The 55,215-nt window shown below is 58.8% G+C and carries 51 protein-coding genes (1 of these 51 only partly in view); 28 read left to right on the top strand and 23 right to left on the bottom strand.

Annotated features, from left to right (window positions below; all coding sequences use genetic code 11):
- From BN77_RS01890 to BN77_RS01855, 8 genes are all read right to left on the bottom strand, one after another.
- Window positions 1–919, bottom strand: a 919-nt coding sequence (locus BN77_RS01890) for a YihY/virulence factor BrkB family protein (protein ID WP_167540357.1), incomplete at its 3' end; no start/stop codon positions are given.
- Between the two features lie 224 nt (window positions 920–1,143).
- Window positions 1,144–3,093, bottom strand: coding sequence for an adenylate/guanylate cyclase domain-containing protein (locus BN77_RS01885; RefSeq protein ID WP_007527900.1), 1,950 nt, complete (start codon window positions 3,091–3,093; stop codon window positions 1,144–1,146).
- A 2-nt stretch (window positions 3,094–3,095) separates the two neighbouring features.
- The gene (locus BN77_RS01880) at window positions 3,096–3,767 is read right to left on the bottom strand and encodes a VIT1/CCC1 transporter family protein (protein ID WP_007527898.1); all 672 of its coding nucleotides are present in this window, start codon (window positions 3,765–3,767) and stop codon (window positions 3,096–3,098) included.
- Window positions 3,768–4,186: 419 nt separating this feature from the next.
- Window positions 4,187–5,344 (bottom strand): AI-2E family transporter, encoded by a 1,158-nt coding sequence (locus BN77_RS01875; protein WP_007527896.1) that lies wholly within the window; start codon window positions 5,342–5,344, stop codon window positions 4,187–4,189.
- Between the two features lie 54 nt (window positions 5,345–5,398).
- A complete protein-coding gene (gene ppk2 / locus BN77_RS01870; RefSeq protein ID WP_007527894.1) occupies window positions 5,399–6,235 on the bottom strand; it encodes a polyphosphate kinase 2 in 837 nt (278 codons plus the stop codon).
- Window positions 6,236–6,269: 34 nt separating this feature from the next.
- The gene (locus BN77_RS01865) at window positions 6,270–7,958 is read right to left on the bottom strand and encodes a SulP family inorganic anion transporter (RefSeq protein WP_007527892.1); all 1,689 of its coding nucleotides are present in this window, start codon (window positions 7,956–7,958) and stop codon (window positions 6,270–6,272) included.
- A gap of 87 nt (window positions 7,959–8,045) precedes the next feature.
- On the bottom strand, window positions 8,046–9,203 hold the full coding sequence (locus BN77_RS01860; protein WP_007527890.1) for an HlyD family secretion protein: 1,158 nt from the start codon (window positions 9,201–9,203) through the stop codon (window positions 8,046–8,048).
- Entirely contained in the window at window positions 9,203–9,544 is a 342-nt protein-coding gene (locus tag BN77_RS01855) for a DUF3302 domain-containing protein (protein ID WP_007527888.1), read from the bottom strand. Before BN77_RS01855 ends, BN77_RS01860 begins: the two co-directional genes overlap by 1 nt.
- A gap of 438 nt (window positions 9,545–9,982) precedes the next feature.
- Here BN77_RS01855 and BN77_RS01850 point away from each other — a divergent pair, with 438 nt between their 5' ends.
- Genes BN77_RS01850 through BN77_RS01840 form a run of 3 tightly spaced genes read left to right on the top strand, consistent with a single transcriptional unit; the run spans window position 9,983 to window position 12,752 of the window.
- On the top strand, window positions 9,983–10,297 hold the full coding sequence (locus BN77_RS01850; protein WP_007527883.1) for a hypothetical protein: 315 nt from the start codon (window positions 9,983–9,985) through the stop codon (window positions 10,295–10,297).
- A gap of 39 nt (window positions 10,298–10,336) precedes the next feature.
- Window positions 10,337–11,782, top strand: coding sequence for a DUF3300 domain-containing protein (locus BN77_RS01845; RefSeq protein WP_040677517.1), 1,446 nt, complete (start codon window positions 10,337–10,339; stop codon window positions 11,780–11,782).
- Window positions 11,783–11,816: 34 nt separating this feature from the next.
- Complete coding sequence (locus tag BN77_RS01840) at window positions 11,817–12,752, top strand: DUF2950 family protein (protein WP_007527880.1); 936 nt, start codon at window positions 11,817–11,819, stop codon at window positions 12,750–12,752.
- Between the two features lie 157 nt (window positions 12,753–12,909).
- Here the strand turns inward: BN77_RS01840 and BN77_RS01835 are convergent, their stop codons facing one another.
- Both BN77_RS01835 and BN77_RS01830 read right to left on the bottom strand, forming a co-directional pair.
- Window positions 12,910–13,374 carry a hypothetical protein gene (locus BN77_RS01835; protein ID WP_007527878.1) on the bottom strand — a complete coding sequence of 155 codons (465 nt, stop codon included), beginning with the start codon at window positions 13,372–13,374 and terminating at the stop codon, window positions 12,910–12,912.
- Window positions 13,375–13,475: 101 nt separating this feature from the next.
- Window positions 13,476–15,281, bottom strand: a complete 1,806-nt coding sequence (locus BN77_RS01830; protein WP_007527875.1) for a hypothetical protein — start codon at window positions 15,279–15,281, stop codon at window positions 13,476–13,478.
- 216 nt (window positions 15,282–15,497) lie between these two features.
- Between BN77_RS01830 and BN77_RS34600 the strand changes: the two genes are divergently transcribed.
- The 5 genes from BN77_RS34600 to BN77_RS01805 all read left to right on the top strand — a co-directional run bounded on the left by BN77_RS34600 (window position 15,498) and on the right by BN77_RS01805 (window position 18,722).
- Window positions 15,498–15,857 (top strand): hypothetical protein, encoded by a 360-nt coding sequence (locus BN77_RS34600; RefSeq protein WP_244426158.1) that lies wholly within the window; start codon window positions 15,498–15,500, stop codon window positions 15,855–15,857.
- 60 nt (window positions 15,858–15,917) lie between these two features.
- Window positions 15,918–16,562 (top strand): alpha/beta hydrolase family protein, encoded by a 645-nt coding sequence (locus tag BN77_RS01820; protein WP_040677516.1) that lies wholly within the window; start codon window positions 15,918–15,920, stop codon window positions 16,560–16,562.
- Window positions 16,563–16,673: 111 nt separating this feature from the next.
- A complete protein-coding gene (locus tag BN77_RS01815) occupies window positions 16,674–17,636 on the top strand; it encodes an ABC transporter substrate-binding protein (protein WP_007527868.1) in 963 nt (320 codons plus the stop codon).
- 44 nt (window positions 17,637–17,680) lie between these two features.
- Window positions 17,681–18,331 carry a L,D-transpeptidase gene (locus tag BN77_RS01810; RefSeq protein ID WP_007527866.1) on the top strand — a complete coding sequence of 217 codons (651 nt, stop codon included), beginning with the start codon at window positions 17,681–17,683 and terminating at the stop codon, window positions 18,329–18,331.
- A gap of 100 nt (window positions 18,332–18,431) precedes the next feature.
- A complete protein-coding gene (locus BN77_RS01805) occupies window positions 18,432–18,722 on the top strand; it encodes a hypothetical protein (protein WP_085989846.1) in 291 nt (96 codons plus the stop codon).
- A 39-nt stretch (window positions 18,723–18,761) separates the two neighbouring features.
- On the opposite strand, the gene BN77_RS01800 is transcribed toward BN77_RS01805, so the two are convergent.
- The 4 genes from BN77_RS01800 to BN77_RS01785 form a co-directional block, all read right to left on the bottom strand.
- On the bottom strand, window positions 18,762–21,005 hold the full coding sequence (locus BN77_RS01800) for a glycoside hydrolase family 2 protein (protein WP_007527863.1): 2,244 nt from the start codon (window positions 21,003–21,005) through the stop codon (window positions 18,762–18,764).
- Between the two features lie 148 nt (window positions 21,006–21,153).
- Window positions 21,154–22,065, bottom strand: coding sequence for an SMP-30/gluconolactonase/LRE family protein (locus tag BN77_RS01795; RefSeq protein ID WP_007527861.1), 912 nt, complete (start codon window positions 22,063–22,065; stop codon window positions 21,154–21,156).
- A 100-nt stretch (window positions 22,066–22,165) separates the two neighbouring features.
- Window positions 22,166–22,987 carry an SDR family oxidoreductase gene (locus BN77_RS01790; RefSeq protein ID WP_007527858.1) on the bottom strand — a complete coding sequence of 274 codons (822 nt, stop codon included), beginning with the start codon at window positions 22,985–22,987 and terminating at the stop codon, window positions 22,166–22,168.
- Window positions 22,988–23,071: 84 nt separating this feature from the next.
- On the bottom strand, window positions 23,072–24,259 hold the full coding sequence (locus BN77_RS01785) for a phytanoyl-CoA dioxygenase family protein (RefSeq protein WP_007527856.1): 1,188 nt from the start codon (window positions 24,257–24,259) through the stop codon (window positions 23,072–23,074).
- 94 nt (window positions 24,260–24,353) lie between these two features.
- Here BN77_RS01785 and BN77_RS01780 point away from each other — a divergent pair, with 94 nt between their 5' ends.
- From BN77_RS01780 to BN77_RS01755, 6 genes are all read left to right on the top strand, one after another.
- A complete protein-coding gene (locus tag BN77_RS01780) occupies window positions 24,354–25,394 on the top strand; it encodes a LacI family DNA-binding transcriptional regulator (protein ID WP_040676600.1) in 1,041 nt (346 codons plus the stop codon).
- Window positions 25,395–25,438: 44 nt separating this feature from the next.
- Window positions 25,439–26,656 carry an adenylate/guanylate cyclase domain-containing protein gene (locus BN77_RS01775; RefSeq protein WP_007527852.1) on the top strand — a complete coding sequence of 406 codons (1,218 nt, stop codon included), beginning with the start codon at window positions 25,439–25,441 and terminating at the stop codon, window positions 26,654–26,656.
- A 125-nt stretch (window positions 26,657–26,781) separates the two neighbouring features.
- The gene (locus BN77_RS01770) at window positions 26,782–27,213 is read left to right on the top strand and encodes an OsmC family protein (RefSeq protein ID WP_007527850.1); all 432 of its coding nucleotides are present in this window, start codon (window positions 26,782–26,784) and stop codon (window positions 27,211–27,213) included.
- Between the two features lie 279 nt (window positions 27,214–27,492).
- On the top strand, window positions 27,493–28,101 hold the full coding sequence (locus tag BN77_RS01765; RefSeq protein ID WP_040677512.1) for a TetR/AcrR family transcriptional regulator: 609 nt from the start codon (window positions 27,493–27,495) through the stop codon (window positions 28,099–28,101).
- 51 nt (window positions 28,102–28,152) lie between these two features.
- Complete coding sequence (locus tag BN77_RS01760; RefSeq protein ID WP_007527846.1) at window positions 28,153–29,289, top strand: efflux RND transporter periplasmic adaptor subunit; 1,137 nt, start codon at window positions 28,153–28,155, stop codon at window positions 29,287–29,289.
- A 23-nt stretch (window positions 29,290–29,312) separates the two neighbouring features.
- Entirely contained in the window at window positions 29,313–32,459 is a 3,147-nt protein-coding gene (locus BN77_RS01755; RefSeq protein ID WP_007527844.1) for an efflux RND transporter permease subunit, read from the top strand.
- Between the two features lie 45 nt (window positions 32,460–32,504).
- Here BN77_RS01755 and BN77_RS01750 read toward each other — a convergent pair whose 3' ends face one another.
- The 3 genes from BN77_RS01750 to BN77_RS01740 are packed head-to-tail and all read right to left on the bottom strand — an operon-like array spanning window position 32,505 to window position 35,486.
- A complete protein-coding gene (locus tag BN77_RS01750; protein ID WP_007527842.1) occupies window positions 32,505–33,422 on the bottom strand; it encodes an ROK family protein in 918 nt (305 codons plus the stop codon).
- Window positions 33,423–33,474: 52 nt separating this feature from the next.
- Window positions 33,475–34,830 carry a sensor histidine kinase gene (locus tag BN77_RS01745; protein WP_040676598.1) on the bottom strand — a complete coding sequence of 452 codons (1,356 nt, stop codon included), beginning with the start codon at window positions 34,828–34,830 and terminating at the stop codon, window positions 33,475–33,477.
- A 2-nt stretch (window positions 34,831–34,832) separates the two neighbouring features.
- A complete protein-coding gene (locus BN77_RS01740; protein WP_007527837.1) occupies window positions 34,833–35,486 on the bottom strand; it encodes a response regulator in 654 nt (217 codons plus the stop codon).
- Between the two features lie 228 nt (window positions 35,487–35,714).
- Between BN77_RS01740 and BN77_RS01735 the strand changes: the two genes are divergently transcribed.
- The 8 genes from BN77_RS01735 (at window position 35,715) to BN77_RS01700 (ending at window position 44,917) form a co-directional block, all read left to right on the top strand.
- Window positions 35,715–36,668 carry a sugar-binding transcriptional regulator gene (locus BN77_RS01735; RefSeq protein ID WP_007527835.1) on the top strand — a complete coding sequence of 318 codons (954 nt, stop codon included), beginning with the start codon at window positions 35,715–35,717 and terminating at the stop codon, window positions 36,666–36,668.
- 145 nt (window positions 36,669–36,813) lie between these two features.
- Window positions 36,814–38,124, top strand: coding sequence for an ABC transporter substrate-binding protein (locus tag BN77_RS01730; protein WP_040677510.1), 1,311 nt, complete (start codon window positions 36,814–36,816; stop codon window positions 38,122–38,124).
- Window positions 38,125–38,260: 136 nt separating this feature from the next.
- Entirely contained in the window at window positions 38,261–39,133 is an 873-nt protein-coding gene (locus BN77_RS01725; protein ID WP_007527829.1) for a carbohydrate ABC transporter permease, read from the top strand.
- Between the two features lies 1 nt (window position 39,134).
- Window positions 39,135–39,965, top strand: a complete 831-nt coding sequence (locus BN77_RS01720; RefSeq protein ID WP_007527827.1) for a carbohydrate ABC transporter permease — start codon at window positions 39,135–39,137, stop codon at window positions 39,963–39,965.
- 18 nt (window positions 39,966–39,983) lie between these two features.
- A complete protein-coding gene (locus BN77_RS01715; protein WP_007527824.1) occupies window positions 39,984–40,982 on the top strand; it encodes an ABC transporter ATP-binding protein in 999 nt (332 codons plus the stop codon).
- A gap of 107 nt (window positions 40,983–41,089) precedes the next feature.
- Entirely contained in the window at window positions 41,090–42,571 is a 1,482-nt protein-coding gene (locus BN77_RS01710; protein WP_007527822.1) for a mannitol dehydrogenase family protein, read from the top strand.
- A gap of 73 nt (window positions 42,572–42,644) precedes the next feature.
- Complete coding sequence (locus BN77_RS01705; protein ID WP_007527820.1) at window positions 42,645–43,334, top strand: HAD family hydrolase; 690 nt, start codon at window positions 42,645–42,647, stop codon at window positions 43,332–43,334.
- Window positions 43,334–44,917, top strand: a complete 1,584-nt coding sequence (locus tag BN77_RS01700) for an FGGY-family carbohydrate kinase (protein WP_007527818.1) — start codon at window positions 43,334–43,336, stop codon at window positions 44,915–44,917. Before BN77_RS01705 ends, BN77_RS01700 begins: the two co-directional genes overlap by 1 nt.
- Window positions 44,918–45,073: 156 nt before the next feature.
- On the opposite strand, the gene BN77_RS01695 is transcribed toward BN77_RS01700, so the two are convergent.
- The gene (locus BN77_RS01695; protein ID WP_007527816.1) at window positions 45,074–45,928 is read right to left on the bottom strand and encodes a MurR/RpiR family transcriptional regulator; all 855 of its coding nucleotides are present in this window, start codon (window positions 45,926–45,928) and stop codon (window positions 45,074–45,076) included.
- 228 nt (window positions 45,929–46,156) lie between these two features.
- Between BN77_RS01695 and BN77_RS01690 the strand changes: the two genes are divergently transcribed.
- Complete coding sequence (locus tag BN77_RS01690) at window positions 46,157–46,870, top strand: sulfate transporter family protein (RefSeq protein WP_007527814.1); 714 nt, start codon at window positions 46,157–46,159, stop codon at window positions 46,868–46,870.
- Between the two features lie 56 nt (window positions 46,871–46,926).
- Here BN77_RS01690 and nth read toward each other — a convergent pair whose 3' ends face one another.
- Window positions 46,927–47,709 (bottom strand): endonuclease III, encoded by a 783-nt coding sequence (gene nth / locus BN77_RS01685; RefSeq protein WP_007527812.1) that lies wholly within the window; start codon window positions 47,707–47,709, stop codon window positions 46,927–46,929.
- A 22-nt stretch (window positions 47,710–47,731) separates the two neighbouring features.
- Between nth and BN77_RS01680 the strand changes: the two genes are divergently transcribed.
- Window positions 47,732–48,229, top strand: coding sequence for a DUF2244 domain-containing protein (locus BN77_RS01680; RefSeq protein WP_040677507.1), 498 nt, complete (start codon window positions 47,732–47,734; stop codon window positions 48,227–48,229).
- 69 nt (window positions 48,230–48,298) lie between these two features.
- Window positions 48,299–49,171, top strand: a complete 873-nt coding sequence (locus BN77_RS01675) for a methylated-DNA--[protein]-cysteine S-methyltransferase (RefSeq protein ID WP_007527808.1) — start codon at window positions 48,299–48,301, stop codon at window positions 49,169–49,171.
- 593 nt (window positions 49,172–49,764) lie between these two features.
- On the opposite strand, the gene BN77_RS01670 is transcribed toward BN77_RS01675, so the two are convergent.
- Window positions 49,765–50,748, bottom strand: a complete 984-nt coding sequence (locus tag BN77_RS01670; RefSeq protein WP_007527804.1) for a sugar-binding transcriptional regulator — start codon at window positions 50,746–50,748, stop codon at window positions 49,765–49,767.
- 404 nt (window positions 50,749–51,152) lie between these two features.
- Here BN77_RS01670 and tal point away from each other — a divergent pair, with 404 nt between their 5' ends.
- The gene (tal, locus tag BN77_RS01665; protein WP_007527803.1) at window positions 51,153–52,118 is read left to right on the top strand and encodes a transaldolase; all 966 of its coding nucleotides are present in this window, start codon (window positions 51,153–51,155) and stop codon (window positions 52,116–52,118) included.
- A gap of 54 nt (window positions 52,119–52,172) precedes the next feature.
- Here tal and BN77_RS01660 read toward each other — a convergent pair whose 3' ends face one another.
- A complete protein-coding gene (locus BN77_RS01660) occupies window positions 52,173–53,009 on the bottom strand; it encodes an amidohydrolase family protein (protein ID WP_007527802.1) in 837 nt (278 codons plus the stop codon).
- Window positions 53,010–53,211: 202 nt separating this feature from the next.
- Here BN77_RS01660 and BN77_RS01655 point away from each other — a divergent pair, with 202 nt between their 5' ends.
- Both BN77_RS01655 and BN77_RS01650 read left to right on the top strand, forming a co-directional pair.
- Window positions 53,212–53,943 carry an SDR family oxidoreductase gene (locus BN77_RS01655; RefSeq protein WP_007527801.1) on the top strand — a complete coding sequence of 244 codons (732 nt, stop codon included), beginning with the start codon at window positions 53,212–53,214 and terminating at the stop codon, window positions 53,941–53,943.
- A 121-nt stretch (window positions 53,944–54,064) separates the two neighbouring features.
- The gene (locus BN77_RS01650; protein WP_425280229.1) at window positions 54,065–54,685 is read left to right on the top strand and encodes a DUF1345 domain-containing protein; all 621 of its coding nucleotides are present in this window, start codon (window positions 54,065–54,067) and stop codon (window positions 54,683–54,685) included.
- 9 nt (window positions 54,686–54,694) lie between these two features.
- On the opposite strand, the gene BN77_RS31820 is transcribed toward BN77_RS01650, so the two are convergent.
- The gene (locus BN77_RS31820; RefSeq protein ID WP_007527799.1) at window positions 54,695–54,868 is read right to left on the bottom strand and encodes a DUF1328 domain-containing protein; all 174 of its coding nucleotides are present in this window, start codon (window positions 54,866–54,868) and stop codon (window positions 54,695–54,697) included.
- Window positions 54,869–55,013: 145 nt separating this feature from the next.
- Window positions 55,014–55,215 carry the end of an ester cyclase gene (locus BN77_RS01640; protein WP_007527798.1) on the bottom strand. 293 nt of this gene lie beyond the right edge of the window, so 202 of the gene's 495 nt are visible here — the last part of the coding sequence; the start codon falls outside the window, past its right edge — the gene reads right to left on this strand; it ends in the stop codon at window positions 55,014–55,016.

Here is a 55,215-nt window from a genome sequence, read left to right as displayed (position 1 = left end):
AGACAAGCAGGATGTCGACCGCGCCAAGCGTGCCAAATGTTCTGTCGTAGTCCTGAAAGTTCGCCAAGAAAGTCGAAAATAGAAATGATCCGAGCAGCCAAACTAGACTGGCGAGAAGCGCGCCTGGGCTAATCCACGCCCAACGAGTACCTGTCGGACTTGGGCCAAATTTGTAGAGAACCTCTAAGCTCATCAACAGTATGAAAAATACAACGGGCCAACGCCCAATCCAGACCAACAAAAAATCTGTCCCGTCAAGCTCGTCGACGTTGAGCATAAGCGGGACGGCCGCGACGCCAAGGATTGCAACTATCAAAAAAAAGAATAGCCCGACCGTGAAAATCATAGAAATGATATTCAGTCGAAGGAGAGTTCGCCTCTCAATCGCGCCATAGGCGACGTTCAACCCCTCAAATAGCGCCTTCATACCCCTATTGGCACTCCAGAGCGCCAACACTACAGAGATGATAAGCGCAAAGCTAAGCGTTGACTCTTGGTCGTTGCCGATACGCTCAATTCTTTTGCGCAGGAATTCAACCCCAGCGGTCGGCAGAGCTCCGTCGACCGCCCTTAATACCTCGGTCAATTGTTGGGATTCTGCAATCAACCCGTAGACCGACAGGATTGCCGCGATGGTAGGAAAGAGTGCCAGCAATCCGTAGAATGTCACGCCAGCGGCGACTGACAAGATGCGGTCATCCCGCGTGCTTACAAATGTTTGGCTCAATATTGGCAGCCATCGCGCAACTTTAATTCCATGCAACTTATAAGTCTCTGAAGCTTGCTTGGATCGCGACGTTCCGTGAACTTTGCCGGCTGTGCGGCGCACACCGCTATCAAACTGGCTCGCTGTCAGATAGGTCGCGACCCCCACCGTAACTGCAAAAGATAAGTTGGTGAAGATCGATCGAGTCCGCATATTGCCACTCCCACGTAACAGGCTGTTGCGTACAAGATGGTGTAAGCCATTGACGCCGCGGTCAGGTCGAGCACTCGCATCGGCCGATGCAGCTCCCAAGGGGTGAAAGCACCATCTTACTGTGGCCTCGTTGCGTACACCATAGGCTCGGAAGTTCGCCTCGAAGGCGCTAGTCTATAGTCTAACGATCTTGGGGTGGGGCGTTGCGTTAAGGCAGCGACGTTTCAATTTCTGAGCTCGTAGAGTTCCGTCTGGCCTGTGCGGCCTCTGACACTCACGGTTCCGATGGGCGTTAAGTTGAAGCTGTCCCGTACTGCCTCGCGTATAGCGTTGCTAACAAGGATTGAGGTCCCATAGTCACGATTGAGGCCCTCCAGCCGCGAGGCGATGTTCACGGTGTCGCCGATGGCGGTGTATTGCCGGCGGGTCTCGGCACCGACACTGCCTACAACTGCTGGGCCGGTATGCAGGCCGAAGCGGGTGACAAGTTCGGGTCGGCCGGCGGCGCGATTGGAAGCGTTCATCGTGTCGATCGCTGCTTTCATTGACAAGGCGCAACGGCAGGCGTTTTCGACATGCCGCTCGTCCCGAACGGGTGCGTTCCACATCGCGAAAACAGAGTCGCCGATATATTGCACGATGGTGCCGCCATGGCGTTCCACAATCAGATTGAGGGCTTCGAAATAGGTGGAAAGCAGGGCCACGACATCTTCGGGAGAATGTCGCTCGGAGATCGTTGTGAACTCGCGAATGTCGGTGAAGAGGACGGTGATCTCCTGCCGCGAGGCGGAACCGATGGCCGATTGGCCAGCGATGACAATCCTGCGGACCAGTTCGCGCGGCACATAGAGCGAGAACGTTCGGATGGTATCGCGGGCGGACCCGAGGGCTTTCCCGAGGGCGTTGACCTCGGATATCCAGGAGTACGAAACGCGGCTTTGTCTGAAATCCAGGTTGCCCAATTGCCTTGCCTCGTCGGCCAATGCGTAGAGCGACCGGCTGATCAATCGGGAGACGATGATCGCGGCAATTGCGCCGGCGGTCAGGAAGGCAGCCGCAGCAACGAGATTACGTCGCAGCGTTCGTTCGACCGGACCGACCAGGTCGTCGAGTGGTGCTGCGATGACCACCGTGTAGCCTTTCAGCATACCGGCCACTTCCGCATGGAAGCTCTGGGCCAAATACTCGCGGCCATCCACCGAAAAGCGCATGACATCACCATCCGGCAACCGACGGCCTTGCGCCAGGTTCGTGACGGCCGGGACGGCTGGGTCCGCCCCCGCGATGTCTGTGGCGGACAGAGCCCTCCCGCGACGTATGCTATCGCGCAGCTTCGCCATAAATGCGGGGTCGGAATGCGCGATCAGGCGGCCGGCGTTATCGAAGACATAGCCATGCGCCTGTTTCGAGATCGTGCTGACATCGAGAACCTCCCCCAGTGTCAACAGCATCACGTCGGCGCCAACAACGACTCGGCCCTCTCCATCCGCGGGCGTAGCAAACGTTAGCGTGAGGTAGCCGGTCGCGGCGGAAATATAGGGGCCGACCGACGTCGTCCGTCCCTCTAAGAGCGTAGCGCTGTACCAGGGCCGGGAGCGGGGGTCAAAGACATCGTCCCGGTCGGCGCGTCGAGCGACAAGGTGGTTGTCCTTGTCGAAGAACGTCCAAGTGGTCACTGGAATGCCGATGACCTTGGTGATTGTACGAACGGCGAACGCGGCGTCGGCTGGCGCATCCAGGGTTTCGCGCCAAGTCGGATTCGCCGCGATGTTGGTGGCTTGTATGTACGTTCCGTCCCCATAACCGGCATAGACTCCGTCTATACGGAAGGACGACTTCAGTGCGTGCAGCAGAAGGTTCTGCTTCGCCGCCAGATCCTGGGGAGGCGACGTAAGCATTTGCGGAACGGCAGAGGTCATCTCGATCGCGGCATATCCACCGGTAAAGACATCGCGGTAGTCCTCGATGGTGCGCAAGCCGAGCTGACGCATTTGTGCTTCGCCAGTGGAAAGGGCGGTCACCTTGCCTTGGCTATATGCCATCCACACCAGCGGCAGTGCCGTGCAGGCCAACAACCCGACAATGATGACGCTTAGATGCAAACGCAGCGGAAACGCCCAGTGCGCTGGTTTCATCGTTCCCATCGTGGGCGATGGCTTGATGGTATGATCCATACTCAGCCCCCGAGAGCAATTGCGATGCCGACGAGCACTAGGCCAAGGCAGGTCATTGTTATACCAGCATTGAGCGGTTTCGCGTCGGAAAAGCGCGCCCAGGCACAGCCCGTCATGAAGAGTAGGGAAATCAGCAGAACGTTGCTGGCTCGCAGGGCAAGCTCGACACTATCGATCATGAAGAACGGTATGACCGCGGGCAGCGATGTCACAGACACCAAGAGAAAAACAATAAAAGCAGCGAGAAAGTCGTCTCTCGAGAGACGAACCTTGGCAGCGCTTGCGCGCCCTGTTAATTTCAGCAAGGCTTGGTACAGCGCCTCTTCATCTGCCGCAGCGGAAGCAAGTGGTTCGCCGTCGATCGGAAATTCCCTCTTGAGTGCGGATATCGCCTCCTGCTCGCTCTTGGCCGCCTTGATCTGCCGGAAGAGGCGCGCGCGCCGGCTTTTGTAGAAAACTGTTCCCAGCACGAACAGTACGGCATCGATGATGCCCCATGCCAGGTTACAGCCGATCGTCGCGACAATTAGTTCCCTGACGTTAAGGCCCTGTTCGGTGAAAACCAGCCGCGAGCCCACCGTGAATGTCAGTGCCATGATCAGCCCGAAGAGGACTTCGCCGAGAGCATCGCCCGGATCAATGACATCCGCGATGCGGGGCCTGCTCGTTTCCATCAAATGCCTGTTCCTTGGCGGCTGTTGAATTCTTCAAATGCAGCGATCCAACACTTTAACCGTTACATATTGAAACACTAAAATACGCTGGAGCCCGGAGGCAATCGATGAGTCGAGAGCGCGGGCTTAAGAAACTGATACTGAAGGGTTCCCGACGTTCGTCACTTGCTCGCTTTTCCAGCGAGCGAGAGCTGAACCACGTTTTCGGATCCTATGATCTAGCTGTCTCTGCGCTTGAACGCTTTCGTGCGGTAAGCCCCGCCGACGATACGCTGATCCTCGGATATCTGGGGCTTTGCCACGATAGCGAGGAGGAAGCGGTGTGTATGGTGACGGGCGATGCGATGCGGGAAGCAGCTGCGTTGCTGACATGTGCAACGACGCCCGACGCGACATACGTGAGAAAATCCAGCTGGCGATCAACCGGGTGCTGCGTCTTCGACATTCTTTTTCCTATCGTCGAGCGGCAAGGTCGCAGCGATTGACTCTGGCGGTGTGGAAGGCCAAGCCCAGGCTCGCAGCAGTTCATAGAAAACGCTTAGGACGATCGGCCCCAAAAACAGACCAAGTAGGCCATGCGAGAGGGTTCCGCCGATGACGCCAATAAGGATCACCGGCATCGGAGTCGATAGCCCTCGGGACATCAAGATCGGCTTCAAGACATTGTCCACGACCGTGATCGGGATTGCTACGACCGTAAAGGCAAATGCCAACGATGTCTGCCAGGAGAACCATGCCCAGATGATGGCTGGCACAAGAACGAGGCCAGGGCCGAGCTGCATCAGGCAGAGCATGAACACGAGGAAGGTCAAGGCGCCGCGTGCCGGAATGTCGAAAAACGCGAAGCATAGGGCGCAGAGCAGCGTCTGAAGGAGGGCCACGCCAATGACGCCACGCGAGACGTTACGAACCGTTGACCCGGCCAGCCGCGCAAAACCGACACCCCTCTCGCCGCCGATGCGGCTTGCAAGTACCTGGACCGTTGCCGCGAGGCGAGGAGACATGGTGAGGAGGATGCCGGAGAGAATGATGGAAGCGACGAAGCTCAACACCCCGCCTCCGATCGAAGCCAGCTTGGCGAGAACGACGCCCATGATTTCACGAAGAGGTGCCTGGAATTTCATGATCGTCGCAGCGAGATTGCTTGCGATCTGGTTCCAGCCGGCATAGAGGCGCTCGCCAACCACCGGCCAGCCACGTATCGCTTCCGGCGCGGCCGGCAGCGTGAAATTGTCGGTCTTCAACTGACTGACGAGGGCCTGGACGGCATCGGCAAAATTGACTGCGACAAGCGCCAACGGTGCAATGATGAGCACAAGGCATGCGATGACAATAACGGCTGCCGAAAGCGCTGGCCGATCTCCCAGCAGCCTGGACAAGGCGTCGAACATCGGGAAGAGGGCTACAGCAAGGATTGCGGACCAGATGATGATCAGCGCGAATGGCGCAACCAGTTGCAGGCTCCAGTAGGCAAACAGCCCAATGATGCCGATCCGCACCAGGTCGCTGACCCTTGCTTCTACCGAGATCTGCGCGGGGCCGGCTTGCAGCGTAGTCCCGCTCGTTGGTTTTTCCATCGCCCTATGCCTATCCCGCTGGTTTCCATAAGGGGTGCTAGAACGGATCCTGCTTCATCGTGTCGTTTCCGGCACGACGTGTCTGACGCTCTGATCCTCAACATAGTTCGATGGCCGCTTCTGGCGTTTGCCGAGATCCGGTGCGTCGAACTTCACGCGTTCGTAGGGGATCGACTGCAGAATGTGCGAGATGCAGTTTATCCGGGCGCGCTCCTTGTCGTCGGACGGCACGAGCCACCATGGTGCGTGGTTGCTGTCGGTCATTCGCAGCATCTCGTCATAGGCCCGTGTATAGTCCCACCAGCGCTGGTACGATTCGACGTCCATGGGGCTGAGCTTCCACTGCCTAACCGGGTCATCGATGCGGCGCTTGAAGCGGCGCTCCTGCTCCTCCTCGCTGACGGTCAGGAAATACTTCAGCAGAATGACGCCGCTTTCGACGATTGCCGCCTCGAAGCGGGGTGCCAGTTCGAGGAAGCGGTGGGCTTTCTTTTCGCTGGCAAATCCCATGACGCGGTCGACCCCTGCCCGGTTGTACCAACTGCGGTCGAAGATCACGACCTCGCCGGCTGCCGGCAAATGTGCAATATAGCGCTGCATGTAGATTTGGGATTTCTCGCGATCGGTTGGCGCAGGCAAAGCCACGACGCGGAACACTCGGGGACTGACCTTCTCCGTTATCCTCTTGATCATGCCGCCTTTGCCGGCGGCATCACGGCCTTCGAAGATGATAACAATCCGTGCGCCCGATTTCTTTACCCATGCCTGCAGATGCGCGAGTTCGATCTGCAGCCGCTTGATCTCCTTGTTGTAGTCCCAGGACTTGGCCTTCTTTTGCTTGCCCTTGCGTTCCGTTGGAGCCACTTGTTTCGGATCGTATGCTTCGTCCATCGTTCCCTCCATTGTCTTATGTCGCTGTGGATTTTCACTGTTCTGCTGATTTTCCTATCAGCGCGCGCAACGCCTCTTCCCGACCATTGAAAAGATTGTGGGTGCCGATCTTCTTGATCACTCCGGCACGCTCAAGGATGCCTCGGCTTTCCTGGCTGAGGTCGGCGATGGCAAAGACGATGTCTCGTTTCGCCAGGGTGTCGGCCACGGTATCGAGTGCGACGGCGCCGGTGCTGTCCACGTGCGTGATCGCGCTGGCGTCGAGAACGAAGCACTTCGTTCGGGGGGCGAGTTCCCTAGCAACCGTTGTTAGTCGCGTGCGTACATAGTCGGCGTTGTAGAACAGGATGTTACCCTGGATCGCGAAGACGGCAGCGCCTTCGACAGGCCGAGCTTCCGGGAAACGGGCGAGGTCGAAGAAACCGTGCCGACCTTCAATGTGCCCAAGCAGGCCGTCACGCGGAAACATTGTCTTGTGCAGGAGGTAAACGAAGGTAGCGGCAACGGCAACGACCACGCCGTTGAGGACGCCGAAGCTGATCGCCCCCCACATGGCGATAAGCGAAAAGACGAACTCCATGCGGCTGATGCGCCATATTTTCTTGAGCTCCTGAATGTCGATGAGGCTGATGGCCGCGGCTGCAAGGATAGCGGCGAGTGCGGGGATCGGCAGGATCCGCAGGGCGCTGTGGAGGAATACAAGAGCTGCAACCAGTGTGGCGGCGGAGACCAGTCCCGCCAATTGAGAGACGCCGCCGGTCGATAGATTTATGGCGGTTCTCGAGTCCGACATACTGATCGGAAATGAACCGAATAGGCCTGGTGCAATGTTGGCTGCGCCGAGGCCGATCAGTTCCTGGTTCGCGTCGACATCTTCACCGGTGCGCGATCCAAAGCTTCGCGCGGTTACGATGCCGGCGCCGAAGCTCACCAGAAAGATCACAGCCGAACCAAGCACCAGCTGATCGAGCGCCATCCGATGGACTGCTGGCAGGGAAAAGCTTGGGAAGCCGCTTGGGATATCGCCTACGACGGCCATGCCGTATCCGCGGAAGTCGAAGAGCGCCGAGAGAACGACGGAAATAACAACCACGAGCACAGGACCTGGAATTTTAAGGTCGAACGCCTTCACAATCCAAAGCAGTGCGAACATGGAGAGGCCGAATAGAAGTGACGGCCAGTGGATCAAGGCGGCCTTGCGCAGAATCTCGACGACCGGCGCAAGGAGACCGTCGGATTCAATCTTTACACCTGTGAAGCGGCTGATCTGCCCAACGAGAATGGACAGAGACACCCCGGCAAAGAAGCCGACCAGGATTGGACGTGACAGGAAACTCGCTAGGACGCCGAGCCGCAGCAGTTTTGCCAAGATGCAGAACACGCCGACCCCAAGGGCGAGCGCCGATGCGATAGCAACGCGGTCGATGTTCGCCGCGGCCGGATCGGCCGCAATGATGGCGCCCATCGCGGCCGCCAGCACCGTCATCGTGGCGGCATCTGGGCCGACAATCAGGAGGCGGGATGGGCCGAAGATTGCATAGGCGATCGGAGCGGCGATGCTTGCATAGATGCCGGTTTCCGGCGGCAAGCCGGCAATCGCCGGATAAGCGATGGCGCTCGGCAAACCAACAGCGGCGATCGACAACCCGGCAGGGATATCGCTACGAAGCCAGTCCTTGTTGAAACCGGCCAGGCCCCGCAACACTGGTATGCTGCCTATCACCTCGGGCTCCCTTTGCTCTCTCCTGGTTGATCTCCAAGCTTGTCCGGCCGCCGCACCCAAGTAGCGGCCGGAAATTGCTGATGCGTTTCAGTGTTCGAGGAAGACGTAGTTCATCCAACTGCTCATACGCAGCAGGACCTTCCGCAGGATAGCGACATGGTGAAAGTAATGTGTGTAGACCGCTACCTCAGCGACCACACCGCCGGGCAGTTGGTATGCGTCGGTGTTCTCCAGGATTTCGATCCGTGCGAGTGTCTGCCCCGGTGATACGCGTTCGGGCGCCTGCGGATCGATCAGGGCGCCGCCCGGCTGTAATTGCCCTTGGGCCATGACGTCGATGACTTCCTGGACACGCGCCTTGAAGATCTTGCCGGGCACCGCTTTGAACGCGACCTCGGCCTCGTCGCCGACTCTCACGCGCTGGAGCGAGTTCTGAATGAAGGCGGCAGCCAGCATCCTATCCTCGCTGTTGATGAAGACCATCACCGGTCGCAAGGGCAGGGGATTAGCCATCATGCCGGGACGTAGGAAAACCTGCGTCACGTATCCGTCGCTCGGCGCGCGCACAGTCGTCTGGTCGAGCTCATACTGCGCGTTTGCCAACTCGGCCTCGAGCCGAGCGACCGTGGGGTTTGTTCCGTTTATTTCGGACTCATAGGCGAGCTTTGCTTGCGCCGCCTGAGCACGAGCCGTGTCGACGGCGGCCTCGGACGTCAGGTAGATGCCGCGTCGGTTCTCGACTTCGAGTTCCGAGTAGACAGCGCCTCTACCGCTGGATTTTGCATTTTCATTCGATGCTTGGAACTTCTCGAAGGCCTGCAGTGAGCGATCCCTTGACGCTTCCGCACCGGTGACGGCGGAATTGGCGGCGTCAAGAGCAGCCTTCAGCTGCAAGACGGTCTGCTTTGCTTCGGCAAGAGACGCCTTTTTCTGATCGAGCGTATACTGATAGGGGCGGGGATCGATCTTGAAGAGCACGTCGCCCTTTTTCAACGGAGCGTTCGGTGTGACCGGCACCTCGATGACCTGACCTCCAACGACAGGGATGACTGGAGCCGAGGTAAAATAAATGCGTCCATCGCTGGAGTACGGATGGTTGTAGCTCATGAGCAGCACCAGCCCGGCAATGATGAATATGCCGCCAAGAACAGCCGTCGCAAGCGACCACTGGTTCACCGGTATCCTGAACAGCTTGAAGATCGCGAAGCAAAACGCCGCATAGGTCAGCATCAGGAGTAATTCCATCAGACTTGCTCCTTCTCTGCCGTTGGCATCTCAAGTTCTGCGATCCGTGCGTGGAGACGCGCAATTTCAGCGTTGGCTTCGGCCTCCGCCGAGAGCTTACCATCCGTGCGGATGCCCCAGCCGCGATCCTCGCGGTAGAGCGTGGCCCAGATGAAAAGGAAGGGCCAGATGACGTGTAGCGTGAACAGACTTACCCATCCGGCAACGTGGATGGCGTCCTGGTGCGGATGGTTTCTGGCCTTGGCGATCAGATGCGGGATGTCGTGAATCGCGATCACCGCGTAGAACAGCGTGACCACGACGAAGATCAACACGCCGAGTGCAAAATAGTCGAGAAACACGGTCACTCCTTTTCGGCCGTTACTGAGCCGTCCGGTCGTAGTCGAGAAGGAAATAGTAGACCGGGCCGGGCTCAAACGCCCGTAGCATCACGTAATATCTATCGATTGACGCGTAGTCCGGCCGGCAATTCGGATTTTAAGAAACTGACGGTTAGCGCCAGCGCCAGCGCATGTGTCACGCCTCAGATGGGAACTGCCGTGGATTCATTGTCATCGCGATTGGAGAATGGTCTCGCCAGCTTGCAGTGGGCCCGGCTATTCTCGGCTCCTGGGAAATCTCGGTCGCAGGCGAACGCCAACGCGCATGCCGAAAATGGATGGATCTGCTGCCAATTCAGCGTCGTCACGCGTAAGTTCGCGTATGTTACGTCTTCATCCTAAGTCGCTGTAATACAATACCTCAATCTGCTTGACGCGAATATGGCAGCGGGGGGCGGCATGACGTCGGGAGAAAGCAATTCGACACACTCGTCCGCCCTCGAGATTACCGAGGCGCGGTTCCCTGAGCAGGCAGGGAGGGTACGCCAGCTCTTCCAAATAAACGAAACGTTCCGCAGCATGTGCGAAGACCTCGCTGCCGCCGCCGAGACTTTGGCGCGTGTCGAGTATCTTCCGGACAATGTCAGAGAGACGCGGCGGCAGGAGTACGCGAGCCTGGTTGATGCGCTCGTCGCGGAAATCGGCGATGCGCTCTCCCAATCGAAAATAGTCATGCTCAAGCGGTGGAGCGAGGCAAGGCCCAAGCCGCGGTAAGCATTCATTCAAGTTATTTTTTTCGGAGGTCGATGCATGATGAAAGCGAGATCCTTCAGGTTGCTTGCGGGGCTTTCGGTCCTGGCAATCATTTCCATGCATCCCGGACCACCGGCGTATTCACAGACAGCAACTCCTACACCGAAACCTGCTTCGACAGAGACGACAAAACCGGAATCGGATCTCCTCTCGGAGGATGAACTCGAAGTGCTTGTTGCCCGCATCGCGCTTTATCCGGATGAGCTCGTGGCGGCCGTTTCGGCAGCATCGCTGTTTCCGCTGCAGATCATCGAAGCTCAGCGCTTCTTGGAGGCCAAGAAGAAAGATGCCAATCTCAAACCAAAAGACGATTGGGATGGCAGTGTTATCTCGCTCCTGAACTATCCCGAAATTGTCAAGATGATGAGCGATGATCTCGATTGGACCCAATTGCTCGCGGACGCGCTGAACAATCAGCAAAAGGACGTGTTGATCGCTATCCAGCAGCTTCGCGACGAAGCTGTCGCGAAGAACATCATCAAAACGGACGACAAGGTCACGGTTGTCACGGAAAACGAGAACATCGTCATTCGTCCGACCGACCCGGAGAAGGTGTACATTCCGCAGTATCCTCCCGAGATGCTTTACGAACCGGGTTATACGGTTGAGCCAATCTCGTACTATCCAGACTATTACGACAACTATTATTATCCTGGGGCGGGGTTCTTCGCCGCGGCGGTGACCGGTGTCGCCTGGGCAGCCATCGTCAACTGGGACGATTGGGGTGTCTGGGGTGGCAATTGGGGCGGTGATCTCGATATCGACTGCAACAACTGCTTCAACGACCGAAATTTCAACGGCAAGGTCAACTGGAACGATGTCGACTGGACGAAGGTCGATCGCAGCAAGCTGAATATCGACAGGAATCAACTCGCCAACATCGATCGCTCGGCAATCAAATCCAGTCTGCAGTCAGACAATCGAAACCGACTCCAGAACAAGGTGGGCGAGCGGCAGGCGAACCGCGGCGAGGGAGCCAGAAATGTTAGCGCTCGCGCTGACGACATCCGCAAGAGCACGGCGGAGGGCCTGAAGGGAAATCCGAGAGCGGGCAACGCTGCCGCTGACCGCCCGGGCGTATCTCGCCCGGATACCCGACCAGGCAATATTGCCAACCGCGCGGATGCCCGCCCAGGGAGCGGAGCCAACCGACCGGGCAACGCTGCCAATCGTCCATCGAAGCCGGCAGTCAAGAACAAGCCAGCTGCACCGAAGATGGCGGCGCGGGCTGACAATCGTCCACGCCAGCCAAGTGCCCTCGGCAATGTGCAATCTGGCCGGCGAGAAGCAGTGGCTTCCAAGCGAGGCGGACAGAGCATGGGAGGCGGGCAACGCGGCGGCCCACGTCCCTCCGCTCAACGCTCCCGCCCGATGCCGCACGGCGGCGGCGGTCGAGGCGGCGGCGGTCGAGGTGGCGGTGGTCGTGGCGGTGGCGGCCGGCGATAGGGTGTTCAGCTATTCAGATTTCCGGAGATAAAGCATGAGACCACAGTTGAAATTGATCCCGCTGGTGCTCGGAACGGCTCTCTCCCTGGCGTGGGCAGCCCCATCGATATCGCAAACCCAGACAGATCTTCATGAGTTCGAGGCTGGGACGCCGCCGTCATTTGATGACCCGTCGGCAGCGATTGAACGCCTGAAGACCGTGTTGAGCGCCAATGACGTTGATGGCTTGGCTAGCCTTCTCGGTCTGAATGCGGCCAAGCTGCGATCCAGCAACGAGGCCATGATGAGCTACGGCGCAATCCGCGAGGGTGCCGCACGGCAACTGCGGTTGCAGGACCTCAACGATCGTAAGGTGGTGCTGGTCGGTGATCTCCTGTGGCCGCTGCCATTTCCCCTTTCGAAAAACAAGGAGGGCAAATGGGCATTCGATAGGGAAGTCGGCCTGCAGGAGATTGTCAATCGGCGCGTCGGTCAGAACGAACTCTCTACGATCCAAACCATGCACGACTATGTGAACGCCCAATACACCTACGCGCAAATAGATGAGGACGAAGACGGTCTCTACGAATTCGCACAGAAGTTGATCAGCAGCCCGGGGAAACGCGATGGTCTATATTGGGAGCCCGGCGCTTTTGGAGAGGAAAGTCCGGCGGGACCTCTGATCGAAACGGCGGCCTTCAGCAAGGCGAAGCACGGCGAAGGCTACTATGGCTACCGCTATCGCATCCTGACGGGCCAGGGCGCCAACGTGATCGGCGGAAAGCAGAGTTATATCGTCAACGGCAACATGACAGGTGGTTTCGCGCTGATCGCCTGGCCGGTCAAGTATCGTGTGACCGGGGTCCAAACCTTCATCGTCAACGGTGCTAATATCATTTATCAGCGGGACCTTGGACCGCAGACGGAGCAGAGCGCTGCAGCGATAAAAGAGTTTAACCCAGACGACAACTGGACTGTCGTCCGTGATTGATATCGAGGGACTCTACAAATGGGGCAGAAGAAGCCGCGCGGAAATGCGCGGCTTTTGTCGTGATCGTTCCGCATGAAGTCGGGGCAGCCGGAAGGCCGAGGCCAACGTTTGGTCCTCACGATCGGGTAAATCGATCTCTGACTCGCTTGCGCTCGCGTTACTCGACGGGCGGCTCCCAGGTCAGGAAGAAACCGACGTCGCCGGGAATGCCTCCAGGGAAATTGATGATCATCGCCTTCAGCCCGTAGCCCTGGGGCTTGGCGAGCGTTTCGAACAGATCGTAGAGTTCCTTCGCCTTCCCCTGCAGGGTATTCTGCCAGCCGGGCAGGTTGTTGTTGATGGCTCGACCGCTGTCCGAGCAGAGGCTAGACGGGAAGCTGTATACCATTGCCTCGTATTTTCCGTCCGCCGCGGCCTTCGTCACTAGGCGTTTGATGACCGCGCGCTCTGTCTCGCTGATGTGCTTCTGAAAAAAATCCTCGATGAACTCAGAATGTTTCTGGGCCTCGCGGGCCTTGATCTTTTCGTCGCGTTCCATCTCCGCGAGTTGAAGTTCAAGCGCGCGCTTGCGCAGGTCTTCGGCACTGGTCATCGACTGAGGTGTCGTCTCGCTTGCAGTCATCGCCATGTCCTCCAAAGTTTTCCAAAGGATAAGGTGAGTACGATCGTTACGGCAGTAAAATACGCGTCGGATAGGGTAGCATACGGTATATTACGCGCGGACTATCGGCTGCCGATCATGCCATCGACAGGAGGGATCGCGACGCCGGAGGCTTTGAGCCCATCAAGGAAATGCTCCTGGTCTTGTGGCCGGTGGAGGCGCAAAGCCACTTCCTCGCGGATGTTTTCGAGAAGTAGCGGAGCATTCGTGCGTAGCCAATCCTGCTCGCGGTGTGCCTCATCAAGCTTACCTGACGCGCCAAGAACCGCCAGCAAAACGAGATGATGCATAGGATTATACTTCAAGTCCGCCATGCGAGCCCAGAGTTCGGCTGCCTGGTTTTCTCCTCTCATATAGGCGCACAATGCCATACCGACCTCGTAATATCCTCTGGGACCAGGATTGCGGCTGATGGCACTGGAGATCAGTTCACAGCCTGTTTCCCAATGCCCGGACATTGCAAGCCGAAAGCCGTATTCGCCTGCAACTTCCGTATCGTTCGGATTGATGGCATAAGCGGCAGCCCCCGCCCTCAGCGCGGCGTTAACATCGTTGCTGAAGAAGTTGGCCAACATCAATGCCTGCAATCCGCGCGCGTTCTGTGGGTCCAGGTCCACGGCTCGCTTGGCAGCATCGACCGCGAGCGCAAGCGGACGCGGCGACTCCGCTCTAAGCTTATATTGGAACCTCACCTCATCGAGATAGGTCAGCGAAAGAAGGGCCCAATAGGTAGAATAGGTCGGAAGTCGCTTGGTCGCCCTCTCCAGACAATCTCGCACGGCGGCATGCTTCCGCGGATCGAGCTCGGCCCGGTACGCATAGTACGAGAGTGCGCATGCGTTGGCCTCCCAATCTCCGCTATCGGGCTTCGCACCGCCCCTGGCATAAGGTTGAAAGATGACGCCATATGGCTGCGCAACAGCAGTCGCGATGCTTTGCGCGACGTCGGCTTCCACTTCAAGCAAGTTCCGATCGCGAAGGTCGGCGTCGTAGTTGTTTGCCCAGAGAACCGCGCCATCGGCCTTGCGGACTAGCCGTGCGATCAGTCGCACTATGTCGTCTTCTAGGCGAACGCCCCCTTGTAGCGCGAACTGCGGCCCCCGCGTGTCGGATTCCTGTCCTACGCCAGGGGCAATTACGAGGATCTCCTTGAACTTTGTGAGTTGACCAACGACTTCGTCCGTGAGGCCTTGCGCGATATCTGCCGAGGCATTCTTTCCGGGAACGCTTTGGAATCGCTCTACGATGATCCTGGGTAGCTCTGTGTCACTTGAAACAGCAGATGCGGGCAGGGGCGAAGTAGTAATAACGGAAAATAGCGGCGTATGGAGGAAGCTGGCGATCCCGACAATCACCAGAGACGTGGGTATTGCATACCAGAACCGGCTCAACTGGCGGGGGGCGGCGGGTCGTACGGCTATAGGCGCCGGTTCGGCGGTCAGTCCCGGTGAGAGAGGCGGGCCCGGATCGGATGTCGCTTGAAGGGCGGGATCACCTGGGCCTTCGGCGTAGTCGAAGGATGGCACATAGCCGCCTTTCGGTATCGTAATGACAACGTTGTCTGCGGAGCCGGCCACCAGATAGTAGCGTTCGAGCGCCCTGCGGATTCGGCCTGCCTCGATTCTGACGACCGGATCGTTCTGAGCGTCGAAAGAGGTATCCCGCGCGAAGACCTCTTGGGCAATCGTGTATGCTTTCAGGTAGTCAGCGCGGCCTGAAAGGGTTTCCTCGACGATGAACTCGAGAAATCGCCGGCCTCGATCGGGGGCATGAAACTCGCCACTGGAAAGGATGCGCTCGATTTGGTCACGTACTTCTTTGACCGTGGGATTGGCAGCCCCATCCCTGCTTGCTCGCGAACTTTGCATTGCAGGCGCCCTCAGACTGTTCGTGTCGCTCAGTCTCGTATTGCATGTAACTATATATTAGAGCTTTTAATTCAGGTGGTTGCAATATAAATCGTTGGCCGCTCAAGGCTGGCGACTTGTTGAACTTGCGACGCAAAGGTTTCTGCGAGTAAACCCTCGGGTCGCCGGGGGAGCGCAGCACTCGCGCCTGGTTTCGTCGCGAGAGGGCCCGCGCTGATGGCATCAAGATTCGCCTTACAAAAGGTCTGGTGCAGAGTTTCAGTGCATATCTCGACAGGTTTGTATGTTTATCTTGCGGCTGCGAAGCAGGAATGTCGCAGGTTGCTGTTGGAACATTTAGCGTGGTCGCCGGTTGCTTCCCTAAATAGGAGCGAAGCGATGCTGATTCTTGAAGAAATTCTCCTCGTTTCTGCCGATCGGGTGGCGTGCTGTCGCGGTCAACTCGAGTTGGACCTCGACCAAATGATCCAGCAACTCGAGTGGTCGGGTTTTTCGCGCAAAGAGATCTTGGTTGCCATCAGCGAAATGATCAGCGAAGAATTCTCGGCGCTTCCCGACATGCCGAAATTCCACTGACTGATATCAACTCGCTCATGCGATATGGTGAGATTTCGCCTGTTGCGCTATGACATCGCAATGAGCGAGACCTTTCTGATCATCGGCCCGACCAATTTTTCAGCCACTATCCTACTTGCGCATGGTGCCGGCGCCCCGATGGACTCAAAGTCCATGACAGCTGCCGCAGACGCGCTCGCTGCAAAGGGGATCCGCGTCGCGCGTTTTGAATTCGCTTACATGGCTGCGCGCCGCGCGTCCGGCGAGCGAAAGCCACCGCCCAAGGCCGAAACGCTGATTCCCGAATATCGGGAGGCAGTGAAGGCGCTCGCGACTTCGGGGCCGTTGTTTATCGGCGGTAAATCCATGGGGGGAAGAGTGGCGAGCATGATCGCCGACGACCTTTACGAGCAAGGCGCGATCTGCGGTTTGTTGTGCCTCGGCTATCCCTTTCATCCGCCTGGCAAGCCACAACAGCTGCGCACGGCGCACCTGGAAAATCTGCGCACACCGACCCTTATCTGCCAAGGGACGCGCGATGAATTTGGAACGCGTGAAGAGGTGTCGAGCTATCCACTTTCTTCCGCGATATCAGTTCTTTGGCTTGAAGACGGCGATCACGACCTTGCTCCGCGCAAGAAAATCTCCGGCTTCTCCATCTCTGATCACCTCGCAACGATGGCCGCGCGAGCCAGGGCTTGGGTGGACGACAACTGCCCTCAGTAGGCCACAAGCGAACGTCAGTACGACTTGACGGACGTAAGCGCTTTATGCATGTTCGCCTGCAAGCTGTGACGTGCATTTCTGCGATCCTTTCTCACATGTTTGGGGGCAGGCATGATGAAGTGCGTAGCATTTTCAGGGATCTTCTCATTCGTCTTTGCGGCAGCGGTTACGATCAGCAGCGCGGTCTTTGCCGCCGATCTCGTGATTGCAATGCCGAACTGGCCCTCGGGGCAGGCAACGGCAAATATTCTCAAGGTCAGCATCGCCAAGGAGTTCGGGCTCAATGCCGATGTGAAGGAGCTTGGGACGCTCCTTGCCTTCAATGGCATGGAGAATGGCACTGTCGACATCCAACCGGAGGTCTGGCAGCCCAATCTTGAGGACGTCATCAAGACCTTTGTCACCGAGAAGGGCGTGGTGGTTCTCGCCAAGCATGGCGTGCCGGCATGGCAGGGCATCTGCGCGACGCCGGCTGCCGCCGAGAAGGGCCTAAATTCGATCGCCGACCTCAAGGATCCGGAAAAGACGAAAATTCTGGATACTGACGGTGATGGCAGGGGTGAGATGTGGCTCGGCGCGCCAACATGGGCCTCGACAGGCATCGAGCGGGTGCGGGCCAATACCTACGGCTATGCCCAGAACCTGACGCTGGTCGAATCGGAAGAGGAAGTCGCGCTGGCTGGGCTGGACATCGCGATCGCGACGAACCAGCCTCTGGTCTTTGCCTGCTACGCGCCACACTTCATCTTTGACTTGCACAAGATCGTTCGCCTTGCCGAGCCGCCACATGATGCCCGCAAATGGAAGCTCGTCGCTCCAAGCGACCCGCTTTGGATCACCAAATCCTCGGCATCAACCGCTTGGGATGCCGCCAATTTCCGCATTGGCTATGCGGCGGCCTTTGCGAAGAAACATCCTGATATCGCAGCGTTCCTGGAGAAGGTCGATCTGACGCCAGAGGAGGCGACCGCGATGAGCTATGCGCTCGTAGTCGACCGCGTACCGCCGCTCGACTACGCGAAAAAATGGGTCGCTGACAATGCGAAGCGCGTCGACGGGTGGGCGAAGAAATGACGGCAAGCTGCAAATCTCCAGTGAAGACGAAGGAGGCTAAGCAAATGCGCAAGCTGGTCTTGGCGTTGCTTGCGGCAGCAGCGTTCCTCGGTCCCCTCGCGGCTTGGGCGCAAACGCAGATCTACGATCCCAAGACCCATACCTGGGTGAACTACGACAAGAAAAAGGCCCGCCAATACTACGCGCGCAACAACCAGGCGCCGGAAGCATTTCGAATGCAGACCGTCACGTTCAGAACGGCAGAGCCGCCCGGCACGATTATCATCGACGGGAACCAGCATTTCCTCTACCTCGTTCAGCCGGGCGGACAGGCTATCCGCTACGGCATCGGCGTCGGACGGGAGGGCTTCGGGTGGGCCGGTATCGTGCGTGTTGGCCGGACAGCGGAATGGCCGACCTGGACTCCGCCGGCCGAAATGGTGGCCCGCGATCCGAACGCGGCCAAATGGGCCGCCGGAATGCCGGGCGGTCCGGAAAATCCTTTGGGTGCCAGGGCGCTCTACCTCTACGAAGGCGACCAGGACACCATCTATCGTATCCACGGGACCGCAGAGCCCTGGACCATTGGTCTTGATGTGTCTTCTGGCTGCATCCGCATGAACAATGACGACATTGTGGACCTTGCGTCACGGATCAAGATCGGCGCGAAGGTGATCGTGCTGATGCAGGGGGCTGCACTCTACAAAGGCGTCTGAGTATGGGCCGGCTCCGCGCCGGATAGGGAACAAATCACACGCGTCGGGGGACACGGTTTTGTGGAAAAACACCGCGAAGAAGATTTCGATCGGCCGGATGATGGCGGCAATGACAAGCCTCGCGCTGCTCAGCGCCTGTACGCCGACACCGCCTGCACCTGAAAGCATGGCGCGGACAACGCTGCAGACCGCGCCTGCGGATCTGCAACTGCTTTGCGCCAATTCGGCGGCCGGTATTGCCGGTCCGAACGCCAAGGTATTGCCGACGGCCTCTCGCCGGTTGCCCGATGGAACCTTTGGCGTCGACCTCGATGCAGGCGGCAAGAAGTTCTCGTGTGTCGTCGATAACAACGGCACGGTGCGGTCGGTGCAACCAGCGCAGTCCGGGTGATGGCACGCCCTTGCCGGATCGGGCACGCCGCCAATACACTCAAACCGACGTCAGTTCGATCTTGACAGCAGGGAAGCGGTTGCAGCTTGCCTTTATGCTGATTGCGCCGGTCAAGCCGGTCGCCTCCAACCAGAAGCCCGCCGTACCCCCTTGCAGCGGAACCGATACCGGTCCGACAATCCTTGCAGGCCCGTCGACGTGCAGGGTCACATTGTCGTTCATGAAGGGCAGGCGTTGCCCCTGCTGGTCAAGCGCGCGAATAACGACACGGGTGGTATCGCGCTCCCGGGCCTTCAGCGTTGTGCTGTCGGCAACGACCTGCAGTGTCGTCGGCAGCGGGTCGGCGACAAGCGTCAATTTGGCGACAGGTTCGCCGTCTATGTAGCCGGTGAACTCACCGTCGATCCATTCAAGGCCCCACGTACCAAGCTCGTCAGGCGTGAAATGACGGTGGTCGAGAACCACAGGTGGGTGTGGCAGGTGCGGGTAGTTTTCGCGATCCGGGCCGATCCGCTTCGTCACTGCGCCATATTGCAGTTCGATCTCGTCGCAGTTGGTGAGGACAATCAGCGGCAGCACCCCACCGATATTGCGCTCGCCACGAGCCCAGAAGGTAACCGGCTTCATCACGATCTCTTCGGAAGGATCGCATTGGCTTGCATAAACATAGGCTGCAAACTTCGGCTCGCGGAACATGTCCATGACGCCATGGTAACAGATGCGGTCGCCGGAGCCGAAGTCCTTGTGGGTGTTGTAGTCGAACATGCACCAGCCGATCGCACCCGCGATGTAAGGGTCGCCATAAGCGGCATTCAGCACTTCGAGATGCCGGCGCACGTGCTCAGCCTGGCGGGCCTCCTGGTCATAGATCTTGGTGGGATACATGTGTCCACCATATTCAGTGATCATGTATGGTACCTTGTATGATAGGCCAGTCGATTCCTGCTGCGGGCGAAGCGCCGTGCGCGGGCGGTTGTTGCCAGGCAATTCCTCGTTGCCGAGGATGAAGTCGTTCATCGTGTAGACGTCTTCGAGCAGTTCGCTGTCCGTTATGTAGCGGACACCGCCGGTCTGCCGCGTGGGGTCGAGTTCACGGGCCAGCCGGTTGGTTTCGACGTAGAAGTCATGGCTGTCCTCCGACTCGTTGATTCGAATGCCCCAGATGATGATCGATGGGTGATTCCAGTCGCGTTCGATCATGCGTCGGACGTTCCGGATCGATTCCTGCTGCCAATCGGCGTCGCCGATATGCTGCCAGCCTGGGATCTCCTCAAAAACCAGGAGACCGATGCGATCGCACCGATCGAGGAACCATTTCGACTGCGGATAATGCGAAGTGCGGACGATGTTGCACTTCAGCACTGACTTCATGATGTCCGCGTCGCGTTCCTGGGCGGATCTACCCGCGGCATAGCCGACATAAGGGAAAGCCTGGTGGCGGTTGAGACCACGCAGCTTCAGCGGCCGCCCGTTGAGAAGAAAACCTTCGGTCGTAAACTCGGCGGTGCGGAAGCCGAAGTGTGACGAGACGCGGTCTGAACCATGGCTTGTTTTCAGTTCGACCGTGATTTCATAAAGCGCGGGATTGTCGATATCCCAGAGGCTTATGCCGGTCAGGCCATCGAGAACGAGCGTCAGATTTTCACCGGTCGTTTCTGCGGATGCCGTGGCGAGCACGTGCCCGTTCCCGTCCTTCAGCGATGCCGATACCGATCCCAGGAAGGTCAGTTGCTGCGGGTTGGCGATATCGACACGCACGCTTGCCGACTTTTCCTCCGCTGGCACATTGTGGGTTTCGATCTTTAGCCTACCAACCGAGATGGGGTCCGTGACCTTCAGCCAGACATCCCGGTAGATGCCGGCATAGGTCAGGTAATCGATACGGCCGCCGAAAGGCGGAATTGTAGGGTTTTCGCTGCCGTCAATTTTTACCGTGACCAGATTGTCGCCCACCAGCAGCTTGCCGGTGAGACGTGCCTCGAACGGTGTGTAGCCATCCTTGTGGGCGATGATCTCTTCGCCGTTCAGGTAGACGACGGCATCGGCCATGGCAGCGTCAAAAACGAGGGAGACTTCACGGCCCTCAAACTCAGGCATCCAGCGTAGAACCTTTTGATAGGTGAATGCCCGCTGGTAACTTGTCTCGTCAAAGTAGTTGAACGGCAGTTCAACGGCAGTGTGCGGCAGACTGACGATCGCCGGACTGTCGAAGCCCTCGAGCAGACGTTGGCCGAAACCCTCGTGGAAACTCCAGCTCTCGTTGAAAGATACGACAGAACGCATCTCAGGCTCCCATGAAAAAGGCGTTGCGAACGAATTGGCGGCGCTGAAGGACGCGTGAAAACTCAAGCATCGATGATTCTTTCCGGGTGGAGGCGCCTAGCCGAGTGGGCAGCGCTGACGTCCTGGTTCGATGGCGCGCGATGGTATCCTATGGATACTGGGCGCCGTTGGTGGTGGTGTAAATCGAATACAGCGATTGGGTGGCCGTGATGAACAGCCGGTTCTTTTTCACGCCGCCGAAGGCGATGTTCGAGACCGTCTGCGGCACCTTGATCTTGCCCAGGAGCGTTCCATCCGGCGCGAAACAGTGAACGCCGTCAGCCGCGCTGGTCCAAAGATTGCCGCTGACGTCAAAACGGAAGCCATCCGGGACGCCGCTGTCGATCGAGCAGAAGTACCGGCTGTTCGTCAGCTTCTTGCCGTCGACGAGGTCGAAAACGCGGATGTGGCGCGGGACCTCATGGTCGGAGGAGCCGGAATCGGCGATGTAGAGCTGCTTTTCATCCGGCGAAAAGGCGAGGCCGTTGGGCTGGATGAAATCGGTCGCGACAGCCTCGATCTCACCCGTCGGAGCATCGAGGCGGTAGACGTTGCGAGTTTCCTGTTCCGGCTCGGCCTTGTGACCCTCGTAGTCCGACATGATGCCGTAGCTCGGATCGGTAAACCAGATCGAGCCGTCCGATTTGACGACGACATCATTCGGCGAGTTCAGCCGCTTGCCTTTGTAGCTGTCGGCCAACACGGTGATTCGGCCGTCAAATTCGGTACGGGTGACGCGTCGACCGCCGTGCTCGCAGGAAATCAACCGACCCTGGCGGTCACGGGTATTGCCGTTGACGTAGTTGGACGGTGAGCGAAAGACCGAGACGCTGCCGTCGGGCACCCAGCGCATCATCCGCTCATTGGGAATATCGCTCCAGATCAGGCAATTCAGGTCCGAGAACCAGACAGGACCTTCCGCCCAGCGGCAACCGCTATAGAGTTCCTCCAGCCGGGCGCTGCCGGCAATCAGGCTGGGGAAACGGTCGTCACGGATGTCATAGAGCGCATCTTCTGACACGGTCTGCTCCTCCCAAAGCGATTGTGACGCTCTTCGTAAACGTAAACGATGATGTGTTCCAGAGCCCGGCACCGGTAAAAGCGTCGGGCTCTGCATTTTTTCAGAGGGCTGCGTCCGGATGCGGCGAGCCGTCATAGGCGCCCCAGATCGATTGGTCGAGGCAAATCATGGAGCCGGTCATCAGGCCGGATTCCGCCGAGGAGAGATAGGCACAAGCGCGTGCCACCTCCTCGGGATCAACCAGGCGTCCGAACGGTTGGCGGCCGGCCGCTCTTTCCAGCCAGTCGGCCGGCGCGCCGTGGAATTCACGCTGAACGCGATCCTCGCCCTCGGAGGCCATCCAGCCGATGTTGAGACCGTTGACGCGGATGCGGTTTCGGAGCAAGGCGTAGGCCGTGTTCTTCGTAAGGGTTTCCAAGGCGCCCTTTGAGGCGCAATAGGCGGCAATGAATGGCTGCCCTGCCTTGGCCGACATGGAACCGATGTTGACGATGGTGCCCTCGATCTTCTCGCGCCGCATCACCTTCACCGTTTCCTGCATGATGAAGAACGGCGCACGCACGTTGATGGCGAACATGGCGTCGAAGAGTTCCGGGCTGGTGTCCAGAATGGTGCCGCGGTCGGTGATAGCGGCCGCATTCACAAGGGCATCCACGCGGCCGAACGTCTGGTCGCAGACATGAACGACGTTTTGCGCATCCTGGACGTGCCGCAGATCGGCCCTGACATACAAGACCCTGGCGCCTGTGGCGGCAGCGATCTCTTCGGCTTTCGCCTTCCCCTTCTGCTCATTGCGGCCGCAGATGACGAGGCCCTTGGCGCCGCGCTCGGCAAAGAGGCGGGCGACCGTTGCCCCAAGTCCCTGTGTTGCGCCGGTGACGATGGCGACCTTGCCGTCGAGGCTGCTGTGGTTTGTGGTCATGCGTTTCCTCCTGGGTAATGGGCTATATGCCGAAAGCTCCCGGCACCATGGGGCGTGGCAGCTGATTTGGTTGATACAGATGCGTCAGCTTTGTCGCCGCTCGCTGTATTGTGCGAGTGCCGAGAGGAACCGTGCGTCGTCCCAAGTTTCCTGCAGCGCCTCATGCATCAGCTGCGCTTGCGTCTTTGGCGCGAGCCCGCCAAGCGGTGGATCGCGATCGAGGTTGGTCGGGAAAGAGTACCCCTCGGCGCAGGCAGCAACTGCATTGCCGATCTCGGCTTTGGACAGTTTCCCCCTCAGCGACTTCAATGCGGGGAACAGTTTTGCACTCATGTGTTCGCGGTTCACGGTCTCCATCGCCCGGCCAAATGCGGAGGAGACCTGCAGCAGATTGGCGACGCGCTTGATGTCGGTCGAGCGGTTTGTACCGGCTGCGTGGAAGAGGGCCGGATTGAAGAACACCACGTCGCCTTTTTCGAGCGGCAGCTGTATGTGATGGGTCTCGAAATAGTCCTTAAACTCCTGGCGCTTGAGCGCGAGGTAGCCCGCCTCATAGGTCTGGCTATGCGGCAGGAAGAGGGTGGGGCCGCTTTCGAGCGGCATGTCGCAATGAGCAACCGCGCCCTGCAGCGTCAGAACCGGGGAGAGCCTGTGCACATGCGCCGGGAACTTCTCGATCACCTTGGATGACTGGAAGCCGAGATGGTAGTCACGGTGAGCGGACTGCGCCGCGCCGCCCGGATTGACCCGGTTGACTTGGGCGGTCATTTGATAGCTTGGGCCGAGCCAGGCTTCGCTTGCGATCGCGACGATGAGGTTTGCGTAATATTCGGCGAAGTTCTCTGGGTCGGCGAGGCAGTGCTTTTCCAAGGAATTCCAGATGCGGTCATTGGCGCCTGGCTTTGCAAAGTGATCGCCGCCACCGGTTGCGGTCCGATGTTGCTCCTCGATGATTTCGTCGAATATTGCGCTGGCGCGGTCGATGACACGGGTATCACTGTAAGCGCGCTTGAAGACGACGACGCCTGGGCCATCGGCGAAGGCTTCGCCGATCTCGGCCAGAACCGCTCTGCGACCTTCGGGGATCGTGATCGCGGAAATGACCTTGCCGCTGTCATAAATCAGAATGTTCTTTTCCACGGCCTCCGCAGTCGGATAGTCGACAAGAGCCGTCGTCTTCTCAACAAGCTTGCGGAAATCGCCGAGATCGCAGGCAGCCTCGGTCAGCCAGAAGCGATCGGCGCGCAGTTTCTGAAGGGCGTCGGTTTTCATTAGATGCTCCTCCCTTTCCGATGAGGGCCACTATACGCTGCGGAATGGTGTGCTATAGATCAGGAATCCATCAAAAAACCATCAGTCGGATTGCGTGGCACATCGGTTTCTCGTCAAGGATATCGCCTTTCAGGCGGGGTTAAGTACCGCGACCGTTGATCGCGTTCTCAATGGTAGGAACGGCGTCAGACATCAGACGAGGTTGCGGGTGCAGTCCGCAATCGCGGAGCTGGAGAAGCAGCAGACCCGCGGCGAGATGAGTGGACGCAAGCTCGCCATCGATGTGGTTATGGAAACGCCGGAACGCTTCAGCACCGCCGTTCGCGATGCCTTCGAGGCGGAGGTTGCGACGTTCCCGCCGATGGTGTTCCGGTGTCGTTTCCATTTCGCGGAGGTGATGAAACAAGCAGAGTTGGTGCAACTGCTCGACCGTATCCGGCTGCGTGGCACCAACGGCATCGTGTTGAAGGCGCCGGATGTTCCTGATGTCGCAGCTGCCGTTTCGCGCGCAACAGAGGCGGGGATTCCCGTGGTGACGCTGGTGACGGACCTGCCGAATTCGTCACGCACCGCTTACGCAGGCGCGGACAACCGGGCGGCCGGTGAGACGGCCGCTTATCTCATTGGGGAGCATTTCGGCGACGAGGCGGGGCGCGTACTCGTCACGCTCTCCAGCGGTCGCTTTCGCGGCGAGGAGGAGCGGGAGATCGGCTTTCGCCGCCTGCTTCGCGAAAGCTATCCGCGGATCGGCGTGACCGAGATCAGTGAAGGACACGGCACCGATGCGGCGACGGGCACGCTCGCCATGCAGGCTATCTCGGCGGACCCAGCGATCAACGCAGTTTATTCCATTGGCGGCGGAAACCGAGCGGTGCTCGCCGCCTTCGAGGCGGCGCAACGGCCAATCCGTATTTTCGTTGCGCATGATCTCGATGCGGATAATCGCGCTCTGCTCACGGCTCGTGAGATCAGCTTCGTGCTGCACCATGATTTGCGCATGGACGCCCGATCGGCCTTCCGTGCGGTCATGAGCCGCTCGACGAGAGGCGGAATTGCGCCTCCGGCATTGTCGGCGGTGGAAATTGTTACACCTTACAACATGCCTGTCCTGGGTTCAGCTTTGCCTTTCGCTTGACGGGGAAATCGCGATACAGCTTTCGCACTAGCAAGGGAAGCGGCATGGAATACAGTGAAATTGGAACAGTTGCGGCCTGGCTGACGGAGCAGGGGCTGAAAGGCGCCTCCGAGGCGGAACTCCTGACTGGCTTCTGCAACATCTGCCGCGAGTGCGGCTTGCCGCTCGATCGCGGGATGGCGCTGATGGACACGCTCCATCCCGTCCACGAAGGACGCGCCTTTCGCTGGGACAGCCGCGAGGAAATCGAAGCCGAATTCGAGTACGGCCCCTCCAGCGAAGGTACGGCGCTGGAGAGTTGGCAGCGATCCGCCTTTTACTACCTTTGGGCCGGCGAAGAAAACGAGGTCAGGCGGCGCATCGGCTTCGGCGATCCAACCGACTTTGTCATGCTCGAATCGATGCGTGAGCAGGGCCACACCGACTTCGTCGCGATGGTCCATCGTTTTGCCAAGGCAGGCACGATCGGCGAAATGGATTGCTTCTTTTCCCATTTCGCAACGCGCCACCCAGAGGGCTTTTCCGATCACGACCTCGCGATCCTGCGAAAGCTGGTGCCAGTACTGGCGCTTGCGATCAAATGCATCGCTTTGGCGCGTATCGCCAGGACGATTGCTGAAGTCTACCTTGGCGACGACGCCGCGCGGCAGGTGCTGGAAGGCAAAATCACGCGTGGCAAGTCGGAGCGAATCTCGGCAGCCCTTTGGTTCTCTGATCTTCTGAACTACACCAAGATATCGGACAGCGCGCCGCCGGAAGAAATCCTGCCGATGCTGAATGCCTACAGCGATGTCGTCATTTCCGCGATTCACGAGGCGGGCGGCGACGTGTTGAAGCTGATCGGCGATGGGGTCCTGGCTATCTTCAAGGCCGACGAGCCGGCCGACGCTTGCTGCGCGTCGCTGCAGGCCGAGCGATTGCTTCGGCAAAAGCTGAAGGTGCTGAACGATGAGCGCGCACTAGAGGGGCGCCCGACCACGGAGGTTTACATCGGGTTGCATATCGGTGACGTCTTCTACGGCAATATCGGCAGCCGCGAGCGCCTGGACTTTACCGTCATTGGGCCTGCCGTCAACGAGGTTAGCCGGATTGCCTCTATGTGCCGATCCGTCGATTTCAACGTGCTGATGTCGTCGGAATTTGCGGCCACGATTCCCGAGAGTGAACGCGGCGCATTGGCCTGCGTTGGTCGCTATGCGCTCAAGGGGGTCAAGCGTGCGCAGGAACTGTACACGCTTGACACCGCGCAAATGGAGATCTGACCATCCTGCAGGTGCCCGGCTTGAAGAAATTTCACGGCTTTGTCGCCTTCTGTCGATAGAGGATTATATCGCGTTAAAGAGGCGATGCCTCTTTCAGCTTCCTCTAACCCGGATAGGAGAACGGCATGCAGATCAATCGTACAGGTTCAGCGCAGTGGTCGGGCGGTCTGAAGGACGGCAAGGGGCAGATTTCCACGCAGAGTGGCGCGCTTAAACACTATCCCTACGGTTTTTCGAGCCGCTTCGAAGGCATCCCGGGTACTAATCCGGAGGAGTTGATCGGAGCGGCGCATGCAGGCTGCTTTACGATGGCCCTGTCGCTCATCCTAGAGGAAGCGGGCCTCAAGGCGACCGACATGGAAACGACGGCAAAGGTGACGCTCGAGAGTGTGGAGGGAGGCTTTGCCATTACGGCGATTCATCTTACGCTAACCGGCACTGTTCCGAACACCGATGAAAGGACGTTCGTCGAACTCGCCAGCAAGGCGAAGGCGGGATGCCCGGTGTCAAAGGCGCTCTCGGCTGTTCCGATCTCATTGGATGTGAAGCTCGCCTGAGCGGGGTAAGACCAAGTGCCGCGCATTGTTGCCGGCATTTGGCGCCTTCTGGTTCTAGGTTCCATCCTATCGCAGCGCCAAGTTCCGCAGCTTAGGTTGCGGGCGATACCTGCACCTTGGCGTTCCCGCATCATTCCGACTCTCGATCCAACTTACTGACCGGAGCAGGTGCCGTCGGGACGGCGTCGCATCTCTGATAAAACCTTGACAAATTAGGACTGATATTTTACGACTGACGAAATTCGAAAATCGTCAATCGTAAGTGAGGTGTCCGAATTGATCAGCGATGCCGCGGAAAATACCAGCGAAGTGGTCCGTCAGGAGAATGTGACGCGCATTCTGGACGCTGCCGAACGGCTTTTCCGTCATTACGGATATACGAAGACAACGGTTGCCGACATCGCCCGCGATCTCGGTATGTCGCCAGCCAATGTCTACCGATTCTTCGCGTCGAAGGTGGAGATCCACCAGGCGATTTGCGGCCGCATGCTCGCCCACAGCTATCAGATGGCCTACGACGCCTGCCATCTGCCGATCAGCGCGTCCGATCGGCTGCGCAAATTCGTACAGGGCCAATACCAAATGACGGTCGAGACCATGCTTGACCAGGAGAAAGTGCATGAGATGGTCGTCGTCGCCATCGAGCGTGACTGGCACGTCATCGAGAAGCATGTCGACAGCATTCATGAATTGCTCGCTGATGTGATCCGCGAAGGAATTGCAGCCGGCGAGTTCGCTGAGCAGGACGCGGATGTCGCGTCCCGCTGTTTCGGGGCGGCCACAGTTACCCTCTGTCATCCGCAGATGGTGGCGCAATGTCTCGCCAAGACGAACCGTGCCACCGTCGACGAGTTGGTCGAATTCACGATCAAGGCATTAAAAAAATAGCACGCGGCAAGAGCCGCAGAGCACCGATAACTCATTTCAGGAGTGCGAAAGATGATTTCGCTGAAGACGATCCAGTTGCCGTCCCTTGTCAGTCTCGCGCTCCTTGGCGCCGTTGCGTTTACCCTATCCGGCTGCAACGAGGAAAAGAAGGCCGAGACGAAAGAGATTATCCGGCCGGTCAAGGTGGTAGAGATTGCCGACGCTGGCGATAAGCGCGCGCTGGATTACTCTGGTGCGGTGAAGGCGCGCGTCGAGATGAATCTTGGCTTCCGCGTTGCCGGAAAGATTACTGACCGTCGCGTTAATATCGGCGATCACGTCAAGCCAGGCGACCTGCTCGCTGCAATCGATCCAACCGATTATGAGCTGGCGGTCAAGACCGCGGAGGCGAACCTCGCCGCTGCCCAAAAGGGTGTGGGAACGGCCGATCTCGCCAACAAGCGCGCTCAGCAACTGTTTGACAAGAGCGTCACGGCAAAATCGCAGATGGAACAGGCCGCGCTCAGCTATGATCAAGCAGTCTCAACGCGCGATGCAGCAGCGTCGTCACTCGATCAGGCCAAGAACCAGGTCGCCTATACGGAGCTCAAGGCCGACCGGAATGGCATCGTAACGTCGATCAGCGCGGATACCGGAGCCGTTGTCGCGGCAGGTACGCCCGTCGTCACCGTCGCGCTCGACGGGGAAAAGGAAGTGCAGATTGCTGTCCCGGAAAACGACATAGCAGAGTTCAAGCCGGGCAAGACGGTCAAGGCCAGCTTCTGGTCCGACAACAAGCTAGTGCTCGATGGAAAGGTGCGCGAGGTTTCCGGCAGTGCCGATGCGCAGTCACGGACCTTCTCGGTTCGCGTCAGCCTTCCGACCGACGATCGCGTGCTCCTTGGCATGACGGCGACGATCGAGGCTGCTGTTGGCAATGCCGAGACCAACGTTGCTATTCCGCTCAGTGCACTTGCCGAGAAGGACGGCAAGAAGATCGTCTGGGTCGTCGACCGTAATGCATCGATCGTCCATGCTCGCGAGGTCAAGGTGTCGGACTTCACCGGCGGCGGCGTACACGTCGCCGACGGGCTGAAAACAGGCGATCTCGTCGTTGCGGCCGGCACGCAGTTCATGACCGAGAACCTCAAGATCAAGCTGCCGGAACAGCAGTCGGCGCAAGCCGAAACCGGCGACATCATTCGCTAAGCCCGGAAGCAGAGGATACGATCATGGACAACTCGACCGCCGAGAAGCGTCCCTTCAACCTGTCGCGATGGGCGATTGGCCATCCAAGTATCGCGCGTTTCCTGTTCGGCTTGATCATTATCACTGGCCTGCTCGGCTTAATGCGCATGGGCCAGAAGGAAGACCCGGATTTCACCTTCCGCGTTATGGTCGTACAGGCCATCTGGCCAGGTGCTTCCATCCAGGAAATGGAAGACCAGGTCGTCAACAAGATCGAGCGCAAGCTGCAGGAAACCCCGCACATCGATTGGGTCAAATCCTATACGCGCGCCGGCAGCGCCATCATCACGCTGCAGGTCAAGGGTGATACCAATTCGGCCGACGTGGCCGACGCGTTCTATCAGGTTCGCAAAAAGGTCGGCGACATTTCCAATGAGCTGCCGGAAGGGCTGCTCGGGCCCTATTTCAACGACGAGTTCGGAGACACCTACATCACGCTGCATTCGATCAGCGGCGATGGCTACAGCTATCCCGAACTGAAGAAATTCGCGATCCAAGCGCGCGACATGCTGCTGACGACTCCGGGCGTCGAAAAGGCGGTGATCATCGGCGATCAGCCTGAGAAGATCTACATTGACGTGTCGTCGAAGGCATTGGCTGAACGCGGCCTGACCGTGCTCGACCTGCAGAACGCGATCAAGGGTCAAAACAGTGTCGATCCAGCCGGCGCTGTCGATACCGGCACGCGTTCCGTGCGCATCTCGGTCGAAGGAGACGTGACGAAAGCCGAGGACATCCGCGAACTACGGCTGAAGGCTGGCAATCAGGTAACGCGTCTTGGCGACATCGCCACGGTCTATTCCGGCCTCGAGGATCCTTATCAGCGCAAATATCGCTTCAACGGTCACGAGAGCGTCCAAGTTGGCGTCGTCATGGCGAAGGGCTTCAAGGTGACCGACGTCGGCAAGGATGTTGAAGCCACCTACCAGCGCTTCGAGGGATCACTGCCTTACGGCGTGGCGGTCGACCAGATTTCCAATCAGCCCGACGTCGTCACTGATGCAATCAGCGAGTTCATGCATGCGCTCGGCGAAGCATTGATCATCGTGTTAATCGTCTCCTTCCTGTCGATCGGCTGGCGCTCGGGGCTCGTCATCGCGATTGCTATCCCGCTCGTGCTGGCTGCAACCTTTGCCATCATGTACGAGCTCGGGATCGACCTGCAGCGCATTTCGCTCGGCGCTCTTATCATCGCACTCGGCCTGCTGGTGGATGACGCGATGATCGTAGTCGAATTGATGGAACGAAAACTCGAGGAAGGGCTTGTCAAGATCGAGGCTGCGAGCTTCGCATATTCTTCGACTGCCTTCCCGATGCTGACGGGAACGCTGATCACCACAGCCGGCTTCATTCCCGTTGGCTTTGCAGCCTCGACGGCCGGTGAATATGTGCGCACGCTGTTTTACGTCGTCGGCATCGCGCTCGTCGTCTCGTGGTTCGTGGCGGTGTATTTCACGCCATGGCTCGGCTACATGATCCTGAAGCAGCGCCATCATGCGGGCGAGCATCACGATGCCTTCGACACGCCCTTCTATCACCGCCTCAGAGCGACGGTAAGTTGGGCCGTGCGCCATCGCATCATCGTCATCGCCATGACGCTGGTGACCTTTGCGACCAGTCTTTGGGCGTTCCAGTTCATCCCGCAGAACTTCTTCCCGCAGTCTTCGCGCCCGGAAATCCTCGTCGACCTCTGGCTGCCCGAAGGCACCAGCATCAAGGAAGTCGAGACACAGGCAAAGGCGCTCGAAGCCAAGATCATGGATGACAGGGACAAGAGGTTCGTCGCCACCTACATTGGCGAGGGCGCCCCGCGCTTCTTCCTGCCGCTCGACCAGCAGCTTCGCAATCCTAACTTCGCGCAGCTTCTAGTCATGGCCAACGACGAGCCGGCGCGTGAACGATTGATCGTGAAGCTGCGGACCATCCTTGCGGAGGACTTCCCCGATATCCGCGGCAAAGTGGATCGTCTGTTCCTCGGCCCCCCGACGGGCTGGCCGGTGCAGATGCGCGTCATGGGGACGGATCGCCAGGAAGTCCGCAAGATCGCCGACGAGGTAAAGGCAAAGTTCCAGGGCAATCCGCTGCTCGGTGCGATCCATGACGATTGGCTGGAGCCGGTACCGGCGATGAAGCTGGTGATCGACCAGGACCGTGCCCGTGCTCTCGGGGTCACGTCGCAGCGTGTTCGTCAAATGCTGCAGACGGCGGTGTCCGGTGCGCCGCTTGACGACTTCCGTGATGGCGAGGAGACAGTTTCGATCGTTGCCCGTGAGCCCGAGGCCAACCGCTCGCTGCTGTCGGCGGTCAATTCGGTCTACGTACCGACGGATTTTGGCGGCTTCGTTCCAGTCTCGCAGGTTGCCAAGGTGGTGCCGGTTCTGGAGCAGGGGATTGAATGGCGGCGCGACCGTCTGCCGACGATCACTGTACGTGCAACGCTGCCGGACGGCGTGCAGTCCAATGATGTCGTCATGAAGATGTATGCCGACATGCAGTCGCTGCGTGACAGCCTTCCAGCGGGCTATAAGGTTGAGATACAGGGTGGTGCTGAAGATTCCGCCGAAAGCCAGGCCTCAATCGCGGCCAAGGCGCCGATCATGCTCGTCGTCATCGTCATCTTGCTGATGGCGCAGCTGCAGCACTTCGGCAAGGCGATGCTCGTGCTGGCGACCGGCCCGCTCGGAATCATCGGTGCGGCCGCTGCGCTCCTCATATCGGGTGCACCGTTCGGCTTCGTCGCAATCCTCGGTGTCATCGCACTTCTTGGCATCATCATCCGCAATTCGATCATCCTCGTCGACCAAATCGACCAGGACATCAAGGCGGGGATGCATCGGCAGGAAGCGATCGTCGGTGCCGCGGTCCGACGTTTCCGCCCGATCATGTTGACGGCGCTGACTGCTGTCCTGGCCCTAATCCCGATCTCACGCGGTGTCTTCTGGGGCCCGCTGGCTTACGCCATGATGGGCGGCATTCTGGTGGCGACGGTTCTGACAATCCTGGTGCTGCCGGCTGCCTACGCCCTGTTCTTCGGCAAGGAGCCGCAGACGGCAGGGGGGCAGGTAGATGCTGCCAATGGCAATGAGCCAGAGGCGGAGGCCGCGCACCCGCCGGCTATGGCCGCTGAATGAAAAAGATGGCGCGGTGAGAACCGCGCCATCTTCTTTTGACTGAGCTCACGATTGAGCGGCTTCCGCTTTCAAGCCGAGGAGCGCGGCACCGATCAGGCCGGGCTCGACGCGGCATTCGCTGCGAACCACCAGCGGGCGATGGAATTTGCGCAGGATGCGCTGACGGACTGCCTTATCCAGCTCCGCAAGCAGCGGTTCAACATTGGAAAGTCCACCACCGACGGGAACGATGGTCGCGCCGGTAATGTTGACCGTCAGTGCGAGTGGTGAGGCGACGAGATCGACGAAAACGTCGATCGTGCGCGCGGCCCCAGCCTCGCCTTTCAGCCAATCATCGATGATCTCCTGGCTGGAGAGATCGGCGCCATGCAGCGTCTTATGCAAACGCTCGAGACCGCGGGCGCCGCCGACCGTGTCGACGCAGCCCTTTTGGCCGCAACCGCAGGGATAGGCCGGGATCGCTACGGGTGGATTGCCTGCGTAAGACGCCAGTGCTGGGCCATGGCCCCACTCGCCGGCAAAGCCGCCGGCGGCATTGATCAGCCGGCCGTCTGCGACGATACCGCCTCCAACGCCGGTACCGAGAATGGCACCCAAAACGATGCGGTGGCCACGCCCAGCGCCAAGATCGGCTTCCGCCATGGCGAAACAGTCCGCGTCGTTGGCGATCAAAACCGGCAGCCCCAGTTCGGCTTCGAGATCGGCGGCAAGATTGCGGCCGTGAATACAGGGAATATTGGCGCAGGTGAGCTTCTGCGTATCCGGATCGACGACGCCCGCGATCGAGAAGGCAAGGCGTGTTGGCTGCTCGCCGGTTTCCGCGATGATAGCGCTCAGCGTACTGATGAAGGCGGAAAAGTCGTCCTTGGGGGTCGGGCGACGACCGAGCGGCGTGATGTCGGCTTCCGAATGCGCCATGCCGCCCTTGATGGCGGAGCCGCCGATGTCGAAAGAGATGATCATTCTGGTTCTGCTGCTTTGGAGGGCCTCTTCGTCTGCTCGCACCGTTCCGCGGCTATTGCAAGCCAAATCCGGGCTGGGCTGGAAGCGTCACTTTCGCTTCGAAGCCGGTTTTTTTGCCGCTCGCCGGCGACGACAATTCCAGTGTCCCACCCATTTGGGCAATGATCCGGTCGGCAATTGCTAATCCAAGCCCGGAACCGGATGCTGTCGTCTTGCCGCGGTTGAAGCGCTTCTTCAGGCTGACCATCTCGGTGTCGCGAACCAGCGGTCCTCCGTTGACGACGCGGATGACACCGCCGCTTTCGAGGGAGACGTTGACCGGCAGATCCGGGTCGCCGTGCAGCAGCGCATTCTCGATCAGGTTTCGGGTGACGATGCCGAAGGCGTCCATGTCGGCGTTGCGAACGAGCTTTGCATCCGGTGCGGCGGAATATTGAAGCCTGCCGTTCGTTTGCCTGTCGCGTTGGAAGTCCGTGACCACCATGTCGAGGACCGGGCGCAGGTCGACCGCAGTTGAGCTCCCGCCGATGCCGGCTTCGGCGCGTGACAGTTGCAAAAGCTTCTCCGCCAAACGGCTGAGATTGACCAGTGAGCTCTCGACTTGGTGGACACGATCCTGCGTTGCGCCGGGCGGTAGTTCCTCCATAAGTCGCTGGGTCTGTGCAAGCGCTCCGGCGATCGGCGTTCTCAACTCGTGCGCACTGTTGGCGGTGAATTCGCGCTCTGCTTCGAGGGCGGCGCGCAGACGTCCGAGGAGAAGGTTGACCGATCGCGCGATCGGCCGCAATTCCACAGGCAGGCTCCCAGCATCAACTTCGGCCATGTTGCCACTGTCCTTGGTCCCGATGTCTCGTCGAAGCGTCTCGATTGGTCGCAGCGCGCGTCCAACGATGAACCAGATCGCAAAGATGCTAGCAGGAATGAGTGCGATCAAGGGGATGAGCAGCGTCAGGGAGCTTTCGCGCACGGCTTCATGCCGGTTCTCGAAGCGGTCAGCCACTTGCAGGAACAGAGAACCGTCGGCCGCCATCTCGGTGTAGATGCGAGCCGTCGCCGCGTTATGGAAACCTGTGCGAAGCGGCGCATCGAAGGGCTCGGCCGGGGCATCGTTCGAGCGCAGCACCACCATGCCCTTGGAGTCGCGCACCTGATAGGTCAGATACTCGCGGCTGGCCGCAGTATTGAGCATGGCGACGCTGCGCGGATCGATCGTCGAGTTCTGGTTCAGATCATCAAGGATGAGAGCCAACAGGCGCTCTGTCGTCTCCTGTTGGGCGCTATCGAAAATCTCGTCGAATTCTTGCTGCATCACGCGAACGCTGAGGCCTGTCGCCGCAAGCCAGAACACGACTATGACGGTCGTCAGGGCAAGAATGAGCGGTCCGGTGATGCTGCGTTCGCGTCTCATCTTCATCCAAGTGTATAGCCGATACCGCGTGCTGTGCGGATCCTGTCTTTGCCGATCTTCTTGCGTAAGCGGCTCACATAGACTTCGACCGTGTTGCTTTCGATCTCCGAGCCGAACGCATAGAGCGCTTCCTCGATCCGGCCCTTTGGGACGATCGCACCTGGACGAGCTGTCAAGAGATCCAGCACCGCCCATTCGCGGCTCGTCAGGATGATCGTTTCGCCGGCCACTGATAGTTGGTGTAGTGGCCGGTTGATCTCGATATCGGAAATGCGGAGTACGGGATGCGGATTGGCATCATAGCGACGCGCGACCGCCATAATGCGCGCTTCCAGTTCGTCTAGGTTAAACGGCTTCACAAGATAGTCGTCGGCACCCGCGTTCAGTCCATCAATGCGGTCGGAGATTTGATCACGTGCCGTCAGAACGATGACAGGCGTCTTTAGGCCTTGTTCGCGAAGACGGCGAAGAAAGTCGACGCCGCTGCCGTCGGGCAGCTGAAGGTCGAGAAGTATTACCCCATAATTGACAGGCCGTGCTGCGGCGTCGGCATCGGCGAGATTTTGTACCCAATCCACGGCATGATTGGCAGCGGCGATATGATCTCGCACCGCTTCGCCAATTATCCTGTCATCTTCAACCAGCAGAATTCGCACAGTTTTTTCCTCGGGGCCAGTTAGCCCGCAGTCCATCGCCGGGTCAAGCAAGGCTTGATCGACAAAGATGACAAGCAGATGGCATTCGCTTCCCGCGCAGTGTGACAAAATAAGCTGCGCAGTTTCTCAATGCACTCGACATTTGCCCGAATTCTGGTTTGATCTGCCGCTCGTGCACCTGCGCTTAGCGCCGACTGCAGCCGGTTCCTTGAGCATGGTAGAGACTTGATGGTAAGAAAATCCGAGACTGCCGGACGGCTGGATGACGCGGCGCGCGCCGGGTGGCTCTACTATGTGGCGGGGCGGACGCAAGATGAAATCGCTTCTTCAATGGGTATTTCGCGGCAATCGGCGCAGCGGCTTGTGTCGCTTGCGGTCGCGGAGCGGTTGATCAAGGTTCGACTCGATCATCCGATTGCCGCCTGCCTCGAACTGGCTAATGCAGTTCGCAAGAAATTCAACCTGAAACATGTCGAAGTCGTTCCTAGCGACCCTGGCTCCGGTTCGGCGACGGTTGGGATCGCGGAGGCCGCTGCGGCGGAAATCGAGCGCTGGCTCAAACGTCCCGATCCCATCGTGCTTGCTGTCGGAACCGGTCGCACATTGAAGGCGGCCGTCGATCAGCTCCCCGCCATCGAATGTCCCAATCACCGCATCGTCTCTTTGACAGGCAACATCGCGCCCGATGGTTCAGCTGCCTACTACAACGTCATCTTCAGCATGGCAGACGCAGTGAAGGCGCGGCATTTCCCAATGCCGCTTCCGGTGTTGGTGACGTCGGCGGAGGAGAGGGAAACCTTGCATGGTCAGCAGCTCGTGCGTTCGACACTGGAAATCAGCGCACAGGCCGACGTCACCTTCGTCGGCATCGGTGAGCTCGGCATTGATGGCCCGCTCTGCGTCGATGGCTTTCTCGAGAAGGACGAGATGATGGAGCTGATGCGCAACGGCGCCGTCGGCGAGATCTGCGGCTGGGTGTTTGATGGCGAAGGCAAGCTCCTCGACAACCCGATCAATGAGCGCGTCGCCTCCGCGTCGATCCCATCGCGTGAGTCTTCGACCGTTATAGGAATCGGCAAGGGAAAGCGCAAATTCAAGGCGATCAAAGCAGCCGTGATGGGCCACCAAATCAATGCATTGATCACTGATGAAGACACGGCCGAATATTTGCTCAAGGCGTGAGCAAAAATATATAGCTTAATTTTCAATTAGATAATTCCCCCGTTCGCTAACGCAGCAACGAATGGCAATTGACATTTTCTTTCTTGAGGTGAGTAATTGCTCATGAGCAAAGCGAATGCTCGCACTCATCTTCTGGGAGGAAGATATGACATTGAGAACTTTCCTGCTGGGCGCCTGCTCAGCACTGGCGTTTGCCGGCATGGCTTCGGCCGAAACGCTGACGATCGCGACCGTCAACAACGGCGACATGATCCGCATGCAGAAGCTGACGGATGACTTCAAGAAGAAAAACCCCGGTATTGATCTCGAGTGGGTCACCCTCGAAGAAAACGTTTTGCGTCAGAAGGTTACCACCGACATCGCGACCAAGGGCGGTCAGTATGATGTCCTGACGATCGGTACTTATGAAGTTCCGATATGGGCGAAGCAGGGCTGGCTTCTACCTCTCGACAATCTCGGCTCCAACTACGACGTCGACGACCTACTGCCGGCGATCCGCAGTGGTCTGACCATGGACGGCAAACTCTACGCTGCGCCGTTCTACGGCGAAAGCTCGATGGTCATGTACCGCAAGGACCTCTTTGACGCCGCCGGCCTCAAGATGCCAGACGCGCCAACCTGGGATTTCATCGCGGACGCCGCGAAGAAGATCACCAACAAGGACAAGGAAATCTATGGCATCTGCCTGCGTGGCAAGGCTGGCTGGGGTGAAAACATGGCGTTCTTGACGGCTATGTCGAACTCCTTCGGCGCACGCTGGTTCGACGAAAAGTGGAAGCCGCAGTTCGATCAGCCGGAGTGGAAGGACACGCTGACCTTCTACGTCAATCTGATGAAGGAAGCTGGCCCTCCCGGTGCATCGTCGAACGGCTTTAACGAAAACCTGGCGCTCTTCCAGACCGGCAAGTGCGGCATGTGGATCGACGCGACCGTTGCCGCCTCCTTCGTTAGCGACCCGAAGGAATCCAAGGTTGCTGACAAGGTCGGCTTCTCTCTGGCTCCGGACAAGGGGCTCGGCAAGCGCGGGAACTGGCTCTGGGCCTGGAACCTCGCCATCCCGGCAGGCTCGAAGAAGGTCGAATCGGCGGAAAAGTTCGTCGCCTGGGCAACGAGCAAGGACTACACCAACCTCGTCGCCGAGAAGGAAGGCTGGCTCAATGCACCTCCCGGTACACGCACGTCGCTCTATGCTAATGCGGATTACCAGAAGGCAGCTCCGTTCGCGAAGATGACGCTCGACAGCATCAACGCGGCTGACCCGACCAAGCCGACCGTCAAGCCAGTCCCCTATGTCGGTGTCCAGTTCGTCGCTATCCCGGAATTCCAGGGTATCGGCACGGCCGTCGGCCAGCAATTCTCCGCAGCTCTTGCCGGCCAGGTTTCGGTCGATCAGGCCCTGCAGAGCGCGCAGCAGCTGACGACCCGCGAAATGACCAAGGCAGGTTACATTAAATAAATAACCTCCTGAGAAGGCGGGGCCTTTGACCTCCCCGCCCGTCTGGGTCGCCGAACTGCCCAAACTGCATCGGCGGCCCTTTTTTGCTCAGCTGTCCCGCAGCCGTCTGCCTCTTTGAACAGGATCGGTCATCGCCATGGCAACGTTACACACCCGCTCCGCAGCGCGAATGATGGTCGCACCGTCCGTTGTGCTTCTCTTCCTGTGGATGATCGTCCCGCTCGCGATGACGATCTACTTCTCGATGCTGAATTACAATTTGCTCAGCCCGGGAATGGAAACCTTCGTCGGTTTCCTAAACTACAAATATTTCTTGACAGATCCGGCCTTTATCTCCGCGTTGATCAACACACTTCTACTGGTAGTGGGAGTACTGTTGATCACTGTCATCGGCGGCATTCTGTTTGCATTGCTGCTTGACCAGGATATTTACGGTCAGGGCATCGTGCGCATCCTGGTGATCGCGCCCTTCTTCGTCATGCCGACCGTGGCGGCACTGGTGTGGAAGAATATGTTCATGAACCCGGTCAACGGGCTCTTCGCGCATCTTGCCAAGGCCCTCGGCCTGCAGCCTTATGACTGGCTGGCGAATGCGCCGCTGTTTTCGATCATCCTAATCGTGGCCTGGCAGTGGTTGCCCTTCGCGACCCTCATCATGTTGACGGCACTGCAGTCGCTCGATGAAGAGCAGAAGGAAGCCGCCGAGATGGACGGCGCCGGTGTGTTCTCGAAGTTTCTCTACATCATCCTGCCGCACATGGCCCGCGCCATTACGGTGGTGATCCTGATCCAGACGATCTTCCTGCTGTCGGTCTTTGCAGAAATCCTCGTGACGACCAACGGCGGCCCTGGAACGCAAAGTACGAACCTTACCTTCCTCGTTTACGCGCAGGCCCTACTACAATTTGACATCGGCGGCGCCTCCGCGGGTGGTATCGTCGCGGTTATCCTCGCCAACATTGTCGCGATCTTCCTCGTGCGCCTTGTCGGCAAGAATCTGGAGGCTTGAGATGGCTCGCAAGGTCTCAACTCGACGCAAAGTGGTGATGACCGCAGTCGCTTGGGCGCTCGGCATCCTGATCTTCTTCCCGATCCTCTGGACGTTCCTGACCAGCTTCAAGACGGAAGCGGATGCCATCGCATCGCCGCCGCAGTTCCTATTCTTCCATTGGACAACCCAGAGCTATGCGGAAGTGCAAAGCCGCTCGAACTACCTCAACCACTTCATGAACTCGGTGATCATTTCCTTCGGCTCGACGCTGATCGGCTTGGTCATCGCCATCCCAGCAGCCTGGGCAATGGCGTTCTCGCCGACCAAGCGGACGAAGGATCTTCTGATGTGGATGCTGTCCACGAAGATGATGCCGCCCGTGGGCGCGCTCATCCCGATCTACCTAATGTTCCGTAACTCGGGCTTGCTCGACAGTCGCTCGGGACTGGTGATCGTGCTGACGCTCATCAATCTGCCGATCATCGTGTGGATGCTCTACACCTACTTCAAGGAAATTCCTGGCGAAATCCTCGAAGCAGCCCGCATGGACGGCGCCTCACTTCTCAAGGAAATCATCTATGTGTTGACGCCGATGGCGGTGCCGGGCATTGCCTCGACACTCCTCCTCAACATTATCCTGGCCTGGAACGAGGCCTTCTGGACGCTGAACCTCAGCGCCTCGAAAGCGGCACCACTGACGGCGTTCATTGCGTCCTATTCCAGCCCCGAAGGCCTGTTTTACGCCAAGCTTTCGGCGGCCTCCACCATGGCGATCGCCCCGATCCTGATCCTCGGCTGGTTCTCGCAGAAACAACTCGTCCGCGGCCTGACCTTCGGCGCGGTGAAATAGGATATCAGGGAGAGAAACATGGGCAGCATTACCCTTCAGAAAGTCTCGAAGGTCTTCGGTGAAGCCAAGGTCATCCCGTCGATCGACCTCGACATCAAGGACGGCGAGTTTGTCGTCTTCGTCGGCCCCTCGGGCTGCGGAAAGTCCACACTTCTGAGGCTGATTGCAGGCCTCGAGGATGTGTCGGGAGGTAATATCGTCATCGATGGCAAGGACGCGACCGGGAAGGCGCCATCCGAACGCGGCCTCGCGATGGTCTTCCAGTCCTATGCGCTCTATCCACATATGAGCGTGCGCAACAACATCGCCTTCCCGCTGAAGATGGCCGGCGTCGACAAGGCGGAGATTGACAGAAAGGTCGCAGACGCCGCGCGGGTCCTCAACCTCACCGACTATCTCGAGCGCAAGCCGCGTCAGCTCTCGGGCGGCCAGCGCCAGCGTGTCGCGATTGGCCGTGCTATCGTACGCCAGCCCTCGGCCTTCCTGTTCGACGAGCCGCTTTCGAACCTGGACGCGGCCCTTCGCGTCAACATGCGCCTTGAGATCAGTGAACTGCACCAGCAGCTGAAAACGACCATGATCTACGTCACCCACGACCAGGTCGAGGCCATGACCATGGCCGACAAGATAGTCGTGCTCAACCGCGGCAATATTGAGCAGGTGGGCTCGCCGTTGGAGCTCTATCACAAGCCGCGCAACCTTTTCGTTGCGGGCTTCATCGGTTCGCCGAAGATGAATTTCGTGAAGGGCCAGTATGCCGCCCAGTTCGGTGCCCATACCATCGGCGTGCGACCGGAGCATGTATTGCTGTCGAGCGAAAGCGGCGACTGGAACGGGAAGGTGATGGTTGCCGAACATCTCGGCGCGGACACCTTCCTGCATGTCGATGTCCAGGGTATCGGCCATGTCACCGCGCGTGGCGGTGGCGATTTCCCGGCCAAGGCCGGCGATGCCGTTTATCTGACGCCCGATAAGACGCGGATCCACAAATTCAACGAAGGTGGCCTCGCCATCTAAGCGCATCGTTGCCGGGTGGGGACAAGAAAGCAACGCCGGACAAGGTGCCCGGTGTGCCGACACCGGGGTCCTTAGCCGATCCCGAACACCTTCAAGAGGACTGAGAGATGACGTGCAAACTATCGCTGGCAACGCTTCCCGAGGCGGCAATAACGGCCGCCGTGCCGACGTATGAGCGGGCGTCGCTGAAGGCGGGCATCGTGCATTTCGGTGTGGGCAATTTCCACCGCGCCCACCAGGCGATCTACCTCGACGATCTGTTCAATTTGGGCCAGGATCATGACTGGGCGATCATCGGCGCTGGAGTACTCCCTTCCGACGCGGCGATGCGCGAAAAGCTCGCAGCCCAGGACTACTTGACGACGGTGGTCGAGCAGGACAACAACAAGTCGGCCGCGCGCGTCACTGCGCCGATGATCGATATCCTGCCGGTCGGAGATGCCAAGGCAATCATCGCAAATCTTGCCGATCCCGTAATTCGCATCGTTTCGATGACGATCACCGAGGGCGGCTATTTCATCGACGCCTCGGGCAAGTTCAATCCCGGTCATCCGGCGATCACCGCGGACGGCCAGAATCCTGCGGAACCGAAGACGGTCTTCGGTCTTATCGTCGCCGGTCTCAAGGCGCGCAAGGAGAAGGGTATCGTGCCTTTCACCGTCATGTCGTGTGATAACATTCCGCATAATGGCGTCGTGACCTCGAACGCCGTTGTTGGTACCGCACGGCTTTCCGATCCCGCCTTCGCCGACTGGATCAAGGCGAACGTCAGCTTCCCGAACGCCATGGTGGACCGCATCACGCCGGCCACGGGGCAGCGTGAAATCGACCTTTTGAAGGATGCCTTTGGCATTGAAGATAATTGGCCGGTCTATTGCGAAGAGTTCAAGCAATGGGTGCTCGAAGACAAGTTCACAGCCGGCCGACCGGCGCTGGAGAAGGTTGGCGTCACCTTCGTGCCCGATGTGACGCCCTATGAGCACATGAAGATCCGCATCCTGAACGGTGGACACGCGGCGATTGCCTATCCTGCAGCGCTCATGGACATCCATTTCGTGCATCATTCGATGGAAGACCCACTGATTCGCGCCTTCCTCGGCAAGCTGGAAAAAGAAGAGATCATTCCGATCGTTCCGCCGGTGCCTGATACTTCGTTGACGGATTACTTCGCGCTGATCGAGCATCGGCTGCTTAACCCAAAGATTGCCGACACCATCCCGCGCCTTGCGCAGGATGGATCGAACCGCCAGCCGAAATTCATCCTGCCATCGACGCTCGACAATCTGAACCAGGGCAGGGATGTTGTCGGCCTGGCGTTGGTGTCGGCGCTGTGGTGCCGCTATTTTGCGGGCAAGACCGACAGCGGCAAGGATATCGCCTTCAACGACGCCAGCGCCGACCGGCTGCATGCGGCGGCTCTGAAAGCGAAGGACGATCCGATGGCCTTCCTCGCTTTCGACGACATCTTTGGAGAAGTGTCGAAATCCGACTTGTTCCGCAAACGCTTCGCCCAGGCAGTGAAAACCCTGTGGGAAAAGGGTACGCGTGAGACCTTGCAGCGTTATCTTGACAACAAGCTTGCTGTGTAGGGACTGATGGCGGCACAAGCTCCACCTGTCCGGTGGATGGAAACTTCCTGCAACAACTGCGATTGGGTTTGCCATGGCTGAGGCTGAAACACGGCTGGTCATTTTCGACTGCGACGGCGTTCTCGTCGATAGCGAACCGATATCGGTCAGCGTCCTTGTGAAGGCCATGAACGATCTCAACGTGCCCATCACCGAGGCAGAGGTCTACGGCCGGTTCCTCGGGCGAAGTCTCGCGACTGTGATCGAGACGATGAAGACCGAATACGACGTCCATCCAGGCCAGGAATTCCTTGAGCAGATCCGCACGGATCTCTACGCCCGGTTTCGCAAGGAATTGAAGCCGATGGACGGAATTGCCGAGACGATCGACACCCTCGGTATTCCGTGCTGCGTCGCCTCTTCCAGTCAGGTCGAGCGCATCCGACTGTCGCTGACGGTCACCGGTTTGATCGATCGGCTGCCAAATATTTTCAGTGCGACAATGGTTAAACATGGTAAGCCGGCCCCTGATCTGTTCCTGCATGCGGCGCAGGAAATGAAGGTCGAGCCGGCAAACTGCGTTGTTGTCGAGGACAGCCCCGCCGGGATCGAAGCAGCGAAGGCCGCAGGCATGACGGTGTTTGCTTTCACAGGCGGGTCGCACGCCAATTTTTCCGGCTATCGCGCTGAACTCGACCGGCTTTCTCCCGAAGCCGTGTTTGACGCGATGCCAGATTTGATCCACCTTGTCCGAAAACATAAGCAGGACGGGATGCACCTTTAATGCCTCAGCATGTGGTTGCGGTCGATATCGGCACCGGCAGTGCGCGCGCCGGCGTCTTCGACGCTTGCGGCGCACTGCTGGGCAAGGCGGAACATCCGATCATCATGAACAGGCCGCGTGAGAACCACGCCGAACACGATTCGGAGGACATCTGGTCGGCGGTCTGCATTGCCGTGCGCAAAGCGATGGAGCAATCCGGTGCTGCGCCGTCGTCGGTAGGTGCGATCGGCTTCGACGCTACCTGTTCCCTTGTCGTACGCGATGTCGACGGCGGTCAGATCAGCGTTTCCACCAGTGGCGAGCGACGCTTCGACACGATTGTCTGGCTCGACCACCGGGCACTGAAGGAAGCGGATTTCTGCACGGCGACGAGGCACCCCGTATTAGAGCATTCCGGGCATTTCATGTCACCGGAAATGGAAATGCCGAAGCTAATGTGGCTGAAGAAGAAGCTTCCCGGCACATGGATGAACACTGGCTACCTCTTCGATCTCGCCGATTTCATGACCTGGAAGGCGACGGGCGCGCTGGCACGGTCGTGTTGTACGCTAACAGCCAAGTGGAACTATCTCGCTCATCTGGATAGGGGTTGGCAGAAGGACTTTCTCGAGCAGATCGGGCTCGATGACCTGCTGGAACGCGGACGATTGCCGGAAGAAACGGTGCCGGTCGGCAAGAGCGTCGGGACGCTGACGCAGGAAGCCGCCTCAGCTCTTGGATTAACGACGACGTGCCATGTTTCTTCAGGCATGATCGACGCTTATGCCGGGGCTCTCGGCGCGCTTGGCGGTGAGGCGCGTGACGCCCTCAGGCTGGAACGCCAACTGGCACTCATTGCCGGCACCTCGAGCTGCATCGTATCGTTCTCGCGTGAGCGCAAGCCAAGCCACGGCATGTGGGGGCCATACTACGAGGCCGTGTTCCCTCAAGCCTGGCTGGTCGAGGCGGGGCAATCGGCGACCGGCGCGTTGCTCGACCATATCGTGCGGATGCATGCGGCCGGTGGTGAGCCGACCGCTACCTTGCATCAGAAGATCGTCCTGCGCATCGCGCAGCTTCGCGCTGAAGAGGGTGACGAGTTCGGTGCCCGCATCTTCGTGCTGCCAGATTTCCACGGCAACCGCTCGCCGCTCGCCGATCCGCATGCCGTCGGCGCTATCAGCGGCCTGACGCTTGATACATCGTTCGACGGGCTCTGTGCCCTCTATTGGCGCACCGCCGTGGCGATTGCTCTCGGGATCCGCCACATCCTCGAGCGGATGAAAGATTATGGCTACGCGCCCGATACGCTGCATGTCGCCGGCGGTCATGTGAAGAACGCGGTGCTGATGGAACTTTATTCGGATGCGACCGGCTGCAAGGTCGTAGTCCCGAAAATGAACGAGGCTGTGCTTCTCGGTACGGCGATGGCCGCGTCCGTTGCGTGCGGTCTCTATGAAAGTCTCGCGGAAGCGGGGTCTGCGATGTATCCTGGAGGGGAAGAGCGGCTACCGAACGCCTCGAAACAGGCACTTTACGACCGTGACTATCGCCGGCTGCTTGCTATGTATCGCCATCGCGCCGAACTGGAGGCGACGGAATGAGCGCCGAGAGCTCAGGACCTATTCATTGGTGTTACCATTTGCTCACGGTCCCGACTGGAGGCTGTGATGAGCATCTCTGGCAGGACGGGGTCACGCGCATACATTGCGGCGACCATTGCCATTGGCACGGTTAATAGCCCTGAGCCTAGGCATAGACTAGCGGCTTCCGCCTTCGCCGAGCATGCTGCCGAATTCAGCCATACGACGTGCGCGGGCGCTCGCTTCGTCGCCGGCGGCGGTGATGACGGCTTCCGACAGGCAGTCGAGCATGGCCATCAACGGCGGCAAGTTGTCGTCGCCATCGGAGCGGACGGGAGGTAGTGCGAGCGCGAGATTGGCCTGTTCCGGTATCCAGTTGGCGTCCTGTGAGGTGATCAATATGACCTTGTATCCATAGCGCCGTGCGGTACGCGCCAACAAACGGGCTTTGCTGAAACGGGGACTGTCGATTACGATCAACAAGGCGCCATTACCATCCAGCCGTGCGAAGAGTTCGGCGAAGCGGCTAGCTGTTCCATCGAGCGGATGAACGCCATCGCGGGCCTGCGTCAATCTCTGAGCGAAGTGGGCCGCGAAACCTGACAAACGCGCATGGGTGGCAACAAAAACCTCCCGGGCGGCCGATATCATCGATACGGCTTCGTTCCATTGCGGCTGTCCCGTCAAGTGGTAGATATGGTGCAACGCCTGAATCTGCTCGGAGACCAGAACGGCCAGTGGTTTGCCGGCGGAAGCGTCGGTCTGAAGTTCGGTAAGCGATGCCTGCATTTGTGTGGGCGAAATAGCGGTTGTCTCGCGGATGTGAACCTTGACGCTATCGAGGCCCTGGTAGCCGAGCGAACGCAGAAAGCGTCCCACCGTCATCGGACTTAGATCCAGCCGGTCCGCGACCGAGGCGGCGGTCTCGAAGGGAAGATCGTTCAGGTGTTCGGAGAAGTACTTCGCAATCCGCCGCTCGGCCGGGGTGCCGGACTTGGCGTATTGGCGGAGTTTTTGGACGAAATCTTCCACGCTGGCCGTCCTGATCTTCCCGGAAGCATTTCTCGGATGTGCGGGGCAACCCCTGTCGTTTGCAACTATTCCGAAAGATGCGTCTTAGGAATAAGCAATCTTAGTTGATAAATTACTATATATTAACCTAGGTTTCCCGACAAGTTTTGGGTCAATTTACCGGATTTATTTCAGCCTTGCCGTTCAATGTTCAGATTCCTACATGGTATTGCAACCGGAGACCTCAGAATGATCTTACAGGCAGCTCGCCTATCCCTCATCAACCTTTTGGCGGCGGAAACGCGCTCAGTCTTTTGGAAGGTCCTCGGATTGACGCTTCTAGTGCTCGTCGGACTTTGGCTGGCGCTGCGCAGTGCCTTTATATCGTTTGTCTTCCCGTGGATTGACAGCTTTTTTCCTGCCATGCCGGATTGGGCGGGCTGGCTCGGCTTCGTGTTTGCGATCGTTGCCGGCATAGGGCTGGCGCTCGGGTTGGCGCTGTTGCTGTCACCGGTAACGGCGCTGATCGCGAGCCTGTTTCTCGACGATGTGGCCGCGGTGGTTGAAAAGAGGGACTATCCTTCAGATCCGCCTGGCACTCCGATGCCGCTCGGTCCGGCGCTCGTGAGTTCCATCAAGTTTCTCGGGGTCGTCATTGCCGGCAACCTCATAGCGCTTTTCCTGCTTTTCGTGCCGGGCATCAACCTGATAGCGTTCTTCTTTGTCAACGGGTACCTCCTGGGTCGGGAATTCTTCGAGTTTGCCGCCATGCGTTTCCGTTCGCCGGAGGAGGCGCGGCTATTCCGGGCCAAACATGCAACAACCGTCTTTCTCGCAGGACTGGTCGTAGCGGCTTTCCTTGCCATCCCGATCGTAAATCTGTTGACGCCGCTCTTTGCTGCAGGGCTGATGGTGCACTTGCACAAGTTGATTTCCCGAAAAGATACAGGCTTCCGCAGCTAGCGCCATGTAAGCGGTGCTGGACCTCGTCCATCGCACCCAAGGGCGCGATTGCCGCCTTACTCGACGGCCTCGCCGATGATCTGCGGCGGTAGCTCGACCAGCGGCGCCGGCACGTCGCAGGTCTTCTCGGGCGACTTGCAGATGTCGGCAATGACGCAGCGCTCGCATTCGGGCTTGCGCGCCTTGCAGGTATAGCGGCCATGCAGGATTAGCCAGTGGTGGGCATGGTGGAGGTAGTGTTTTGGCACCACCCTCATTAGGCGTTCCTCGACCTCATCGGGCGTCTTGCCCGGCGCCAGCTTGATGCGGTTGGCGATCCGGAAGATGTGGGTATCCACGGCCATCGTTGCCTGACCGAAGGCCATGGAAAGCACGACGTTGGCGGTCTTGCGGCCAACGCCAGGCAGCGTCACCAATTCGTCGCGTGTCTGCGGCACGACGCCGCCGAACTTGTCGACTAGCATCTGCGAGAGCGCAATGACGTTCTTGGCCTTGTTGCGGTAGAGGCCGATCGTCTTGATGTACTCGCGTACCCGCTCCTCGCCGAGCGCGAGCATCTTTTCCGGCGTGTCGGCGAGCTTGAAGAGTGCCCGCGTCGCTTTGTTGACGCCTGCGTCCGTTGCCTGGGCGGAGAGCGCCACGGCGACGACGAGCGTGAACGGGTTGGTGTGTTCCAGTTCGCCTCTCGGCTCGGGGCGCTGCACGGAAAAGCGGCGGAATATCTCCTCGCGCTCGGCTTCGGAATAGGCCGAGCGGACCGCTATCGGCTTCTTGCTGCGAACGATCACTTTTGAGGTCAGCGACGAAGCGACGTTGGATTTGAGTTTCACAGTTGGCATGGAAAATCTATACTTGGCAGCCATGATGGAAAGCAACGGCGATAGGGCCGACGAACAACCTGTTTTTGCCGCGGAGCTTTTTGCGTACCGGTCGCTCGGCCGCAAGGGGTTCAGGGTCTTGCTGCTGCTGACTGGCGTAATCTGTTGCGTGAATGGCATGTTCTTCGTGGCAACTGGCGCGTGGCCGATCGGCTTTTTTTTCGGAATGGATTTTTTGCTGCTCTACGGTGCTTTCTGGCTGAACTACCGTTCCGGCCGGGTGCGGGAGGAAGTGACGGTGTCGCGTACCGACATTTCCGTCCGCAAATTCGCGCCTTCCGGTCGGATGGTCGAGCACCACTTCAATCCGTTCTGGACGCGATTTTTCGTTCGCCGGCATCAGGAAATCGGCATCCTTTCCATGTATATTTCCGGAGAGGGAAGAGGCACGGACATAGGCTCGTTCCTCAATCCCGACGACCGCGAGAGCTTTGCCAAGGCGTTCAGAGGCGCGCTTACCACCGTCAAACAGCGGATTTAAGCAGCATGCAAGATTCGGGTGGTTTGCGAAGGCCCACTTGACTATCTCCTTGGTACAAGGAGAAAGATCATGAATATGGTAGCCAAGCTGAACAACGACATCACGCCGGACGGCTCTGAATACGAAACGGTGCGTCAGGTGATCGAACTCATTACCGAGGACTATCGCGATCAGCCGTCTCTTGAAACGATCGCAGCGCGGCTCAAGCAATCGCCGACGCAATTGCAGAAGATATTCACGCGGTGGGCGGGCCTGTCTCCGAAGGCATTTCTGCAGGCCGTCACGCTCGATCACGCAAAGCGGCTTCTTCGCGAGGAATCTATGCCTCTACTGGAGACGTCGATCGAGGTCGGCCTTTCCGGCCCCAGCCGGCTGCACGATCTCTTCGTGACGCACGAGGCCATGTCACCCGGCGAATGGAAAAGCAAGGGTGGAGGACTGACGATCCGCTACGGCTTCCATCCTTCGCCCTTCGGCCTTGCGCTTGTAATGGCCACCGACCGTGGACTCGCCGGACTTGCCTTCAGCGATCTCGGGGACGAGGTGGCTTGTCTTGAAGATATGACATGCCGGTGGCCGAATGCGACCTATGTCCGGGATATAGAAGCGACGGCACCCTATGCGGAGCTTATATTTCAGCCGGGACGCTGGACGTCAGACCAGCCGTTGCGCATCGTTCTGATCGGCACCGACTTCCAGGTGGAGGTATGGGAAAGCCTGTTGAAGATACCCTTCGGCAGGGCAGTCACCTATAGCGATATTGCCAATGACATCGGTCGGCCGAAAGCGATGCGCGCTGTCGGAGCTGCGGTCGGTGCGAACCCGATTTCATTCGTTGTTCCCTGTCATCGGGCGGTCGGTAAGGGTGGAGCCCTGACCGGCTATCACTGGGGCCTTACCCGCAAGCGTGCGATCCTGGGTTGGGAAGCGGCACACACATAGTCGCGGGCGAGCCAACCATCCAACCTGAGGTCCCGCCATCAAAAACGCAGGAATCGCGGGTTTGATACCGTGGCTGGGACTCGAGGAGGCGGAAATGAACTCTGGAGAAAAGCCATGCAGGATCGCAGGCATGGTCGTTGGCTTGCTCGCGATGTCACTGGTTCCGGCCTGGGCGGGCTGCAAATCGGCGATGAGTAGTCCGCAATGGCCGGCTGTAGCGCGAGCGATATCGACCGTGGGACTGTGCGAACAGCTTCCCGTAGGCCCCAATCGAACCAGCAGTTTCAAGGTTGTGTCCGCAGATGTCTGTTCGACGGGAGATAGTCTCGCATCCATCAAGGCGACGGCGCTTTTGACCTGCGAGGCGGGCGACAACACTCTCTTTCAAATGGCTCCCGTGAAGGGCAAGGTGATCGCCACCGTCTCCCTTGACATGGGGGCATGCAGGATTACGGATACTCACATTGAAATCGATGGCGAGATCGGAAGCCTTTTATCGGAATTGTCGGATACCCAGGATGTCGGACGGAGAGCTGGGCACAATCGCAACTGTCACGCTTGTGCCAGCTGCGATAACGCCGAGGCGCGAGCCGCTAAACCACCTCTGCTAGGCCCAACAATGCCTTGGCGGCGCTCTCGTCGGTGATCAGCGTATTGCAGCCGATCCGCTTGATGGTGGCCCGGATCGCGACCGCCCGATGCGCGCCGCCCGATGATAACACGATATGCTTGGCCTTTTTCAGCGTATCGAGATCAACCGACATGACGCGGCTGTTGATCGAGTGATCGACGGTGTTGCCCTCCTTGTCGAGGAAGTTGAACATCGTGTCGCAGACGCACCCCGCGCCGATCAACTCCTGCAGTTCCCCCTTCGAGAGCCACCCTTCCGACAAGGATGTGGAATGCGGGCCTATATCGCCGCAGCTGACGATCGCGAGGTCGAGTGTCTCCGCCAGCCGATAGATCGTATCTAGCCCGCATTTCTCGATGAGATTTCGCTTCGTATCCGTCGAATCCACCAGCAACGGCGCGAGGAACATATAGCATTCCGCGCCGAGCTGGCTCGCCAGCCGCCAAGTGTAGTCGATCGGGTTCGTCTGGTGGACCGCGACGACGCCGCCGAGCAGGGAAACGACCTTGCAGTTGTTGCGGCGGGGCGGCCGGAAGCTGGATAGCGACGCGGTCATGGTGCGGCCCCAGCCGACGCCGATCGTGTAATCATCGGGAATGGCCTCGGAGAGAAATTGTCCCAAGGCAAGACCAACATTCCTTGCCAGAGAATTGGCATCCGGCTGCGGTGGCGCCGGCACGACGATCGCCTCGTCGAGGTTATAGGCACGCTCGAGCTTCACCGACAGTTCGACGCAATCGCCGATCGAGTCATTGATCCAGATCTGCACTTCACTGCGCTTCATCGCCTCGTCTAGCAGGCGGATCACCGTCGTGCGGCTTATGCCGAGCTGTTCGGCGACATCCTTCTGTGTCAGTCCCTGATTGTAGTAGAGCCAGGCCGCGCGCAACCTAAGAGAGGATGCTTCAGAATAAGCCGTATGCGTGCCGCGTTTGAGCTTGACCACATCTCCTCCGGAGCGAATTGCGCCCTAAATCTACCATCAAGCCAGGACAGGTTCGTTTTTCGCCTGATAATGACTGGTTTGACACTTATGTCAATTGATATGCACAAATGTCCTTGACATATCTGGATAGGAATAGCGATAGTTCGCCGCGAAGAACCCTTGCGTGTCCGAGGAGGCAATGTGCAGGCAAACGGAAAGTCATCATCGGCATTATCGCAACGGCCTGACGTGCCGCGCAGCCCAAATATGATGTCTTTCGGCCACAGCGATATGACCGCCCCTTACATCAGCGGTACGTTCGGAAACGGCGGACGCGATCCGATCAGCAAGACCGTTTGTTCGTAGACATTTTGCCGGACGACATTCGCGCCGGCTTGCAGCTCAAGTCAAAAGGACCAGTAACCATGACATCCAAGCTTGACCAACTCCGAGAAATGACCACCGTCGTTGCCGATACCGGTGATATCGAAGCCGTTGCCCGTCTGAAGCCGGTCGATTGCACGACGAACCCGAGCATCGTGCTCAAGGCACTCGGCACGCCCATGTTTGCAGACACGGTCAAGGAAGCCGTTGCCTGGGGCAAGAAGCAGGGCGGCAATCCGGACGCCGTTTCGGCTGCCGTTGCCGATCGTCTGGCGATCTCCGTTGGTGCCGCGCTCGTCAAACTCGTTCCGGGTCGTGTGTCGACCGAAGTTGATGCGGACCTTTCCTTCGATACGGAAGCATCGCTTACCAAGGCACGTTCGATCATCGCTGCCTACAAGGAACGCGGCATCGAGCGCGACCGCATCCTCATCAAGCTGGCTTCGACTTGGGAAGGCATTCGAGCTGCCGAAATCCTGCAGAAGGAAGGCATCGACTGTAACCTGACGCTACTGTTCTCGAAGGCCCAGGCCGTTGCCTGTGCCGACGCCAAGGTATTCCTGATCTCGCCGTTCGTCGGCCGTATCCTCGATTGGTACAAGAAGTCCACGGGCAAGGAATTTGCGCCTGAGGAGGATCCGGGCGTCATCTCGGTCCGCGACATCTACAACTACTACAAGGCCAACGACATCAAGACGATCGTCATGGGCGCCTCTTTCCGCAGCGCTGGCGAAATCGAAGCCCTGGCCGGTTGCGATCGCCTCACGATCGCGCCGAATCTTCTCGACGAACTCTCCAACGACCAGGGCAAGCTCGAGCGCAAGCTCTCGCCTGACGTGACGAAGCCTGCCCCGAAGATCACGGTCGACGAAAAAACCTTCCGTTGGATGATGAACGAAGACGCGATGGCGACCGAAAAGCTCGCCGAAGGCATCCGCGCCTTCGCAAAGGATCTCGGCACGCTTCGCAGCAATGTTCAGAAAGAACTGCAGCTCGCGGCCGCTTAAGGCCTCCAAAGCGCTCTGATGGAAAGGGCGGCGCTATCGGCGGCCGCCCTTTTTTCATATTGACCAGATGCGCTTGGCATTCGCCTGATAGAGCTTGTCGCGCTCCTCCGGGGTGCAGCCTGCAGTCAGTGCATGGGTGGCAGCCACCCAGGGTGTCAGTCCGCCGCCCAGCGTGCAGACCGGCCAGTCGCTGCCCCAGACGACGCGATCCCAGCCGAAGCCCTCGATGGTATGCTCGACAAAGGGGCGTAGGCTGTCGACAGACCAGTTTTCGAGATCGCCATAGGCGATGACGCCTGAGATCTTTGCGGTGACATTCGAGCGGCGGGCAAATTCCGTAATGCCCTTGCGCCAGACGTCGCTCATTCCGCTTTTGATTGGCGGATTGGCGCAATGGTCGAGAATGAAGCGAACATCAGGGCATTGATCGACGAGTGCTAAGATGGTTTCGAATTGATGCGGGAAGACACAGAGGTCGAACGTCATGCGGGTGGCGGATAGCCGCTTGATGTTCTCGCGGAACAGGGGTCGTGTGGCGGTATCGTCGGGCGCCACGTGCAGAACGCGGCGGAACCCCTTGACGAAGGGATCGCCCAGGGACCGTTCGAGATAAGCCGCGAATCCATCGTCCTCCGGCCGGCAGGCGGCAACGACGCCGCGTACGAGACAGTCCGGGTGGCGGCTGACCTCCCTGACATAATTGGTCTCATCTTCGATGCGCTCTGGAGCCACGTCCACTTCCATGTGAAGAACGTTGGAAATTCCGCATCGCATCGCATCGCGCGCGTAATCCTCGTAGAGACTGTCCCGGTTAAGTTCACCCGCGCCGGCGAGCCAGGGATAGGTGAGCGCCCGCCGATCGACGATGTGCAGATGAGTATCGAAAAGCATGCGGTTCCTCCCATTCATACCGTGTTGTTTGTGCCGCAAGCCGGGCGATCCTTAGTGGCCAGATTTACCATGCCGGTCGAGTCTTTATCGACTAGGGTTTTCTCCAGCGAACGAAGCGTGGTTATTCAGGTTGACGCCAATTTGAATATATTGTTTGCATATGAATGAACGCGCCGCAAGCGCTGGAATTTCGGGAGGACGTATGAGCCACGGTCTGGAAGGCAAGAAGGTCGTCATCACGGCGGCAGGGCAGGGCATCGGTCGAGCAAGCGCTGAGCGCTTCATTTCACTCGGCGCGCATGTCTACGCAACCGATATCAACGAGAAAACGCTTTCCACGCTGGAGGGTGCCGAAAAGCACGTTCTCAATGTGCTCGATGGCGATGCGGTCCGCGGCTTTGCAGCCGAGATCGGACCGATCGACGTTCTCTTCAACTGCGCCGGTTTCGTGCATTCCGGCACGATCTTGGAATGCGAGGAGAAGGACTGGGATTTCTCCTTCAACCTGAACGCCAAGGCCATGTATACGACCTGCCGCACCTTTCTTCCCGGCATGCTGGAGAAGGGCAAGGGTTCGATCGTCAATATGGCATCGGTCGCCTCCAGCGTGAAAGGCGTTCCAAATCGCTTCGCCTACAGTGCGTCGAAGGCAGCCGTGATCGGGCTCACCAAGTCGATCGCCTCTGACTTTGTCGCCAGGGGCATCCGCGCCAACGCGATTTGCCCCGGCACCGTGGACAGCCCCTCGCTGCATGATCGTCTGCGTGCGACTGGCGACTACGACAATGCGCTCAAGGATTTCATCGCCCGCCAGCCAATGGGACGTATTGCGACACCCGAGGAGATCGCCGCTCTCGTCACCTATCTTGCCGGCGACGAGGCTGGCTTCACGACCGGCCAGACGCATGTCGTCGATGGCGGCTGGACCGGCTGAAGCTATATTGCTCCTGCCGCCATCGAGCTGATATTAAGGGCGATCTCAGAGCGGCAGGACAGTGATGGTGGAAGGCACAGGGGACCGGGAAGGTCAGGTCATGGGGCAGGTGCGCAAGCACATGGTATTTGCCGTCGCCCTATTAGCCGGCCTGGTGACGTTCTTGCTTCTCACCAGCCGCCAGGTCAATCCGCGGAACCTGGTCGCCGGCTGGAATGTGGGCGCCATCGTGTTTACGGCGCTCACGTGGCGCCGGATGTTACGCGCGAGCGTTGCCAGCATCCGCAAGCGGGCGGAGGACCTCGACTATTCAGACGTCGTCGTGCTGTCACTGTCGATCTTGGCGGCACTTGCCAGCATCGCAGGCATCGCTCTCGAACTTCACTTCGCCAAGGATACCGGGCGGAGCGAAGCCCTGGTGCAGGCGCTCGTGGCAATCGTCACCATTTTGAACTCATGGGTGTTCCTACATACACTCTTCACCGTCCACTACGCGCATCGTTTCTATAGCGGCGAGGACAGGGGGGAAGGGCTGAAGTTTCCGGAAGGCAATGATGAGCCCGTCTACTGGGACTTTCTCTATTACTCCTTCACAATCGGCGTCGCATCGCAGACCGCTGACGTCGCGACGACATCTACCGCGATGCGAAAGCTGACGCTTCTTCACTCCGTTCTCTCGTTCCTGTTCAACACGACGATCCTGGCCTTGGCGGTCAACGTTGGCGCAAGCTTGCTTGGCTGACCGACGAAGCTATACCACCACATTGCCGGCCAGCAACGCCAGGACGAGGAAGATCAAGAAGATCACCAGCGCAATACCGAAGAGGACACGTGCGATGGTGGCCGTGGCCGCCGAGATCCCGGAAAAACCCAGGAACCCGGCGATCAGCGAAATAACGAAGAATATAAGGGCCCATTTAAGCATGGATGTTTTCCTCTTTGTTCATTGCTTGGATGACGCAATGCGAGGAAAATTGTTCCATATGCGGCCCGCGATCGTCAGGTGCGGGCGCGAGGCCGAGCCGGAGGCTTGACGGCGGTCCTGAAGGGCGCCGTCAAGCTGTTGCTGCTTACATCAGACCCAGCTGCTTGTAGAAGCCCAGGGCATCGTAATAATCCGACTGCTGTTTGATGGCATTGTTCTCAATGACGAAGACGGAAGCGCCGTCGAGGGAGAACGGTTTGTTGGTGGCCGCGGTGCCATCAGCCCAGGCTCCGCTGTTGTTGCCCGTGAAGGTCCACTCGAATGAAACCTTGTTTCCGCTGACAATC

Source organism: Rhizobium mesoamericanum STM3625 (assembly GCF_000312665.1).
GTDB lineage: Bacteria > Pseudomonadota > Alphaproteobacteria > Rhizobiales > Rhizobiaceae > Rhizobium > Rhizobium mesoamericanum.
The sequence above is the reverse complement of the archived record's forward strand: the minus strand, read 5'-3'. Positions and strand labels throughout refer to the sequence as shown.

What these genes read in the sequence shown, in the direction of transcription:
- BN77_RS01885 (WP_007527900.1), bottom strand. Translation starts at nt 3,093, where the DNA reads ATGGATCATACCATCAAGCCATCGCCCACGATGGGAACGATGAAACCA.
- BN77_RS01880 (WP_007527898.1), bottom strand. Translation starts at nt 3,767, where the DNA reads ATGGAAACGAGCAGGCCCCGCATCGCGGATGTCATTGATCCGGGCGAT.
- BN77_RS01875 (WP_007527896.1), bottom strand. Translation starts at nt 5,344, where the DNA reads ATGGAAAAACCAACGAGCGGGACTACGCTGCAAGCCGGCCCCGCGCAG.
- ppk2 (WP_007527894.1), bottom strand. Translation starts at nt 6,235, where the DNA reads ATGGACGAAGCATACGATCCGAAACAAGTGGCTCCAACGGAACGCAAG.
- BN77_RS01860 (WP_007527890.1), bottom strand. Translation starts at nt 9,203, where the DNA reads ATGGAATTACTCCTGATGCTGACCTATGCGGCGTTTTGCTTCGCGATC.
- BN77_RS01850 (WP_007527883.1), top strand. Translation starts at nt 9,983, where the DNA reads ATGACGTCGGGAGAAAGCAATTCGACACACTCGTCCGCCCTCGAGATT.
- BN77_RS01845 (WP_040677517.1), top strand. Translation starts at nt 10,337, where the DNA reads ATGAAAGCGAGATCCTTCAGGTTGCTTGCGGGGCTTTCGGTCCTGGCA.
- BN77_RS01840 (WP_007527880.1), top strand. Translation starts at nt 11,817, where the DNA reads ATGAGACCACAGTTGAAATTGATCCCGCTGGTGCTCGGAACGGCTCTC.
- BN77_RS01835 (WP_007527878.1), bottom strand. Translation starts at nt 13,374, where the DNA reads ATGACTGCAAGCGAGACGACACCTCAGTCGATGACCAGTGCCGAAGAC.
- BN77_RS01830 (WP_007527875.1), bottom strand. Translation starts at nt 15,281, where the DNA reads ATGCAAAGTTCGCGAGCAAGCAGGGATGGGGCTGCCAATCCCACGGTC.
- BN77_RS34600 (WP_244426158.1), top strand. Translation starts at nt 15,498, where the DNA reads ATGGCATCAAGATTCGCCTTACAAAAGGTCTGGTGCAGAGTTTCAGTG.
- BN77_RS01820 (WP_040677516.1), top strand. Translation starts at nt 15,918, where the DNA reads ATGAGCGAGACCTTTCTGATCATCGGCCCGACCAATTTTTCAGCCACT.
- BN77_RS01815 (WP_007527868.1), top strand. Translation starts at nt 16,674, where the DNA reads ATGATGAAGTGCGTAGCATTTTCAGGGATCTTCTCATTCGTCTTTGCG.
- BN77_RS01810 (WP_007527866.1), top strand. Translation starts at nt 17,681, where the DNA reads ATGCGCAAGCTGGTCTTGGCGTTGCTTGCGGCAGCAGCGTTCCTCGGT.
- BN77_RS01805 (WP_085989846.1), top strand. Translation starts at nt 18,432, where the DNA reads ATGGCGGCAATGACAAGCCTCGCGCTGCTCAGCGCCTGTACGCCGACA.
- BN77_RS01800 (WP_007527863.1), bottom strand. Translation starts at nt 21,005, where the DNA reads ATGCGTTCTGTCGTATCTTTCAACGAGAGCTGGAGTTTCCACGAGGGT.
- BN77_RS01790 (WP_007527858.1), bottom strand. Translation starts at nt 22,987, where the DNA reads ATGACCACAAACCACAGCAGCCTCGACGGCAAGGTCGCCATCGTCACC.
- BN77_RS01785 (WP_007527856.1), bottom strand. Translation starts at nt 24,259, where the DNA reads ATGAAAACCGACGCCCTTCAGAAACTGCGCGCCGATCGCTTCTGGCTG.
- BN77_RS01775 (WP_007527852.1), top strand. Translation starts at nt 25,439, where the DNA reads ATGGAATACAGTGAAATTGGAACAGTTGCGGCCTGGCTGACGGAGCAG.
- BN77_RS01770 (WP_007527850.1), top strand. Translation starts at nt 26,782, where the DNA reads ATGCAGATCAATCGTACAGGTTCAGCGCAGTGGTCGGGCGGTCTGAAG.
- BN77_RS01760 (WP_007527846.1), top strand. Translation starts at nt 28,153, where the DNA reads ATGATTTCGCTGAAGACGATCCAGTTGCCGTCCCTTGTCAGTCTCGCG.
- BN77_RS01755 (WP_007527844.1), top strand. Translation starts at nt 29,313, where the DNA reads ATGGACAACTCGACCGCCGAGAAGCGTCCCTTCAACCTGTCGCGATGG.
- BN77_RS01750 (WP_007527842.1), bottom strand. Translation starts at nt 33,422, where the DNA reads ATGATCATCTCTTTCGACATCGGCGGCTCCGCCATCAAGGGCGGCATG.
- BN77_RS01745 (WP_040676598.1), bottom strand. Translation starts at nt 34,830, where the DNA reads ATGAGACGCGAACGCAGCATCACCGGACCGCTCATTCTTGCCCTGACG.
- BN77_RS01735 (WP_007527835.1), top strand. Translation starts at nt 35,715, where the DNA reads ATGGTAAGAAAATCCGAGACTGCCGGACGGCTGGATGACGCGGCGCGC.
- BN77_RS01730 (WP_040677510.1), top strand. Translation starts at nt 36,814, where the DNA reads ATGACATTGAGAACTTTCCTGCTGGGCGCCTGCTCAGCACTGGCGTTT.
- BN77_RS01725 (WP_007527829.1), top strand. Translation starts at nt 38,261, where the DNA reads ATGGCAACGTTACACACCCGCTCCGCAGCGCGAATGATGGTCGCACCG.
- BN77_RS01720 (WP_007527827.1), top strand. Translation starts at nt 39,135, where the DNA reads ATGGCTCGCAAGGTCTCAACTCGACGCAAAGTGGTGATGACCGCAGTC.
- BN77_RS01715 (WP_007527824.1), top strand. Translation starts at nt 39,984, where the DNA reads ATGGGCAGCATTACCCTTCAGAAAGTCTCGAAGGTCTTCGGTGAAGCC.
- BN77_RS01710 (WP_007527822.1), top strand. Translation starts at nt 41,090, where the DNA reads ATGACGTGCAAACTATCGCTGGCAACGCTTCCCGAGGCGGCAATAACG.
- BN77_RS01705 (WP_007527820.1), top strand. Translation starts at nt 42,645, where the DNA reads ATGGCTGAGGCTGAAACACGGCTGGTCATTTTCGACTGCGACGGCGTT.
- BN77_RS01700 (WP_007527818.1), top strand. Translation starts at nt 43,334, where the DNA reads ATGCCTCAGCATGTGGTTGCGGTCGATATCGGCACCGGCAGTGCGCGC.
- BN77_RS01690 (WP_007527814.1), top strand. Translation starts at nt 46,157, where the DNA reads ATGATCTTACAGGCAGCTCGCCTATCCCTCATCAACCTTTTGGCGGCG.
- nth (WP_007527812.1), bottom strand. Translation starts at nt 47,709, where the DNA reads ATGCCAACTGTGAAACTCAAATCCAACGTCGCTTCGTCGCTGACCTCA.
- BN77_RS01680 (WP_040677507.1), top strand. Translation starts at nt 47,732, where the DNA reads ATGATGGAAAGCAACGGCGATAGGGCCGACGAACAACCTGTTTTTGCC.
- BN77_RS01675 (WP_007527808.1), top strand. Translation starts at nt 48,299, where the DNA reads ATGAATATGGTAGCCAAGCTGAACAACGACATCACGCCGGACGGCTCT.
- tal (WP_007527803.1), top strand. Translation starts at nt 51,153, where the DNA reads ATGACATCCAAGCTTGACCAACTCCGAGAAATGACCACCGTCGTTGCC.
- BN77_RS01660 (WP_007527802.1), bottom strand. Translation starts at nt 53,009, where the DNA reads ATGCTTTTCGATACTCATCTGCACATCGTCGATCGGCGGGCGCTCACC.
- BN77_RS01655 (WP_007527801.1), top strand. Translation starts at nt 53,212, where the DNA reads ATGAGCCACGGTCTGGAAGGCAAGAAGGTCGTCATCACGGCGGCAGGG.
- BN77_RS01650 (WP_425280229.1), top strand. Translation starts at nt 54,065, where the DNA reads ATGGTATTTGCCGTCGCCCTATTAGCCGGCCTGGTGACGTTCTTGCTT.
- BN77_RS31820 (WP_007527799.1), bottom strand. Translation starts at nt 54,868, where the DNA reads ATGCTTAAATGGGCCCTTATATTCTTCGTTATTTCGCTGATCGCCGGG.